Source organism: Sphingobium sp. SA916 (genome assembly GCF_002894065.1).
GTDB lineage: Bacteria > Pseudomonadota > Alphaproteobacteria > Sphingomonadales > Sphingomonadaceae > Sphingobium > Sphingobium fuliginis.
The window spans coordinates 1-57521 of the sequence record NZ_LXYF01000096.1 but is presented as its reverse complement, the minus strand read 5'-3'; the positions used below and the strand labels follow the sequence as shown (position 1 = coordinate 57521).

The 57521-nt window shown below is 65.4% G+C and carries 50 protein-coding genes (1 of these 50 running past the window's edge); 18 read left to right on the top strand and 32 right to left on the bottom strand.

Annotated elements, in window-relative coordinates:
* Together A8G00_RS23385 and A8G00_RS23380 are read left to right on the top strand one after the other, a co-directional pair.
* Positions 1-1178, top strand: the final stretch of a protein-coding gene (locus tag A8G00_RS23385; protein ID WP_103001831.1) for a DEAD/DEAH box helicase family protein. Its footprint begins 1756 nt before the window's first position; only the last 1178 of its 2934 coding nucleotides appear in the window; its start codon lies beyond the left edge, outside the window; its stop codon occupies positions 1176-1178.
* Between the two features lie 12 nt (positions 1179-1190).
* Positions 1191-3206: an ATP-binding protein gene (locus A8G00_RS23380; RefSeq protein ID WP_146032643.1), complete on the top strand. Its 2016-nt coding sequence runs from the start codon at positions 1191-1193 to the stop codon at positions 3204-3206.
* Positions 3207-3249: 43 nt separating this feature from the next.
* Here the strand turns inward: A8G00_RS23380 and A8G00_RS23375 are convergent, their stop codons facing one another.
* From A8G00_RS23375 to A8G00_RS23360, 4 genes are all read right to left on the bottom strand, one after another.
* The gene (locus A8G00_RS23375) at positions 3250-3576 is read right to left on the bottom strand and encodes a hypothetical protein (RefSeq protein WP_103001829.1); all 327 of its coding nucleotides are present in this window, start codon (positions 3574-3576) and stop codon (positions 3250-3252) included.
* A complete protein-coding gene (locus A8G00_RS23370) occupies positions 3573-3758 on the bottom strand; it encodes a hypothetical protein (RefSeq protein WP_103001828.1) in 186 nt (61 codons plus the stop codon). Before A8G00_RS23370 ends, A8G00_RS23375 begins: the two co-directional genes overlap by 4 nt.
* Positions 3755-3970, bottom strand: coding sequence for a hypothetical protein (locus A8G00_RS23365; protein ID WP_103001827.1), 216 nt, complete (start codon positions 3968-3970; stop codon positions 3755-3757). Before A8G00_RS23365 ends, A8G00_RS23370 begins: the two co-directional genes overlap by 4 nt.
* Positions 3971-4508: 538 nt before the next feature.
* Positions 4509-5804, bottom strand: coding sequence for a site-specific integrase (locus tag A8G00_RS23360; RefSeq protein WP_103001826.1), 1296 nt, complete (start codon positions 5802-5804; stop codon positions 4509-4511).
* Positions 5805-5929: 125 nt separating this feature from the next.
* Between A8G00_RS23360 and A8G00_RS23355 the strand changes: the two genes are divergently transcribed.
* Both A8G00_RS23355 and A8G00_RS23350 read left to right on the top strand, forming a co-directional pair.
* Entirely contained in the window at positions 5930-6751 is an 822-nt protein-coding gene (locus A8G00_RS23355) for a 3-hydroxyacyl-CoA dehydrogenase family protein (RefSeq protein ID WP_367379466.1), read from the top strand.
* Positions 6748-7926 (top strand): acetyl-CoA C-acyltransferase family protein, encoded by a 1179-nt coding sequence (locus A8G00_RS23350; protein ID WP_103001825.1) that lies wholly within the window; start codon positions 6748-6750, stop codon positions 7924-7926. The genes A8G00_RS23355 and A8G00_RS23350 overlap by 4 nt, the downstream gene beginning before the upstream one ends.
* A gap of 83 nt (positions 7927-8009) precedes the next feature.
* Here A8G00_RS23350 and dmpG read toward each other — a convergent pair whose 3' ends face one another.
* Both dmpG and A8G00_RS23340 read right to left on the bottom strand, forming a co-directional pair.
* Entirely contained in the window at positions 8010-9032 is a 1023-nt protein-coding gene (gene dmpG, locus A8G00_RS23345) for a 4-hydroxy-2-oxovalerate aldolase (protein WP_048576899.1), read from the bottom strand.
* Complete coding sequence (locus A8G00_RS23340) at positions 9029-9970, bottom strand: acetaldehyde dehydrogenase (acetylating) (protein WP_061936050.1); 942 nt, start codon at positions 9968-9970, stop codon at positions 9029-9031. The genes dmpG and A8G00_RS23340 overlap by 4 nt, the downstream gene beginning before the upstream one ends.
* Positions 9971-10097: 127 nt before the next feature.
* Between A8G00_RS23340 and A8G00_RS23335 the strand changes: the two genes are divergently transcribed.
* On the top strand, positions 10098-10862 hold the full coding sequence (locus tag A8G00_RS23335) for an IclR family transcriptional regulator (RefSeq protein ID WP_103001824.1): 765 nt from the start codon (positions 10098-10100) through the stop codon (positions 10860-10862).
* A gap of 42 nt (positions 10863-10904) precedes the next feature.
* On the opposite strand, the gene A8G00_RS23330 is transcribed toward A8G00_RS23335, so the two are convergent.
* The 10 genes from A8G00_RS23330 to A8G00_RS23285 form a co-directional block, all read right to left on the bottom strand.
* Positions 10905-12884 carry a hybrid sensor histidine kinase/response regulator gene (locus A8G00_RS23330; protein ID WP_103001823.1) on the bottom strand — a complete coding sequence of 660 codons (1980 nt, stop codon included), beginning with the start codon at positions 12882-12884 and terminating at the stop codon, positions 10905-10907.
* A complete protein-coding gene (locus A8G00_RS23325; RefSeq protein WP_025549510.1) occupies positions 12877-13515 on the bottom strand; it encodes a chemotaxis protein CheX in 639 nt (212 codons plus the stop codon). The genes A8G00_RS23330 and A8G00_RS23325 overlap by 8 nt, the downstream gene beginning before the upstream one ends.
* Positions 13512-13895: a response regulator gene (locus A8G00_RS23320; RefSeq protein WP_025549511.1), complete on the bottom strand. Its 384-nt coding sequence runs from the start codon at positions 13893-13895 to the stop codon at positions 13512-13514. Before A8G00_RS23320 ends, A8G00_RS23325 begins: the two co-directional genes overlap by 4 nt.
* An 81-nt stretch (positions 13896-13976) precedes the next feature.
* A complete protein-coding gene (locus A8G00_RS23315; RefSeq protein WP_103001822.1) occupies positions 13977-14222 on the bottom strand; it encodes a hypothetical protein in 246 nt (81 codons plus the stop codon).
* A complete protein-coding gene (locus A8G00_RS23310) occupies positions 14219-16168 on the bottom strand; it encodes a chemotaxis protein CheA (RefSeq protein ID WP_103001821.1) in 1950 nt (649 codons plus the stop codon). Before A8G00_RS23310 ends, A8G00_RS23315 begins: the two co-directional genes overlap by 4 nt.
* Positions 16168-17004: a protein-glutamate O-methyltransferase CheR gene (locus A8G00_RS23305; protein WP_103001820.1), complete on the bottom strand. Its 837-nt coding sequence runs from the start codon at positions 17002-17004 to the stop codon at positions 16168-16170. The genes A8G00_RS23310 and A8G00_RS23305 overlap by 1 nt, the downstream gene beginning before the upstream one ends.
* Positions 17001-18146, bottom strand: coding sequence for a chemotaxis-specific protein-glutamate methyltransferase CheB (cheB, locus tag A8G00_RS23300; RefSeq protein WP_103001819.1), 1146 nt, complete (start codon positions 18144-18146; stop codon positions 17001-17003). The genes A8G00_RS23305 and cheB overlap by 4 nt, the downstream gene beginning before the upstream one ends.
* Positions 18143-19549 (bottom strand): chemotaxis protein CheW, encoded by a 1407-nt coding sequence (locus A8G00_RS23295; protein WP_103001818.1) that lies wholly within the window; start codon positions 19547-19549, stop codon positions 18143-18145. Before A8G00_RS23295 ends, cheB begins: the two co-directional genes overlap by 4 nt.
* Positions 19546-21510, bottom strand: coding sequence for a methyl-accepting chemotaxis protein (locus A8G00_RS23290; protein WP_103001817.1), 1965 nt, complete (start codon positions 21508-21510; stop codon positions 19546-19548). The genes A8G00_RS23295 and A8G00_RS23290 overlap by 4 nt, the downstream gene beginning before the upstream one ends.
* 120 nt (positions 21511-21630) lie before the next feature.
* Positions 21631-22554, bottom strand: a complete 924-nt coding sequence (locus A8G00_RS23285) for a LysR family transcriptional regulator (RefSeq protein ID WP_025547710.1) — start codon at positions 22552-22554, stop codon at positions 21631-21633.
* A 301-nt stretch (positions 22555-22855) separates the two neighbouring features.
* Between A8G00_RS23285 and A8G00_RS23280 the strand changes: the two genes are divergently transcribed.
* Genes A8G00_RS23280 through A8G00_RS23270 form a run of 3 tightly spaced genes read left to right on the top strand, consistent with a single transcriptional unit; the run spans position 22856 to position 23539 of the window.
* The gene (locus A8G00_RS23280; protein ID WP_103001868.1) at positions 22856-23176 is read left to right on the top strand and encodes a DUF2171 domain-containing protein; all 321 of its coding nucleotides are present in this window, start codon (positions 22856-22858) and stop codon (positions 23174-23176) included.
* A 16-nt stretch (positions 23177-23192) separates the two neighbouring features.
* Positions 23193-23333, top strand: coding sequence for a hypothetical protein (locus A8G00_RS23275; RefSeq protein WP_238320155.1), 141 nt, complete (start codon positions 23193-23195; stop codon positions 23331-23333).
* Positions 23333-23539 (top strand): DUF2945 domain-containing protein, encoded by a 207-nt coding sequence (locus tag A8G00_RS23270; RefSeq protein ID WP_103001867.1) that lies wholly within the window; start codon positions 23333-23335, stop codon positions 23537-23539. Before A8G00_RS23275 ends, A8G00_RS23270 begins: the two co-directional genes overlap by 1 nt.
* Before the next feature lie 16 nt (positions 23540-23555).
* Here the strand turns inward: A8G00_RS23270 and A8G00_RS23265 are convergent, their stop codons facing one another.
* Together A8G00_RS23265 and A8G00_RS23260 are read right to left on the bottom strand one after the other, a co-directional pair.
* Positions 23556-25433 carry a gamma-glutamyltransferase family protein gene (locus A8G00_RS23265; protein WP_103001816.1) on the bottom strand — a complete coding sequence of 626 codons (1878 nt, stop codon included), beginning with the start codon at positions 25431-25433 and terminating at the stop codon, positions 23556-23558.
* A gap of 74 nt (positions 25434-25507) precedes the next feature.
* Positions 25508-28630: a TonB-dependent receptor gene (locus A8G00_RS23260; protein ID WP_171009941.1), complete on the bottom strand. Its 3123-nt coding sequence runs from the start codon at positions 28628-28630 to the stop codon at positions 25508-25510.
* Between the two features lie 452 nt (positions 28631-29082).
* Here A8G00_RS23260 and A8G00_RS23255 point away from each other — a divergent pair, with 452 nt between their 5' ends.
* The 8 genes from A8G00_RS23255 (at position 29083) to A8G00_RS23220 (ending at position 39818) form a co-directional block, all read left to right on the top strand.
* Positions 29083-30957: a gamma-glutamyltransferase family protein gene (locus A8G00_RS23255; RefSeq protein ID WP_103001815.1), complete on the top strand. Its 1875-nt coding sequence runs from the start codon at positions 29083-29085 to the stop codon at positions 30955-30957.
* A 12-nt stretch (positions 30958-30969) separates the two neighbouring features.
* Positions 30970-33918: an amidohydrolase family protein gene (locus A8G00_RS23250; protein WP_103001814.1), complete on the top strand. Its 2949-nt coding sequence runs from the start codon at positions 30970-30972 to the stop codon at positions 33916-33918.
* A gap of 84 nt (positions 33919-34002) precedes the next feature.
* The gene (locus A8G00_RS23245; RefSeq protein ID WP_103001866.1) at positions 34003-34506 is read left to right on the top strand and encodes a RidA family protein; all 504 of its coding nucleotides are present in this window, start codon (positions 34003-34005) and stop codon (positions 34504-34506) included.
* 28 nt (positions 34507-34534) lie between these two features.
* Positions 34535-36121: a flavin monoamine oxidase family protein gene (locus tag A8G00_RS23240; protein ID WP_103001813.1), complete on the top strand. Its 1587-nt coding sequence runs from the start codon at positions 34535-34537 to the stop codon at positions 36119-36121.
* Positions 36118-36525, top strand: coding sequence for a cytochrome c (locus A8G00_RS23235; protein WP_061936013.1), 408 nt, complete (start codon positions 36118-36120; stop codon positions 36523-36525). Before A8G00_RS23240 ends, A8G00_RS23235 begins: the two co-directional genes overlap by 4 nt.
* Before the next feature lie 112 nt (positions 36526-36637).
* Entirely contained in the window at positions 36638-38089 is a 1452-nt protein-coding gene (locus A8G00_RS23230; RefSeq protein WP_103001812.1) for a UbiA family prenyltransferase, read from the top strand.
* 21 nt (positions 38090-38110) lie between these two features.
* Positions 38111-38521, top strand: a complete 411-nt coding sequence (locus A8G00_RS23225) for a multidrug efflux SMR transporter (protein WP_025547692.1) — start codon at positions 38111-38113, stop codon at positions 38519-38521.
* A 1-nt stretch (position 38522) separates the two neighbouring features.
* Positions 38523-39818: a hypothetical protein gene (locus A8G00_RS23220; RefSeq protein ID WP_103001811.1), complete on the top strand. Its 1296-nt coding sequence runs from the start codon at positions 38523-38525 to the stop codon at positions 39816-39818.
* 1 nt (position 39819) lies between these two features.
* On the opposite strand, the gene A8G00_RS23215 is transcribed toward A8G00_RS23220, so the two are convergent.
* From A8G00_RS23215 to A8G00_RS23195, 5 genes are read right to left on the bottom strand one after another with little or no spacing between them, the layout of a single operon-like run.
* Positions 39820-40863, bottom strand: a complete 1044-nt coding sequence (locus tag A8G00_RS23215; protein WP_103001810.1) for an acyltransferase family protein — start codon at positions 40861-40863, stop codon at positions 39820-39822.
* A gap of 20 nt (positions 40864-40883) precedes the next feature.
* Complete coding sequence (locus A8G00_RS23210) at positions 40884-41963, bottom strand: acyltransferase (RefSeq protein ID WP_103001809.1); 1080 nt, start codon at positions 41961-41963, stop codon at positions 40884-40886.
* Entirely contained in the window at positions 41960-43216 is a 1257-nt protein-coding gene (locus A8G00_RS23205) for a polysaccharide biosynthesis protein GumE (RefSeq protein ID WP_253258077.1), read from the bottom strand. Before A8G00_RS23205 ends, A8G00_RS23210 begins: the two co-directional genes overlap by 4 nt.
* Positions 43209-44333 carry a polysaccharide biosynthesis protein GumK gene (locus tag A8G00_RS23200; RefSeq protein WP_103001807.1) on the bottom strand — a complete coding sequence of 375 codons (1125 nt, stop codon included), beginning with the start codon at positions 44331-44333 and terminating at the stop codon, positions 43209-43211. Before A8G00_RS23200 ends, A8G00_RS23205 begins: the two co-directional genes overlap by 8 nt.
* On the bottom strand, positions 44330-45427 hold the full coding sequence (locus A8G00_RS23195) for a glycosyltransferase (protein ID WP_253258076.1): 1098 nt from the start codon (positions 45425-45427) through the stop codon (positions 44330-44332). The genes A8G00_RS23200 and A8G00_RS23195 overlap by 4 nt, the downstream gene beginning before the upstream one ends.
* Before the next feature lie 202 nt (positions 45428-45629).
* On the opposite strand from A8G00_RS23195, the gene A8G00_RS23190 reads away from it, so the two are divergent.
* Complete coding sequence (locus tag A8G00_RS23190; RefSeq protein WP_103001806.1) at positions 45630-46568, top strand: glycosyltransferase family 2 protein; 939 nt, start codon at positions 45630-45632, stop codon at positions 46566-46568.
* A gap of 19 nt (positions 46569-46587) precedes the next feature.
* On the opposite strand, the gene A8G00_RS23185 is transcribed toward A8G00_RS23190, so the two are convergent.
* The 9 genes from A8G00_RS23185 to A8G00_RS23145 are packed head-to-tail and all read right to left on the bottom strand — an operon-like array spanning position 46588 to position 56950.
* Positions 46588-47613, bottom strand: a complete 1026-nt coding sequence (locus A8G00_RS23185) for a polysaccharide pyruvyl transferase family protein (RefSeq protein ID WP_103001805.1) — start codon at positions 47611-47613, stop codon at positions 46588-46590.
* Positions 47610-48626 carry a glycosyltransferase family A protein gene (locus A8G00_RS23180; protein ID WP_253258075.1) on the bottom strand — a complete coding sequence of 339 codons (1017 nt, stop codon included), beginning with the start codon at positions 48624-48626 and terminating at the stop codon, positions 47610-47612. Before A8G00_RS23180 ends, A8G00_RS23185 begins: the two co-directional genes overlap by 4 nt.
* A gap of 28 nt (positions 48627-48654) precedes the next feature.
* A complete protein-coding gene (locus A8G00_RS23175) occupies positions 48655-50559 on the bottom strand; it encodes a WecB/TagA/CpsF family glycosyltransferase (protein ID WP_253258074.1) in 1905 nt (634 codons plus the stop codon).
* A gap of 4 nt (positions 50560-50563) precedes the next feature.
* Positions 50564-51232 carry a tyrosine-protein kinase family protein gene (locus A8G00_RS23170; RefSeq protein ID WP_037481691.1) on the bottom strand — a complete coding sequence of 223 codons (669 nt, stop codon included), beginning with the start codon at positions 51230-51232 and terminating at the stop codon, positions 50564-50566.
* Positions 51229-52599 carry an exopolysaccharide biosynthesis protein gene (locus A8G00_RS23165; protein WP_025547675.1) on the bottom strand — a complete coding sequence of 457 codons (1371 nt, stop codon included), beginning with the start codon at positions 52597-52599 and terminating at the stop codon, positions 51229-51231. Before A8G00_RS23165 ends, A8G00_RS23170 begins: the two co-directional genes overlap by 4 nt.
* A 30-nt stretch (positions 52600-52629) precedes the next feature.
* Positions 52630-53895, bottom strand: a complete 1266-nt coding sequence (locus A8G00_RS23160; protein ID WP_103001804.1) for an ATP-binding protein — start codon at positions 53893-53895, stop codon at positions 52630-52632.
* A 22-nt stretch (positions 53896-53917) separates the two neighbouring features.
* Entirely contained in the window at positions 53918-54715 is a 798-nt protein-coding gene (locus tag A8G00_RS23155) for an SLBB domain-containing protein (RefSeq protein WP_025547673.1), read from the bottom strand.
* Positions 54716-54725: 10 nt separating this feature from the next.
* Positions 54726-55928, bottom strand: coding sequence for an outer membrane beta-barrel protein (locus A8G00_RS23150; protein WP_253258073.1), 1203 nt, complete (start codon positions 55926-55928; stop codon positions 54726-54728).
* Entirely contained in the window at positions 55925-56950 is a 1026-nt protein-coding gene (locus A8G00_RS23145) for a glycoside hydrolase family 5 protein (protein ID WP_037481688.1), read from the bottom strand. Before A8G00_RS23145 ends, A8G00_RS23150 begins: the two co-directional genes overlap by 4 nt.
* Before the next feature lie 68 nt (positions 56951-57018).
* On the opposite strand from A8G00_RS23145, the gene A8G00_RS23140 reads away from it, so the two are divergent.
* On the top strand, positions 57019-57521 hold a 503-nt coding region (locus A8G00_RS23140), incomplete at its 3' end, for a hypothetical protein (protein WP_103001864.1).

Here is a 57521-nt window from a genome sequence, read left to right as displayed (position 1 = left end):
GCTTCTATGAAGAACTGATTCAGGAGGGACTGGCTGCTGAATCGGACGATGAGGATGACAGGAATACCAGCGGCACTGGTGACCTGATTTCGGTCGGCCTCCGCCCCGACTTCGAGAATTACGATTTCGCCATTCCATTCATTCTGCGCGAGCAGGTGGAGGAACTGGAAGATACGCGGATTAGCCCGGACTCATTGGCGCCGTTCGGCGCTTTCAGCCTCGAACAACTCAAGAGCCAACTCGGGCACGGCGAGAAATTCCATTCCGAAGACGTTCAGGCGAAGACCCGCTTTGGCGACTATCGGGTGCATGGCGGCGTTATGACAGCCACCGGATACAACGACTATCTGTCGCGCATCACGCGCCGGATCACCGAAGCCGTGACGCTGACGGATACGACGTCGAGCTCAAAGGCCTTCGCCAATGCGAGCAAATTTCCCTACATCCAGATCAACCGCGCGGAGTTGGCCGAAGGTATCGACACCTTCATCCGTCATTACCTGTTCAAGCGTGAAGTGGACCCGCTTGTCGATGAAAACTGGCGCGTTTTGCTCATCGACCCGGTGACAGAGCACATTATCAAGGTTTGGGCGCGCGCAATTCTGGAAGCTGAGGACAGCGTAATCGTAGCAGACGCCGAAGTGGCGCACCGCCGTCTTTCCGAGGTTGCTAAGCTCGCCATGCGCGAAGGTTCATCGCTGGCTGTCGAAAAGGCGATTTACTTGCGCCTGCCATATCCTTCCCGCAGCGGCGGACTCGAACAGGCTTTCATGGAAAGCTGCGAGCGGGACGCCAGCGTCGATGCGTTCTGCAAGGTGAACGAGCAGAAGCACACCTTCGCTCGCCTTCGCTATATCAAGGAAGACGGCCTGCCTGCCTTCTATTCTGCCGATTTCCTCGTAAGGGCAGGAGATTCCATCTATTTGGTGGAGACGAAAGCGCAAAACCAACTCACGACGCCGAACGTACTTCGCAAGCGCAAGGCGGCGGTCGCGTGGTGCGACCGGATCAACGCCATTACGCCAGAACAGCGGAGCCATGCCGAATGGCATTACGTCCTCTTGGGCGAAGATGCGTTCTACGGCTGGCGGGACAAGGGCGGCTCGGTTGCCGACCTTCTCGCCTATGCCCGCCTGCGCCCTGTCGAAGACAAGGGGCAGGCGAAGTTTGCGTTCTGAGGGGGCAAGTTCATGACAACCATGCAGGGAGATATCGTCAATCGGGTCAAACGGTTTCCCAAGCCGTCGCTGGCAGCAGAGGCTCTACAGCCGGTATTTGAAGCGGTGAGCAACTCGCTTCATGCCGTCGAAGACGGTTTCGGCGAAGCTCTGTATCAATCGAATGGCTCTATTACCGTCACCATCCGCAACCCACGCTCTCCCGATGACATTGAAATTATCGTCGATGACAATGGGATTGGCCTTGAGCCTCCGCGGTTCAAAGCGTTCTGCACGACCGATACAGACTACAAGATGGCGCGCGGCGGCAAAGGCGTTGGACGCTTGCTCTGGCTCGATGCCTTTGAGCGGGTCAAAGTCATCAGCATCTACAAAGACGAGGGCAAACTCTTCCGGCGTTCGTTTTCATTTCGGCTAGAATCAACCGATCAAATAACTGACGAAGAAATTGCGGAAATCGACGGCGCTAGTGCCAACACCGGAACGTCTATCACCTTCTCTGGCTTGCGGGGGAGCGCATATCGCACGAAATTCCCCAGCCAAGCGGCTACCATTGTCAAACATTTCGGCTCGCACTTTTTTGCAGATTTTATTCTCGGAAAATCCCCACGAATTGTTGTCGATATCGACGGAAACAGCACGACGTTCCCCGAGGAAATCCAGAATCTCAAAATCGAAGATCGAGGCGTTGCAACGCTGCCTACCGACGACTTCGGCGACCTCTCTTTGGCAAGCTTCGTTTGCCACAAGAATGCCAGTGCGAACTTTGACGGCTCCCACCAGATTCATTTGGTTGCGAATGGCCGGACTGTCACTACCCGGAAGATTGATGGCTTAATCGGCATTGGACGCTTCGGTCCTGACAGCGACCGCGTGTATCACGGCTGCGTGTCTGGCGATTACCTTAATGAAAGGGTCAATCAAGAGCGCACACAGTTCAATTTTGACGAGTCGATAGTTGAGGAAATAGTTCGGCAATGCGCAGGGTTCGTTCGTTCCGACGCAATCGGTGAAGAGATACGGGAGTTCGACACGCAGCGTCTCGGCACGCTCCGGGACTTCGTAAAAGACTACCCCTCATTTGGGTTTGAGGAAGCGGAGCGGCTTTTGGAGCGCACTCCGAAAAACGCTATCAAACCCGAAGAGTTCGCAAGGGCGCTGATTCCGTTCCGCATTCGGCGCGATAAGGAACGGAACGAGACGATTCAAGAGATCGTCGCGCAGTTGGACGGAAAACAGACGATTCCGGCGGATTTTGCGGAAGCTGTACGGGAAGCCGCTGATGAAATCCGCGCGGAGGAACAGCGTCAACTTACAGAATATGTCCTTCGAAGGAAGACTGTTCTAGACGTGATGGAAGTTCTTCTTCGGCGCATTCGGGAGCGGGATAACGGCTCTCAAGACTACCAGCTTGAAGAGACGCTCCACCAATTCATCTGCCCAATGAAAATGCGGGGCGATGACCCCAGCAAGGTTGAGCAATCAGACCATGATCTATGGATCATTGACGAACGCCTCACATTCCAAAAGTATTTTGCATCCGATGTACCGTTCACGCAGATTCTGGAAGGCGAGAATAGCACCAAACGTCCTGACTTACTGATTTACGACCGGCTTTATGGCCTCGGAGCGGAAGGTGACGAGCCGCTTACAAAAGTGATGCTTGTCGAGTTCAAGCATCCGGGGCGAAAAGACTACGAAGAGCGCTATTCGCCGATGAATCAGATTAGCGAGTATATAACCAAGCTCAAGGCGGGTCAGATTGAAGATTTCAACAACGCGAGAGTGAGAATCGCGGATGATTGCGTTTTCTACTGCTACGTCGTTGCGGATATTGTTGGCAAACTGGAAATCCACACAAATGGCTGGCGGACGACCGCAAACGGTCGGGGCCGTATTCAGGAGCTTGGCGGGAAATTCAGGGGCATGGTCGAAGTCATCGAGTGGAAGGATTTGCTGTCCGACGCGCGGCTCAGGAACCACGCTTTCCTGAATGCTGCCGGGCTCCGATATGACCGCCACCCGTAACGGACGGACATCCCCAATTATAACAGCGACGCGCAACTCACCCTCAAAAGAGGGTGAGCTGGCGGCCGGCGGCCTCGTGCAGCCGCCACGCCGGACTCGCGGCTTCCTCGTCCAGCCATGTCCGTACAAGCGCCACCGGCCCGCCCATGGCGGCGACGGCATTTGCCGTCGTAAAGTGCGAGCGGTAGCCGGTTTCCGTGATGGGAAGCGGTGCGCGCTCGGGCGCGATGGCCTCGATTTCGAGGTGGGCCGTGTCGAGGCCGTAATCGTCGGCAAGGCTAAGCCAGCGCGGTTCATAGCTGATGGATATGGTAACGCCGTTCCAGACGGTCTCGTGATGCTCCGTATAGCGTTTGCAGAGGCGGCTCATGCTGCACCTCCCTCTGCGATGGGAAGTTGGGCGGCTTCGTCCTGAGCCGCACCGACGATGTAGAGCACCTCTTGGAGGTCGCGGCGGGCGTCGCCGGTGATGCTATCGTAGTTGTCGAGTATAAAGCTGACGTGGTCAAAGATGCTGTTAAGCCCACGGGAGAGGCGCTGGCTGCGGGTCATGCTGCACCGCCTTCCGCCGTTTCGTCGGCTTTCGGGGGGAGCAGAACAATGCGACCATCCAGCGGATAGAGGTCGAGTTGCAGCGTATGGCCGTCGCCGTTCTGGTGCGGCCAAGCGGCCCCGATGCGCGTCCAGTAGGATTTGCCGCCTTTGGCCTCTCTGACGTGCCACGCAATCAGCGCGGGCGCTTTGGTTTCAGATTTTTTCGTCATGTTTGTTCTCCTTGGTTTGCATTTCCCTTTCGGGCGTGCCCACGGAGAGCCAGGCGCGATGGCGCGGCGTCACACAGGAAAATTGGGGGGACCGGACGCCTGCGAACGGGGGAGCCGAGGCTTCCTGTTGACGCCATGAGCGCCCGCGCATGGCAGGGGGCATGACGCTGCCCGATGGGGATGCAAACAAAACAAGGGGAATTCAGGACGGAGCCGAGAACAAAGCCAATGCCTGCAAAGGGTGAGTGGCAGTTCAAAAGGTCAGTGGCATATCCTGAGATATACCGATTTTGGGGTAAGGGTGGCCTGCATGAAGGCAGGCTCCGCTATCCATTGCCTCTGGTTCGCCAGCGGCTGAGGCAAAGTCTTCGCGGAAAGACGCGATCACGGGGGCGCTTGAAGCTCGGCGCGCCTTTTTCCCGTGCCCGCTTGGCCGGACTCCACGACCGGGGAGCGCCAGCGGCGCGTCGTGACTTCCGGCAGAAACGCATAGCTCTGTTGCATCGGCCATCGAACTCGATGGCTGGTGCGATGCGCGCTAGCGTTTGGGGCGGTTCGGCTTGTCCGTCTGCTTGGCTTTGATGGACTGCACCTCTTTGGCCTTGGCTTCCAACTCGTCGATTTCGGCGTTCATTTCGGCATGCATCGCATCCCATCCGCCGATGCCCATGAGCACGCGGTCGGCATGCTTGATGGTGTTCACATGCCCGTAGTGCTGTTCAATCATTTTGACGGAAGTGCCCATTTGCTGGGCGAGGATATAGACATCCACCCCGGCGGACAGCCGGAGCGTGGCGTAGGTATGGCGGAAGCAGTAGGTTGTGCGGGGAATGCCGCTCGGGCCTTCGCGAAGGTCGGTGTATTTCAATAACTCTTCGACGGTATCCCGATAGAGCCATTTTGCCGGTTTGCCGTTGATAATCGTAAAGACATGATCCTCAGGCTTTGTTGCCTTAGAAAGCTCGCGGACGCGGTCGAGGTATTTTGCGACACTGATCGGGGCAATCAGCTTGCGGGTTTTGCCCTTGCCCTGAACGTAGAGGACAAGAATTTCCTGTCCGTCTTTGTCTTTTGCGGTGGTGATGTCCCGCCAGCGCAGGTTCTTCGCTTCTGGCGGGCGCATCCCCGTGTTGCACATAATGAGAATGAAATTGTAGCAGACTTGGCGATACCAGACGCCTTGCGGTGTGGTCGCCTCCTTCATCCACTTGCGGCCTTTGGTGTGCAGCTTGCGGTATTCCTCAAGCGTGAACTCGTCGCGGCGGTTCGATTTGAGCTTCGGCATGCCTTCAAAGCGGTGATGAGCGGGAACATACCGCTTGCTGATCGCAAAGTTCATGATGGCTGCGAAAATGGTCATCTCGATGCGGATAGTGGAATCGCTGATAACGCTCTTGCGACGGCCTTCGCCGTTTTCCCGTCGCCACAGCGGATATTCTGACCAGCGGTCTTGCGTAACCAGATGAATCTGTGTGCTGCCGACATAAGCCTTTAGAGGGCCGTCGATCTTGCTTCTTATATTTTTGCAGCGGGCTTGGCTGACCTCGCCCGCGTTGGCGCGGCGCTGTTGGGCGTCCGCATATTCCTCCGCAACCTGCGAGAAGGGGCGGTTGAATACGGGAACATCGTGCTTCACCCGAAAGCGGATATCGGCATACTCGTCCATCGCGCGGTCCCGCGCCGTCTGCCTATCCGCCGTGCGGAGTGAGATTGTCTTGTAGCGGTCTTCGTTCTGGATTCTGATCCGGCAATAATAGTTGTCATGCCCGACATCGGCACGCCGGAAGATGATAAGGCCGGGCTTGATCTGCTCCTTGTCGAGGATGAAACTCATTTCTCCGCTTCCCACTGTGCAGAAACTGTGCAGATTGGCAGCGTAAGTGGTTGATCTTCCGTGCCTGTGTAGGTTCTGTGTGGGTCATTGTAGCAAAAAATGTTGTTTATTTGTAGTATCTTGTTATAATCCCTTCACCCGCTCCAATCATGCGGTTGCTGGAAGTGGTTCGCGGCAGGGAAACCGCGCCGGATGTGCTGGTGACCGCGATGGCGCTGGGCAAGCGGATCGGCAAGGTCGGCGTCGTGTCGGGCGTGTGCGACGGCTTCATCGGCAACCGCATGTTCGAGGAATATCTGCGCCAGGTCTGGTTCATGCTGGAGGAAGGCGCGCTGCCGCAGCAGATCGACGCCGCCATGGAGCGGTGGGGCATGGCGATGGGGCCGTGCCGGACGATGGATCTGGCCGGACAGGACATCGGCTGGGCGATCCGCAAGCGCCGTATGGCGGAACAGCCCGACCGGCCCTATTCGGGCGTGATAGACCGCATCTGTGAACTGGGGCGGTTCGGACAGAAGACGGGCAAGGGCATCTACGCCTATCCGGATGGCCGGACGGCGGAAACCGATCCGGAAATCACAAGGCTGATCGAGGATTACTCCGCCGAGACAGGCCTTGAGCGGCGCGCGTTCAGCGATGAGGAAATCGTCGGCCGTTGCCTGCTGGCCCTGGTCAATGAAGGCGCGCGGATCGTGGAGGAAGGAATCGCCTATCGTCCCGTCGACGTCGACATGATCTACATCCATGGCTATGGCTTCGGCCGCGAACGCGGCGGACCGATGTTCCAGGCCGACATCATGGGCTTGTCCACCGTTCTGGACCGGCTTCGCGCCCTTGCCGCCGGCCGTAACGGCTGGGCATGGACGCCCGCCCCGCTGATCGAGCGGCTCGCTGCCGAGGGTGGGCGCTTCGGGGATCTCAACATTCAGGACAGGAACAGCATATGACGGATGTCTTTCTGGTATCGGCGGCGCGGACGGCCATCGGCAGCTTCGGCGGCTCGCTCAAGGATCAGAAGCCGGGCGAACTGGGTGCGCATGTGGCGCGGGCGGCGATCGAGCGCGCGGGGCTCGACGCAAGCCTGATCGGCAATGTCGTGCTGGGCAATGTCATCCCTTGCGAGCCGCGCGACGCCTATGCCGCGCGCATAGCGGCGATCGGCGCGGGCATTCCGCAGGAAACTCCGGCGCACAGCGTCAACCGCCTCTGCGGATCGGGTTTGCAGGCGATCCTTACTGCAGCCCAGTCGATCATGCTCGGTGACTGCGACATCGCGCTGGGCGCGGGCGTGGAGATCATGAGCCGCGCGCCTTATTTCCTGCCCGCCGCCCGCTGGGGCCAGAAGATGGGCGATGCGGTGGTGCAGGACGGGTTGACCGGCGCGCTGACCGATCCCTTCCACGGCATCCATATGGGCGTCACGGGGGAGAATGTCGCTGCCCGCTACGGCATTTCGCGGGAAGACCAGGACGCGCTCGCCTATGAAAGCCAGAAGCGGGCGGCGAACGCCATCGCGCAGGGCTATTTCAGGGAGCAGATCGTGCCGGTGGAGGTGACGGTGCGGCGCAAGCCGGTGCCGTTCGACACCGACGAATTCGTGCGCGCGGATGCGGCCCCGGAGGATTTCAGCAAGCTGAAGCCCGTCTTCCAGAAGGATGGGACAGTGACGGCCGGCAATGCGTCGGGGATCAACGACGGCGCCGCCGCCGTGGTGCTGGCAAGCGGGGAGGCGGTGAAGGCACGGGGATTGAAGCCCCTCGCGCGACTGGTCGCCTATGGCCATGCGGGCGTCGATCCGGCCTATATGGGCATCGGCCCGGTGCCCGCCACGCGCAAGGCGCTGGAGCGGGCGGGGATCGGCGTGGGCGATCTGGACGTGATCGAATCCAACGAAGCCTTTGCGGCGCAGGCCTGCGCCGTCTCGTGGGAGCTGGGCTTCGATCCGGCAAGGGTCAATCCCAATGGCAGCGGCATTTCGCTGGGCCATCCGGTGGGGGCGACGGGCGCGATCATCACGACCAAGCTGGTCTATGAACTGCAGCGCACCGGCGGCCGCCTGGGCCTGACGACCATGTGCATAGGCGGCGGCCAGGGCATCGCGGCCATCTGGGAACGGGTGTGAGGCCTGGCTCGCCCCTGGCCTGACGGACGAACCGTCAGGACATAGGCGTGCTCACGGGCGAAGGGGCGAAGCCGCCCCGCCGCTTATTTCGCGCTGAGATCGAGCGCGACGTCGACGATCATATCCTCCTGACCGCCGACCATCTTGCGACGGCCCACTTCCGCAAGGATGCTGCGCGTGTCGAGGCCATAGTCCTGCGCCGCCTTTTCCGCATGGCGCAGGAAGCTGGAATAGACGCCCGCATAACCCAGGGTCAGCGTTTCGCGGTCCACGCGCACCGGCCGGTCCTGCAGGGGGCGGACCAGTTCTTCGGCGGCGTCCATCAACGCATAGAGATCGCAGCCATGGTTCCAGCCATAGCGGTCCGCTGCGGCAATGAACACCTCCAGCGGCGCATTGCCGGCGCCGGCTCCCATGCCGGCCAGGCTGGCGTCGACGCGGACCGCGCCGTTCTGCACGGCGACGATGGAATTGGCGACGCCCAGCGAAAGATTGTGGTGGGCGTGCACGCCACGCTGCGTCTCGGGCTTCAGCACGCGATCATAGGCCTGAAGCCGCGCCGCATATTGCTCCATGTTGAGCGCGCCGCCGCTGTCGGTGACATAGACGCAGTGCGCGCCATAATCTTCCATCAGCTTGGCCTGCTGCGCCAGCGCATCCGGATCGGTCATGTGGCTCATCATCAGGAAGCCGGACACGTCCATGCCCAGGTTGCGCGCCGCCTCGATATGCTGCTTCGAAACATCCGCCTCCGTGCAATGGGTGGCGATGCGCACCGACCGCACGCCCAGATCATAGGCATGCTTCAGATCGTGCACCGTGCCGATGCCGGGCAGCAGCAGCGTCGTCAGGACGCTATGTTCCAGCACGTCCGCCACGGCGGCGATCCAGTCATGGTCCGTATGTGCGCCGAAACCATAGTTGAAGGACGACCCGCTAAGGCCGTCGCCATGGGCGACCTCGATGGCGTCGACCTTGGCGTCGTCCAGCGCCCGGGCGATCTTCTGCACATGGTCGATGCTATATTGGTGACGGACGGCATGCATGCCGTCGCGCAGCGTGACGTCCTGGATGTAGAGCTTGGTCTGGGTCGGATCGAAGGTCATGCGACGGCTCCTTCATGCATGCGGACGGCGATCTTTTCGGCGGTGCGCAACGCGGCCGAGGTCATGATGTCGAGATTGCCGGCATAGGCGGGCAGGTAATGGGCGGCTCCCTCGACCTCCAGGAAGACGCTGACCTTGAGGCCCGTGAATTCCCCGTCCATCTCCGGAATGCGCAGGGGACGGTTCGATCCGATATGTTCGAACTGCACCGCCTGCTTCAGCCGGTATCCCGGCACATAGGTCTGCACTTCGGCCACCATGCGGTCGATGCTGGCGCGGATCTCGTCCTGGCTGGCGTCGTCGCACAGGCAATAGACGGTGTCGCGCATGATCAGCGGCGGCTCGGCGGGGTTGAGGATGATGATGGCCTTGCCGCGGCTCGCCCCGCCGACGTCGACGATCGCCTGGCTGGTGGTCTCAGTGAATTCGTCGATATTGGCGCGCGTGCCGGGGCCTGCGCTCTTGGAGGCGATGGAGGCGACGATCTCGCCATAATGCACCTTCGCGACGCGGTTGACGGCATGGACGATGGGGATGGTCGCCTGGCCGCCGCAGGTCACCATGTTGACGTTCGACGCGTCCAGGTTGGTTTCGCCGTTGACGGGCGGAATGGTGTAGGGGCCGATGGCCGCGGGCGTCAGGTCGACCACCCTCTTGCCATGCGCCTGGAGCAGTTCATTGTGCCGCTTGTGCGCGCCTGCCGACGTCGCGTCGAACACGATGGCGATGTCCTTGAAACCCTCCAGCGCGATCAGGCCGTCAATGCCCTCCGCCGTGATGGGCACGCCCATGCGGGCGGCGCGCTTCAGCCCGTCCGATTCCGGATCGATGCCGACGAAGGCACCCATTTCCAGCGTCTCCGAAAGACGCATGATCTTTATCATCAGGTCGGTGCCGATATTTCCCGATCCGATGATCGCAACCTTGGTTTTGGCCATATCCTTCAAGCCTTTTCGTAAAGGAAACGCATGTCGCCGGCGCCGGGTACGGCCCGCCTCACAGCGCATGAGAATAAGGGAGCTTTGTACTTGACGCCACCGGGCCAAGCTGTGATCTTCTCACATCATGAGAAACAGGACGCCGCAAATCAGTTCGCTCAAGCGGACCCTGGCCATGCTGGAGGAGGTTGTGGCCGATGGCGGGCAGAACAGCGTTTCCGCGCTGGCGCGGTCCATCGACATGCCCGTGGCGACGGCCCACCGGCAGGTGACGACGCTGGTCGAGGAAGGGTATCTGACGCCGGTCGGGCGCGGACGGCATGTCGCGGGCGCGCGGCTGCTGCGGCTCTTGCAGCGGCTCGACGAAAAGCAGTTGATCGTCAACGTCGCCGCGCCCGCCATGCACCGGCTGGCCGTGAAAGCGCGGACGATCGTGCAGCTGGGGACGCTGGAAAATGACATGGTCACCTATCGCCTGAAAATCGGCCAGGGGGCGGCAGGACTGTTCACGCGGGTGGGAATGCAGTTGGAGGCCTATTGCTCCGGCATGGGCAAGGTGCTGCTCGCCCATCTTCCCCGCGGCGAGCGGGACGCCTATCTCGCCAACGGCCCCTTCGTCGCCCTTACCCCGCGCACCATCGTCGATGCCGGCGCCCTGGCATGCGAGCTCGATCTGGTGGCGCGGCAGGGATATGCGATCGACGATGGAGAAATTGCCGAAGACCTGACCTGCGCGGCTGTTCCGGTCCGAAGGCCGGACGGCATGGTGCCCGCCGCCATATCCATATCGCAGTCGATGAGCGCGAGGAAGATCGGGCATGACGAGGTGATCGAACTGCTGCACGCCACAGCGCGGGAGATCGAGCAGGTGGCGTTCAACGCAGCGGAATGAGGCGCCACCGACGACCTGCGCCCGCGTTCGACGCAGTGCGTCCTAGCCCTTGTCGATGATCTCGCGTACCCGTTCCGCCAGGCTGCGGAAGGTGAAGGGCTTGGCCAGCAGTTCGACGCCGCTGTCCAGCCGTCCGTCGCGCATGATCGCATCCCTGGGATAACCCGATGTGTAGAGGATGCGCAGCCTGGGCTGCCGGGCGCGGGCCGCGGCGGCGAGTTCGCTGCCCGACATGCGGGGCATGACGACGTCCGTGATTAGCAGCTTGATCGGCTGGTCCTGCTTGTCCAGCAGGGCAAGGGCGGAGGCACCGTCATGCGCCTCTACCACCCGATAACCCAGCTCGCGCAGCGTTCCCACCGTATAGGCGCGAACATCGTCGTCATCTTCGACAACCAGGATCGTTTCCGACGCGCTGCCGAAGGGTTCGCGCTCGTCCATCGCATCGGCGGGCGGTTCCGCGCTCTGGACGCTGCGCATCAGCAGCAGCGTCACGGTCGTGCCTTCCCCCAATGCCGAGTCGATCAGCACGCTGCCGCCGGATTGCTTGGCGAAGCCATAGACCATGGACAGGCCAAGGCCCGTGCCCTTCCCGACCTCCTTGGTGGTGAAGAAGGGATCGAACACCTTGGTCAGGGTGTCCGCGTCCATGCCGGTACCGTTGTCGCTTACCGTGATCGCCACATAATCGCCGGGACTGACATGGCTTTCGTCGCTCTGGTGCGCGGCGACCTGCCGATTGCCCGCGGCGATGGTCAGCGATCCGCCCTGCGGCATGGCGTCGCGGGCGTTCACGGCCAGGTTGAGGATCGCATTTTCAAGCTGGTGCGGATCGGCCTCTATGGTCCAGACGTCGTCCGGCGCCTCGATGGCGATGGCGACCGCTTCGGTGATGGTGCGGGTGAGCAGGTCCGACATGCCGGCCAGCAGGCGGGGCACCTCCACGGCACGGGGGTCGAGCGGCTGCCGGCGGGAGAAGGCAAGCAGGCGCTGGGTCAGCGCCGCTGCCCTTTCCGCACCGCGCATGGCATTGTCCAGCGCGCGGCCCACCCTGGGATCGGCCGAATTGTCGAGCCGCCGCAGCGCCATGTCGACGCTGCCGGTGATGATGGTCAGCAGATTGTTGAAATCATGCGCGATGCCGCCGGTAAGCTGGCCGACGGCCTCCATCTTCTGCGCCTGGCGGAGCGCATCCTCCGCCCGCAGGCGTTCGTCTATCTCCTGCGCGACGCGCTGCTCCAGCGTGTCGTTCAATTCGCGCAGCCGCGTTTCCTGAAGCTTCGCATCGGTCACGTCATAGATGACGCCCAGCAGCCGGTAACCGCTACCCTCGCTGTCGCGCATCGCCTCGCCACGGCGGGCGATCCAGCGGTCTGCGCCATCGTCGCTGCGGCGGATGCGGAACACGCTGTCGATGCTGGCAGGTTCCGCACCGTCTTCGGGTATCAACGGCTCCTCGTCCTCGCACACGACCGCGTTGATCGTCCTGACCGGCAGCCGGTCGGCGGGGTGAAGGCCGAGCAGCCGGCAGAATTCGCTGGAGACCGACACTGTCGCAAAGCCGTCCCGATATTCGAACGTGCCGATCCCGCCGGCGCTCTGCGCGATGCGGAGCCGCTCCTCCGTGCGCTTGCGGTCGGTCACATCGACCAGCAGCCCGGTGAAACGTACCGGCTCGTCCTGATCGTCAAGCTGGCTCCGGCCCCGGCCGTGCATCCATAATATCGCACCGTCCGGAGCGATGATGCGGAATTCCTTGGAGAAGAATTCGGAGCCCGCCAGCATGCCAGCGACCGCGATGCGGATGCGGGCGCGATCCTCCGGATGGATGGCGCGGAAGAAGGCGGCGGTCGGCAATGGCTGGTCGGCGGCATCGGCGCCCAATCCGTACAGCTCGGCAAAACGGGCATCGACGGTCAGCCGGTCCCGGACGATGTCCCAGTCCCAGGCGCCGCTGGCCCCCGCCGCCGCGAGCACGGCGCGCAATTGATCCGCGTTTCCGATGATCGCTTCGTCAGCCATCCTCGCCCACGATGCGCGAGATGAACTCGTCGAGCAACTGCTTGAGCGTCGCGAGCGAAGGAATGTCCATCAGCATCGCGATATAGCCGCGAATGTCGCGCTGGCGCACCGCAAAGTCGATGTAGAGAAAGAGGACCAGCCCTTCCGACCCTGTCGTTTCGTCGATTTCGAACAGGGTCGCGCCATTGCCCCGCAGCACTTCGGGGATGGTCATGGACAGCGACCGCTTGAGCATGTTGGCCATGGTCGCAAGGCAGCTGTTGAGGATGATGTTGCCCGTCTCGGCCAGCGCCTCCTGCTCCATCTCGACCGCTTCCTCGGCCGAAAGGGCGCCGCCCGTCACCGCCCGAACCAGCTCCAGGCTGTTCGTTTCGGGGAAGATCAGCAAGGCCCGCCCGCAAAAGGGGCCCGAAAAATCCTGCCGCACCGCGATCAGGTCGACCACTTCGCGCTCGCTGATCAGGCGGGCGGCGCGGCGCTGGCTCACGACTTCCACCGAAGGGACGGACAGGACGACCTGGTCCCCGATCATCTTCCTCAAGGAAGAGGCGGCGCGGCTCACGCCGATATTCACGATCTCGGTCAGGGCGTCCTGTTCGAGTTCGCTCAGCGCGACGTGGCCCGTTATCATTCCTGGCTGGACCTCAGCTTGAGCGCAGCGCCGGTCAGGAAGCCGGCAAGGCCCTCGCTGGTGACGGGCTTGGCGATGAAGGCGGCGCCGATCGCCCGCGCCTGCGCGATGATCTCGTCCTGGATGTTGGCGGTGATGATCGCGATCGGCATGTCCGGCCTCAAAGCGCGTATCTCACCTGCAAGTTCCAGCCCATCCTGTTCGGTCATGTTGAAATCGATGAGAGCGACTTCGATCCGCTCCTTGCCCAGCAGTTCCAGCGCCTGCGCCCCGCTGCCGGCCTCGATTTTCTGCCAGTCGGGCTGAAGTTCCGCCAATGCCTTTCCCGCGACGATCCGCGCGAGTTTGCTGTCGTCCACGATCAACACGGTAACGGGCATTCATGACTCCACTCAATCTCGACCCGGTCGGGCCTTCAGCTTCTTCTATAGAAAGGAACCGCAACCGCAGATATGAAATTGTTACACCTCGATCCGCATTGGCGATGCAAAGGCGATTTCCCGCAGGAACGGGCTTTCGGGCCGGCCGATGACGGGCCGGCCGGCGGCGAGGACCAACTGCACCACGGCAAGATGCGCCCGCGCCAGCCCGGCGATGTCGATCCTGTGATGGGGATGCTCCAGCAGCGCGGCCAGCAGCGGTTCGGCGTCTTCCACCGTCGCAGCGCCAGAGAGGATGATCCGGTCCTCCTCCACGACCACGCTCATGCCACCAGCTCCGGCAGGTCCAGCACCAGCAGCACGCTGCCGTCGGACATCATCGCCGTACCCGCCACGGCGGGCATGGCGGCCAGCAATCCCGTGCTTTCGCGCACGACGGCGTCGAACCGCTCCCCAAAGGCAGCCACGCGCAGCGCGGTGCGGCAGGGTCCGGCATCGGTCACCACCAGCCGGGCAAGCGCGCCGCTCGTGGGTTCCAGCCCCAGCAGCGCCGCCAGGTCCAGAACGGGCACGGTCCTGTCCCGCAATATGCAGGCATGCGCCTGACCGACCGGCTGGACCGCGCTGGCGTCGACCCGCGCGGTTTCAACGATCTGGTCCAGCCTGACGCCGAGCTGACGGTTCCCCGCCGCGACGACCAGAAGCGGAGTCGTGATCGCATTGGCCGGCAGGCGCAGGGTGATGCGCGTGCCCCGGCCGACATCGCTCTGGATCGTGATGGTCCCCGCCAGCCGTTCGACCGCCGCCCGCACGGCGTCCATGCCGACGCCCCGGCCCGACAGCATAGTGGCGCTTTCGGCGGTGGAAAAACCGGGGAGGAAGACGATATGCAAGGCTTCCGCGTCGCTGAGCGCGGCCGCCGCCTCGCCGCTCATCAGGCCCTTGGCGACGGCTGCCGCCCGCATCGCCTGCGGATCGATCCCGCGCCCGTCATCGGTCAGGACGATGGAGATATGGCCGCCATCCTGCCGGACGGCAAGCCCGATCCGCCCTTCGGCGGGTTTCCCGCTGGCCACCCTCTGCCCGGCCGGCTCCAGCCCGTGGTCGACGGCGTTGCGGACCAGATGGAGCAGGGGTTCGAACAACTGGTCGGCCAGTTGCTTGTCGACCTGCGCCGTCTCCCCCTCGATGGTGAAGCGGATCGCCTTGTCCACCATGGCCGCGGCCTCCCGCGCCAGTCGCGGCAGGCGGCGCAGCACGGGTTCGAGCGACACCAGCCTCACCTGCGCGACCGAGCGCTGGAGCTGTCCGGCGACGCGGGCGATCTCGTCCTCCGCGGCACGGAGTTCGGCGGCGAGCAGCGGATCGATGGCGCGCAGGCGGGCCGCTATCGGTTGCAGCGCGCGGATCGCGACGGCAAGTTCGCCGCTCTGGTCGGCCAGCCGGTCGAGCCGGGCCGCCTCGACCCTGAGCGTGGCCGCAAGTTCGGTGGCATAGGGGGCAGAATCGCTTGCCGCTGGCGACGGATTGAACGGCGCGACCGCAATCTGATCGGGCGCCAGCCGGAACGCGGCGCGCACCTGCGCTTCGTCGGCGGCGCTCAACCCCTCTATGGCGGCCATGCAGCGGAACGGCTCGCAGGCGGCGAGGTCCGGCCAGGCATCGCCGGCGGGCAATATGGCGATGCCCAGCAATTGCGGCACATTCTCGACCATGGACAGCGGGTCCTCGCCCCGGAAGAAGCAGTCGGGATCGGGGGTATAGCGGAAGGCCGTTCTGGCTCGGCCGGGGTCGACCATGGCCAGTTCGGCGCGGCTGCGCAGGGCGGCGATCCACTCCTGATCAGCCGCGACCCGGGGTGAGACAGGCAGGGGAAGGTCAGCTTCACCGGTTTCCCCGTCCCCTGCGATCAGGGCGATCAGGCGGTCCGAAAGGCCGGTGGCGTCGGCGTCCAGCGAAGCGGCGCCCTCCATGGCGTCGATCCAGCGGTCGGTCTGGTCGATCGCCTGCATCAACAGGTCGAGCATGGCTTCGTCCAGCGCCCCGTCGCCTTTCCTCGCGCCTTCGAGTCGGGCCTCTGCGACGTGGAGCAGCCGTTCCGCCGGCGCCATGTCGAACAGGGCGACCGACCCCTTGAGCGTATGGGTGGCGCGGAACAGCCGGTCGAGCGCCGGGCGATCCCGTGCGTCGCGGCCAAGCGCCACCAGGGCGGCATGCGCATCCGCCACCAGATCGCGTCCTTCGAGCAGGAACTGTTGAAGCAGCTCGTCCATCAGCACCGACGATAGACGATTGCCTGGCGCAAGCGAACCAGATCGAAGCGCTCGTCGATCCGGGCCATGGATTCGCTATGGCCGAGCAGGAGATAGCCGCCGGGAAGAAGCGCCTCGTGCAGATGCCGGGCGGCGGCGATGCGCGATTCGTCGTCGAAATAAATGAGCAGGTTGCGGCAAAGCACGATGTCGAAGCGGCCCTGGCTCGCCACCGAAGCCGCGTCGTTCAGGTTCGCCTGGGTGAAGAGCACGGATTCGCGCAGGTCCTGGACGATCCGTCGGCGGTGCTGATGCTCGCGCTCGAAATAGGCCGCGAGCATGTCCGCCGGCAGCCGGGCGAGCGCGCGTGCCCCATATTGGCCGTCCCGCGCGGCATCGAGCGCGTGGGTGTCGATGTCCGACCCGACGATCTCGACATGATAGGCGTCGACCAGCGGCCATCGCTCCAGCAGCCAGAGCGCGATCGAATAGGCTTCCTCCCCGGTCGAGCAGGGAAGGGACCAGATGCGGATCAGGTCGCCGGGCCGCTTTTCCGCGGCGATCCTGGGCAGGATCTCGTCCGCCAGCGCGGTGAGCTGATGCTCCTCCCGGAAGAAATAGGTCTCGTTGATGGTGACGGCGTTGATCAGCATCTGCCGCTCGTGCGCATCGCGCTCCAGCAGCAGGAGGTAGCGGGCGATGTCGGTTGTCGCGGTCCGGTCCATGCGGTGCGCGACCCGGCGTTCGAGATAGAAGCGCTTCTTCTCGTCGAACTTCATGCCGGTCAGGCGGTAGAGCAGCGCCGTCAGCCGCGTCAGCGACGATCCCGCAAGCAGCGTTTCGGGCGCCTGCGTCATCCCTGCGCCCAGGCGAGGAGCTGCGCCGCCAGTTCTTCCAGCGGCAGGACCAGATCGGCGCCGCCCGCCGCGACGAGCGCGCCGGGCATGCCCCAGACGACCGAGCTTGCCTCGTCCTGCGCCAGCACATGGCCGCCGTCGCGGTGGAGGGCGGCCATCGCCTCCGCCCCGTCATGCCCCATGCCTGTCATCAGCACGGCGACCAGCGCCCGTGGCGGGAACAGCGCGCGCGCGCTTTCGACCAGCCGGTCCGCGCTGGGATGCCATAGCCGATCCGCCCGCATCGGGGCGGCCAGTATCTGGGGCACGCCATCCCGGCGGGAGAAGATCAGGTCCGCGTCTCCCCGCCCGATATAGGCGGTGCCGGGGCGAAGGGGGCGGGGCTGCCGCACCTCCTCCACCGCGATGGCGCATCCCCGGTCGAGGCGGCGGGCCAGCGGCCCGGTGAAGCTGGACGGCATGTGCTGGGCGATGACGATGGGCCAGGGGAAGTCGGCAGGCAGCGGACCGAGCAGCGCGTCCAGCGCCGACGGCCCACCGGTGGAGACGCCCACCAGCACCGCCTCTATCCCTGAAAGCGCCTCGGCTTTCCCGTGCGAAGGAAGGCGGGCGGGCCGCCTGCGGGGGGGAATGGCTGTCGCGGCCTGTCTGGGCATGGACGGGCGGACGGGAGCAGCGGAGCCGCCCGCAAGGCGCGTGGCGGCGACGCGCCGCCGGACCCGCTCGGTCAGCCGGGCGCTGCGCGGGATGCGGGCGCTGGCGGCCTCGCGGACCTTGGCGACAAGCGTGGCCGCGATTCCTTCGATCTCGATCGACAGCGGTCCCCGCGGCTTGGGAATGAAATCGACCGCGCCCAGCGCCAGCGCTTCCAGCGTCTCGTCCGCCCCGGCTTCGGTGAGGGAGGACAGCATGACGACCGGTGTCGGCCGCTCGACCATGATGCGGTCGAGGCAGGCGAGCCCGTCCATTCCGGGCATGTGAATGTCCAGCGTCACGACATCGGGCTGGAACGCGCTGAGCTGTGCCAGGGCTTCGTCGGCGTTGCGGGCCGTGCCTGTCTCGAAATCCCCGGCTTCGGCGAAGATTTCGGTCAGAAGCTGCCGCATCAATGGGCTGTCGTCGACGATCAGCAGTCGGATCATGGCGCTGGCGTCGGCTGGCGGCGGGCGATTTCGGCCATAAGGGCTTGCTCGGCTGAAGAAAGCAACGCTGCCGGCTGGACGACGAGCAGCGTTCTGCCGCCACCGTCCGAAGCGTGCAGCACCTCTCCGAAAATCCCATCGGCCAGCGCATCGGGAAGGGGTGCGGGAACGAGCATGCTGCGTTCGACGGCAAGGATGGTGCGCGCTTCGTCGACCAGAAAGCCGACGCGCCGGCCGTCGGTGCGCAGCACGATCAGCCGTCGCCGCGCTCCGCTGGCCGGGGAACCCGTCAGACGCATGACTTGATCGACCACCGCGAGCGGTTCGCCGCCAGCCGCCGCCAGGCCCGCCAGCCACGGCGGCGCACCGGGCAGCGTGGTCAGCCGCTCCGGCGGCCCCATCACCTTGTCGATGGCCCCGACCGGCAGGGCAAGGTCATGGGGACCGATGCGGACGAGCAGCAGGGACATCCGCTGGCTGGAGGGCGAGGATGCAGGTGCGGCTTTGTCGGTTCGCTGATCCTTCGTCACCGGCAGGCGCGCGGCGGGATCACGCAGCAGTTCGTCGACCGCCAGGATCGACACCAGCCGGCCGCCGCCCTCGGGACGGCAAATGGCGCTGATCCGCGCCTCGCCCTCCGTCCGCAACAGGGCGGTGGGCAGGCTGTCGATCCGCCCGGGCGACACGCGCAAAAGTCCTTCGACATGATCGACCAGCAGTCCCAGATTCTGCCCGCCGAGCGCCACCACGACGATGCGGCGGCGGGCACGGTCCGTCTCCACCCCGTCATCGCCGGAAAGGCCCAGCAGCGCCGCGAGCGACAGCACGCCCAGCGACCGGTCGCGCCAGCGGATCGTCCCCACCACGGCTGCATCCGCGCCGGGGAGCAGCGCCACGTCGCGGGGCATGCGCAGCACTTGCGCAACCTCCTCCAGGGGCAGGGCGAAGCTCTGATCGCCTATCGCCACGCGCAGCAGCGCCAGCCGGTCGTCCCGCATGGCGTGCCGGACAGGTCGTGCCATGGCCCCGCCTGCGCTGGCGCGTCGCGCACTCGCGCGCAGGGGAAAGGCCTGCGCGATCCATTGGTCGAGGGGGAAATCCTCGATCCTGCCCGCCTCGTCCCCGTCGGACCTTTCCACCGCATCGATGGCCAGGGCGATGGGATCGCTGCCCCCCAGCACCAGCAAATGGCGCGCCGCGCCCAGCGCTTCGCCGCCGGTCATCGCGGCCGGGGAAAGCACCGCGATCGTCTCTCCCCGCACATTGCCCAGCCCCAGCAGACCCGGCGGCGCCAGTGGAACCGGCGTCAGCCGCGGCAATCGGGCGAGTTCGCGCACGCGGCCCGCCGCCACGGCATAGCGCCTGTCACCGGCACGGAAGACGAGCCGGTCGCCCGCCGTCATGCGCCGGACTCTCCGCTGTTGAGCGAGGCGGCGAGAGAGGCGATGTCTTCAATGGCCGCAGCCAGCATTTCCGCGCTCTGCGCCTGCTGGTGAGCGGCAGCGCCCGCCTCCCGCGCAGCTTCGGCCGCCAGTTCGGCCGCCTTGGCGATCTGCTCGCAGCCGCTTCGCACCTCTCGCGCGGCGTGCTGTATCGCCTCCGCGCCATCGAGGATCACGCCATTGTCGGCGCGGGTCGCGTTCAGCTCCGCCGCCATGCCGGCGAAGCGGGCAAGCAGCGCTTCGTTGCGCGTCGTTTCCGTCTCCCCCGCCGCGGCGATCTGGTCGAGCGTGCGCTGCGCGATCTGAATGCCTTCCTGGATGGCGCGCACGACATCCTTGCCTTCTTCGGCATTGGCGGCCAGGCTGCGCGCCAGTTTCCGAATGTCGGCCGTGACGGTCGTGAAGCCTTCGCCCGCTTCGCCGGACCGGGTCGCCTCCACCGCGCCGCTCACCCCCAGCATGTTGGTCTGGAGCGCGCCGAGCGCCAGCGTGTCGGCCACCTTCTCCGCCCGCCGCGCCGTTTCGTTCAGCCTGCCGAGCAGGTCCAGCACGGCGCGCGTGTCTTCGACGGCGGCGCCCACGCCGTCGATCAGGCCGGTCAGTTTCGCGCTTCCTTCCCCGACCGTCGCGACCAGCCCGTCCAGGCTTTCGACCGCGCCGGCCGCCCTGTCCTTTGCAATGGTGGCGCTGGTTTCGATCTGCCCCATGGCCGCGCTGGCCTGCAATGTGGCGGCGCTTTGAAGCTGTGCGCCGCGCGCAATCTGCTCGATGGCGATCTGGATCTGGCTGGATGCGCCCGACAGCTCCTGCACCGTGGCGGATAATTGTTCGGCGGCCACGGCGATCTGCTCGACCTCCTGCGAACCGGCCCGTTCCGTCCCCAGCGCGCCGCTCAGCGCCGCCAGCGCTTCCGCCGTCTGCTGGCTCTGCTCCAGCGAGGCGGCCTGCTGCTCTATCGCCTGCTGCGCCTCGGCCGCGGCGGCGGACTGTTCCTCCGCGGCGCTAGCGACCTGCTCGGCCCCGCGTTCCGATTCCGTGGCGGCCACCTCAGCCTGGACGGCGGCGGCGGCGATCTCCTGCGCGCCGTCCAGAACGGTGGCGAGGGTGTCCCGCGCTTCTTCCAGGGCTGTGCTGACATGGCTGCCGCTCCGCGCCTCCCCGCTGGCGCGTTCGCTGGCCGCGCGGACCCGCGCCGCAATCGCGCGGACCTCCGCGACGATGCCCGTCGCAATCGCGCGGATGTCGGTCGCGCTGGCCTCCGACGCTTCGGCCAGTTCGCGAACCTCGTCGGCAACGATGCCGAAGCCCCTGCCGCTGTCCCCGGCGCGGGTCGCCTCGATCGATGCGTTCAGCGCCAGCATGCCGGTCTGTTCGGCCAGGTCGCCCATGGCGTCGCCCACCGCGCCGATGCGGGCGGCGGCCAGTTCCAACTGCTCTATCACCGTGACCGAGCCAAGCTGGCGGCGGGCGTTCAACTCTATCGCCGCGACGGAAGCATCGATCTGTTCGGAGATTTCCTTGAACGACGCCTCCAGCCTTTCGGTCTGGCTGCGCGATGCGGCGGCGCGGATGCTCGCTTCCCGAAAATTGGCGCGCAGATGGCCGACGAGGCCGAGCGACTCCTGCGCGGCGCTGGCCGCCTCCTCCGCGCCGCTCGCCATCTGCTCGACATTGCGCTGGAGTTCGGCCGCGGCGGACGCCGATTCCCCCAGCCCGCTGGCGAGTTCCTGCGTCGCCTGGTCGAGCCGCTCGACCGCGGTCAGGGGCTTGCGCCTGCGTCCCGGCCGTGCAGGGAGCCGTTTGGGCGGGCTGGACCCGATGGGTGCCACGGACTTGTCCATTGCCGGCCTGTCGTCAGGAGAGGATGCGACCGATCTGCCACGGCCAGCCTTGCCGAGCGCAGCCTTTTTCACCAGGGCCATGGGTAACTCTCTTCCTCGCTTCGATTTCCTACCCGCATAAGCGAGGCGGAAGGCGCACGCCATATCTCCGTGAAAAATGGCAGGGGTGGACTGGCGGAACCGCCGCTTCGCGCAGCCCGCTCAGGATTCCTCGCTCAGCGCGGCGGGCACGTCATAGCCCCACTCCGCATATTTGCGGGCGACGACCGATGTCATCAGCGCGAGTTCGGGGGAGCGGTCGCCGGGACGATGGCTCAAGATGATGGGGGACGTGGCGGGTTCGGCCAGTTCGCGAAAGGCGACGTCGTGGCTGCGCGCCCGCCGGACCGATTCGGGAACGATCGCCATGCCTTCCTCCGCCGCGACGAGGCCGATGGCGATCTGAAGCTCGCGCGCTTCATGGACGATGCGCGGCTCAATCGCCTGGTCGCGGAACAGGGAAATCACTTGATCGGCATAGCTGGGGCGCGGCGCGCGGGGATAGACGATCTGCGGTTCGTCCGCCAGTTCGCGCAGCGAAATCGGCCCTTCGCCGCTTGCCAGGGGATGGTCGATCGGAAAGGCGGCGACCAGCTTTTCATCGCGCAGGATGATGCGGCGCACGCCCGGATCCTCGAACCGGATGCGGCCGAACCCGACATCGATCCGCCCTTCCTTCAGCGCGGCGATCTGGTCCAGCGTGGTGCTTTCCACCATGACCAGTTCGACATTGTCGGCGACCTTGCGGAACGCGCGGATCAATTCGGGCAGCCGCGCATAGATGGTCGAGGCGACGAAGCCGATCACCAGCCGCCGCCGCCGGCTGGTCGCCGCCGCCTTCACCATCGCCTCCACATCTTCCATGCGGCTCAGCACCTGCACCGCCTGCGCATGCAGCAGGCGCCCCACGCCGGTCAGCCGCAGCGGACGGCTGGCGCGGTCCAGCAGGGGCGCGCCGACATGCGCCTCCAGCTGCTGGATCGCGCGCGACAGCGGCGGCTGCGCAATGTGCAGCCGTTCCGCCGCGCGGTTGAAATTGCCCTCGTCCGCCACGGCCACGAAGTAGCGCAGAAGGCGCATGTCCAACATGATGATACCTCCGGAGTATGACTTTCCGGCCGCGTCGATCCTTGAACCGCCGACGGCCGGGCAGACGGCCTTGCCTGAAACCGTAAGCTTTCAGGAGATTCGCCGCAATGTCCGCATCGGGACCGGGATGATACTTTCGTCGTCGATCGGCCGCGCCGAAGGCATGCGGCCCGGTGCCGGCCCCATCTGGGCAGAGGGGCGGTTTTGCGTGAAGTCGTGGCTCCGGCGCGCCAGTCGGCGCCGCCCGGCGCATCTCTCGCGCGGCTCCATGCGTTCAGGGCGGAAGAAGGAGACGGACATGGCAGAGCTGAGCGCAATCAAGGAACATATGGACATCATCGGCGCCGACGGCGTGCACATCGGCACGGTCGACAAGGTGGAAGGCGACCGGATCAAGATGGTCAAGGCCGACAGCGGATCGCACGGGGACCATCATCATTTCATTGCCGGCGGGCTGGTCGCCGCGGTGGAAGGGAATCAGGTCCGGCTTTCGGCCTCGGGTTCCGCAGCGGTTCTCCTGGAGGAGGAGGAAGGCGGCGAAGCGATCATGGACGACGGCAACTGGCCGGGCCATAGAACGGAGTATCGTCATGGCTGCGGATGCGCAAAGCGATCATAGGGCCGAGGTCGGGAACATGACCGATGAGGAACTGATCGACAGCTGGGAAACGGCCTCGGACAAGGAGACGGAGAATCTGTCCCCCTTCCTTCAGGCCGTGGTCGAGGAAATGGATCGGCGCAAGATCGCCTTCTCCGTCGATCCGGGAGGCGCATGATGTCGAGCACCCTCAAGAAAGGCGATCCCGTGACGTGGAAAAGCCATGGCGGACAAGCCCATGGCAAGGTGGTGAAGAAGGTCACCGAAACCACGCGGATCAAGGGCCACAAGGTGGCCGCCACGCCGGGCAATCCCGAATTCATAGTGGAAACGGACGAGGGCAAGCGGGCTGCGCACAAGCCCGATGCCCTCAGGAAGCGGTAAGCGCCTCGCGGTCGCCTCAATAACCGACCGCATAGCCGATGCGGCGGGGGTCCGCCCCGCCCATGCGCGCGCCCGATGGATCGACTGCTATGCCCTGGACGCTGCCGATCGCATAGGGGCCGACCTTCTCGATCCGGTGGCCCATGGCGGTCAGCCCTTGCAGCACCGGATCGGCAAAGCGGCCCTCCGCCTGCACGGTGATCGCGGCGCCGGGTCTGTAGAAATTCGGATCGGCATCGAGCGCGAAGCGCGGCGCCTCTATGGCTGCCTGGATCGGCATGCCGCGATCGACCATGTTCACCAGGAACTGGAATTGTGTCTGGCCGATCGTTTCGCCGCCGGGCGATCCGAACACCAGGTGCAGCCGGCCCTTGTCCAGAACGATGGTGGGGCCGTTGCCCAAAAGCGCGATCCTGCCGGGCGCGACCTTGTTCGGGTGCCCGTCATAGGGTGCGGTGGACCCCAGCCTCAACCCGTTGTTGAAGAGGATGCCCGTATCGCCCATCACCAGAAAAGTGCCGAAGCCGCCGCCAATGGTGGTCGTGACGGCGATGGCGTTGCCGTCCGCGTCGACGGCGGACAGGCTGGTCGTGTCGCCCCCTCGCGTGCGGTCGTCGCCCCGCGCCGCGAAGCGCGGCCGCGCCTGTTCCAGCGCCGCCCGGTCGAAGGCGGCGGCATCGCCCCCCTCCGGATAGATGCCCGCCCTGGCCGGATCGATCAGGCTGCGCCGTTCCGCCGCGAAACGCTTGGAGAGCAGGCCCTCGACCGGCGTCTGGGCGAAGCGGGGATCGGCCGCGTAGCGATAGACGTCCGCCTTGGCGACCTTGATTGCCTCGATCAGCAGATGAGTGAGTTGCGGCCCCTCGGCGGGCAGGGCGGCCAGGTCGAAACCCTCCACCAGATTGAGCTGCTCGCACAGTTCCAGCCCGGTGCGGGAGGTCAGCGGACTGCTATAGACGTCCAGCCCGCGATAATGGGTGCTGACCGGATCGCTCCAGCGCGGCTGATAGGCCTTGAGATCGTCGAGTCGCAGCCAGCCGCCGGTTTCGGTCGAAAAGCGCGCAAATTCCTGCGCGATGGGGCCTGAGTAGAAATAGTCATAGGCGGCTTGCAGGGCACGATCCCGGTCCGCGCCGCCCTTCAGCGCCTTCGTCTCGGCATCGGCCAGCGCTTGCAGCGTGCGGGCGAGATTGGGATTGCGGAAGATCGAGCGGGCCGCAGGCGGCTGTCCATCCGGCAGGAACAGGGCGGCGCTGGTCGGATAGAGGCTCAGCGTCTTTTGCGCACGGCCGATGAACAGGGCGATGGACGGGTCGAGCGGGTGGCCGTCGCGGGCATAGCCGATCGCCGGCTCCAGCAATGTGGCGAGCGGCAACCTGCCGAATCGCCGGGCAAGCGCGATCCAGCCGCCAAAGGCTCCGGGCACCGTCAACGCCTTCGGGCCATGGTCCAGCGCCTTGGGATCGACCTGCGGGTCGAGCAGGCGCGGCGCGCCGCCGGTGAAGGCGAGCGAGTGGACCTTGCCCGCCTTGCGGTCGAGGCAGGTGGCGAAGCCGTTGCCGCCCGCGCTCGATGCCCAGGGTTCGACGACATTCATCACCGCCATGGCGGCCACCACCGCGTCGGCCGCGCTGCCGCCCTGCATCAGCATGCGGGTTCCAGCCATGGCGGCCAGCGGATGACCGGCGGTGACGCCGCCATGCGGCATCGGCACTTCGACACGGTGCGCTGCGACGCTCGTTCCGCCGGAGCGGGGCGCATCGGGGGCACGGGCGCCCGATTGCGCGCGGGCGGCGGATGGAAGGCCCGCGAGCGCCAGTCCCGCAAGCCCGGCGGCCAGCAATTCTCGACGGTCGAGCGCTTCCGGGCGCCGGGGCTTATCGGGAGCGGACATGGGTCAACCTTCGATCCTGGGGGCAAGGGAAAAGGGGATGCGGCGCCGGGAGCATGGCGCCGCATCCCGCCGCATCAGAAGGATTTCTTGATGCTGGTGTACCAGTAGCGCGCCTGCGGCTGGTAGAGGTTCGACAGATAGCCGCCCGACGCCAATGGCGGGTCCTTGTCGAAGATGTTGCGCGCGCCGATCTGGATGCTCGTGTCGTTGAGCGGCCCGCCATTTTTGAACGTATATTGGGCATAGAGATTGACGGTCGTCTGTCCCTTCACGATCCAGGGATTGGTCGAGCCATCGCGTACCGCATTCTCATATACGCTGTCGATGAACTGCGTGTATGCGCCGATCTTGACCGGCCCCAGCGTCCAGTCGAGCGTCGCCGCGATCCGCCAACGCGGCTGGCCGTCGCGGCCCACCACGTCGCCCCCGCCCTGGATCGGCACGCCCGCATTGACCAGACCCGCGGAGCGCCCGTCGATCACCGCCGTCACCCCTGCCGGAGCATCGACATAATAGCTGATCAGGCGCGATGCGTTGACGTTGAGGGAGAAGGTGCCGATCGATGCGGTCGGCAGCAGATAGTCGAGGTTGAAGTCGATGCCCTGCACCGTCACCGGCAGCAGGTTCTCGAAATTGGCGACCACATAGAGAAGCTCGCCCACCGGGGCGAGCCCGGTGCCCGCCACCAGCGCCACGTCGTCTGCGGTCGGATCGCGGCGCACGACATTGGGATTGCTGCTGCCCTGCACGCGCCGCAGATAATCGAGGTTGAGGCCGTTCTGATAGTCGAGCAGGCCGACCACATTCTTCTGCTTGATGCGCCAGCGGTCGACGGTGAACGTCACCTTGCCCCAGCCGTCGCCCAGCGGCGGGGAAATGACCGCGCCAAAGCTCCAGCTTTCCGATTCCTCCGGCTTCAGATTGGGATTGCCGCCGCTGCGCCGCAGGACGGAGATGCTGCGGTTGCACTGGGAGAAGTTGGCAATCCGCCCGGCGCGCAGGTCCGCTTCGCAGAGCACATAGTCGATGCCGGTGTTCACGCGGTCCAGCGTGGAGGTATTGATCACCTCAAGGTTCGGGGCGCGGAAGCCCTGCGACCAGGAACCGCGCAACCGCATGCCCTGAAGCAGTTCCCAGCTTCCCGCGATCTTCGGCTTCGCGACCGATCCGACGTCGCTATAGTCTTCATAACGTCCGGCGATCTGGAAATCGAGGCTGCGGAAGAAGGGAACCTCCATTTCCGGACTGAAGATCGGGATGGCGAGTTCCGCATAGGCGGACTTCACATTGCGCTTGCCGCGCACGTCGGGGCTGGGACTGGCCCCGCCCAGGTCGGAACCGTAGAAGATGCCGGTGACGGCATCGGTATAGGTGGTGTCGACCCCGCGAATGCCGCCCTGATAGGGGGAACGATTGTCATGGTAGGTTTCGCGGCGATATTCGACGCCTGCCGCGATGCCGATGCTGTTGTCCGCCCACAGGCCCAGCAGATGGGCGTTGGAGATCTTGAAGTCCCACAGGGCCAGCGACGTGCGTGTCTTGCGCGTCGCCTTGATGCGGAAGCTGTCGATGGTCGCGTCGCTGTTGGGCGTGCAGTCGCCGATGGACGGCGCGTCGACGCAACCGCCGTTGAAGGGGTTGTAGGCGTCGGGCGTCGTGCGGTTGATCGCGGCCTGCAGCAAAGTGTTGGAGAAGTTCTCCTGCGTATCCGCGGCGGTGGCCCATGTATAGAGGCCGGCCGTATCCCAGTCCCAATTGCCGATATTGCCCTTCAGGCCACCCAGGAAGCGATATTGATAATTGGTCACCTCCACGCTGCGCGACCCGACGTCGACATAGCTGAGGGACGTGATCTGGACGGGCAGGCCCGTCGCGGGAACGACGGCGGTGCTGAGCCCGGGCAGGCGGTTGGGGGAACCGATGGGCCCAAGCGGATTCCAATAGGCGTTGGCGGCGACGGTGATCGGGATGTTCGCCAGCGAACCCGGCGCACCGATGATCGCTTCCGTCTTGCCGCGATAGAAGCCCGCTTCGCCATAGAGGGTCAGGTTGTCGGTCAGGTCGAAATGCCCGTTGGCGAACAGGTTGATGCGCTTGACCGAAGGCTGGGTGGTGAGGTCGTCGAACGTCGCGGGCGAATTGAAGCGCAGGTTGGAATCGACGTTCGCCATTTCCGTCGCGCCGTTGCCGTCATCATAGCATGTGCCGGTGGTGCCCGATGGGATGCGGCATCCGCTGTTGGTGCTCGGTTGGATGTGGAACTGGCTGGAACTGTTGGTGAAGGCGACGCCGTTGCTGGTGATCGTCCGGTTGAGGAAGGTGCCGTTGGCGGCGGGGCTGAGCGCGCGGAACGTGCCCCAGGGCGTGCTGGTGCTGGTGCCGTTGAACGCGGAGACGCCGGCGAAGCTGGTGCCCGCGACATAGCCGCGCCGGTCGACATTGGCGGTATAGTCCTGATCGCTGAGATAAAGCTTCGACTTCTGCGCATAGCCGGCGAACAGGGTGATGTTGCCGCGTCCTTCGCTGAAATCCTTGCCGATCAGGCCGTTGACGGTGAACTCGCGAAGATTGGTACCTTCGGCTCCGCCATATTGCGCGTCGAACTTGGCGCCGTTGAAATCGGAATTGAGGACATTGTTGACGACGCCGGCAACAGCATCCGAACCGTAGAGAGCCGCCGCGCCGTCGCGCAGCACTTCGACGCGCGCTATGTTGCCGACGGGAATGGTGTTGGCGTTATAGCCGAAAGTCGGGACGCCGGAATCGATGACGCCGGTGATGGCCTGTGACGTGGGGTGCAGCACGGTGCGGCGGCCGTTGATCAGCAGCAGCGTGTTGCCCTGGCCCAGGCCGCGCAACGATACGGTGGAAACGTCGCCGCGCGCCGCGTTCGCATTGCCGCCGCCCAGCACCTGTTCGTTGAAGGTCACGCCGCCCAATTGCGGGATGGACCGGAAAAGATCGGCGCCGGACACTGCGGCCACCGCTTCGATCTGCTGTTCGCCCACCACGCTGACGGGCAGCGCGCCGGTCGTGTTCGCGCCCCTGATCTGGGTGCCGATGACGACGATCTCGGCGTCTGCTCCGCTGTCCTGCGGAGCGGTGTCGGCTGCTGTCTGCGCGTGAAGCGCCCCTGCCGTCAATGCCCAAAGGCTGGCTCCCGCCAGCGTCGAAATGCTGTTCCTACTCACCCTCATCTTGCTGTTCCCCTGTGATGAAGCCCGTCCGCCGATCCCTTCGGCGGACGGGCTTTGCGCGGTTCAGCTATCGGGCAGGTGCGCGCCGATGAATCCCGTGCACGACAGGCGGTTGTTCTTATATATTGGGAATTGGCCCAGACTGTGCATTCGCGGATCCCCCGATAGCTGGAGTTCCGGCATCATCCCCTGTGGACCATGTTGTTTCCGGCCCCACGCCGGCAGCATGCATTGACGGACGAAACGCCCACTATCGCATCCGTTCGGGAGAGTAGAACTGATCAGAACATGATTTCCGCCATGGCCGGATGAATATTTTTAAAATTCCATGAAATTTCCTGAAGCATAGTGGAAAGCGGGATCATTCTCGTTACAGGGAAAGGACCGGCAAGGCAGATGCCTGCTTTCCCTCGGGTAGCGCTGACTATGCCGATTACAGGGGATCTTCGTTCATGACCGATACTGCAGGGCAGGGTTTGAGCCGTCGCGACTTCGCGGCATTGGCTGTGGGGGGCGTCGCCCTGGCCCAGACGGGAGCCTCCGCGCAGGACGCGGCGCCCGCCGCCAGGGCGCCGCTGGAGCCGACCCGGCTAGTGAGCGCCGGCGAAACGCTGCGGCCGGAGATCGTCGGCAATTTCGGCATCGTCGCCGCCGGGCGTCATTATGCGGTGGCGGCGGGGACGCGCATGCTGATGGCGGGCGGCAATGCGACGGACGCGGGCGTCGCGGCGGTGTTCGCGGCCGCCGTGACGGAGATTTCGCATTTCGGCTTCGGCGGCGAAGCACCGACCATCATCTACGACGCGAAGGCAAAGAAGGTCTCGCTGGTGAACGGGCAGGGCGTCGCGCCCATGCTCGCCACGCCGGACAAATTCGCCAGGGCGGGCGTCATTCCCGGCAACGGTCCCAATGGCGGCACCGTCCCCGCCATGGTCGACGCCATGGCCCTGGCCTTGCAGCTAAACGGCACGATGACGCTCGATCAGGTGCTGCAACCCGCCATCGAACTGGCCGACGGTTTCGTCATGTATAACTTCCTGGCCGAAGTCTTCGCCAGCCAGAAGAAGGCGACGTCCAAGTGGAAGGATGCCTATGACACCTATTATCCGGGTGGGGCATTGCCGAAAGTGGGCGAAATCTTCCGCCAGCCCAATCTGGCGAAAACCATTCGCATCATCGCGGAAGCGGACCGGGCAGCCTATAAGAAGACGAAGGACCGCAAGGCCGCGATCCAGGCCGGGCGCGACGCCTTCTACAAGGGGGACGTCGCCCGGCGGATCGGCGCGGCGATGGAGCGCGACGGCGGACTGATGCGCTATGAAGACCTCGCCGCCTATAAGGGCAAGGTCGAAACCCCGACGATGACCAGCGTCTTCGGCTATGAAGTCTATAAGGGCGGTTTCTGGAGCCAGGGCCCGGCCATGCTGATGGCGCTCAACATTGCGGAGGCGGCGGGCATCGCGTCGATGGAGCCGGGGTCCGCGCCCTATCTCCACATCGTCGCGGAATCGATCAAGCTCGCCTTCGACGACCGCAACGCCTATTTCGGGGACCCGGATTTCGCGACCGTGCCGATGAAGGGCCTCTTGTCCAAGGCCTATGCCGCAGAGCGCGCGAAGCAGATCGGGCAGAAAGCGTCGATGGAACATCGCTATGGCGATCCCTGGGCGTTCGAAGGCAAGGCTCGCACCACGCCCGCCTTCACGCCGCATATGCTGAAGGCCCCGCCGCGCCCGACCGCCGACACCACCGCCATCGAAGTGGTCGACAAGGACGGCAATCTGTTCAGCGCCACGCCCAGTTCGGGCTGGTTGCTGGGCGGGGCCTATATCGCGGGCGACACTGGCGTGCCGATGAGCAACCGCTTGACCGTCTTCGACCTCGACCCCGAAAGCCCCAATGTGCTCGTCCCCGGCAAGCGTCCGCGCACGACACTCTCCCCCTCCATGGTGCTGAAGGACGGCGCGCCCTATCTGGCCATCGGCACGCCCGGCGGCGACAATCAGGATCAGCAGATCATGAATGTGCTGTTGCGGGTACTGGCCTTCGACCAGCCGCTCCAGGCCGCGATCGAGGCGCCGCGCATCAACAGCAACCATTTCCACGCCTCCTTCGCGATCAAGAAGGATGAGCCAGGCGTGCTGGAGATCGAGAATCGCGTGCCGCAGGCGGTGCGCGACGATCTGGCCGCCCGCGGGCACAAGCTCGACGTGCTGGGGCCCTTCGCCGTCTCCACCGGCATCGTCGCCGCTGGCGTCGTGCCCGGCAGCGGCACCCTGCGCGGCGGGGCGGACGTGCGCCGCGAACGCTATGTCTTCGGCTGGTAAGAGGACCGATCGATGAAGTCTCCCCTGAAATATCTGTCCATTACCCTGCTGTCGGCCTGCGCCGTGCCGGCCTATGCCCAGCCCGCCAACCTGCCCCCGCCGGGTGGGGAAAAGCCCATCGCCTTCGACGTGCATGAGGGCACCTCCATGGCCGTCTCCGTCTCGCCGGACGGCAAATGGCTGGCGGTCGATCTTCAGGGCAGCCTCTGGATCATCCCCGCCAAGGGCGGCAAGGCGAAGCGCATCACCGACTATTTCAACGATGCGCGCCAGCCGGTCTGGTCGCCCGACGGATCGCGCCTCGCCTATTTCGCCTATCGCGACGGCGGCTACGATCTCTGGACGATCAAGCCCGACGGCAGCGACATGCGCAAGCTGACGCTGGGCGCGTGGGATGATCGCGAACCGGCCTGGTCGCCCGATGGGAAGACCATCGCCTTCTCCTCCGACCGCAGCGGCAATTACGACATCTGGACGCTGGACGTCGCCAGCGGGGCGGTGAAGCAGATCAGCAGCAGTCCGCGCGAGGACCGGATGCCGAGCTGGTCGCCCGACGGCGCGAGGATCGCCTATGCCGGGATCGACGGCGGCAAGACGGCGCTCTACGCAACGACGCTGGCGGACGGCAGGGAAAGCCTGCTCAAGCAGGTCGAGGGCAGGGTGGATGCGCCCTCCTTCGGCCCCGGCCGCGAACTCGCCTATGTGGTGCAGGACGCGAAGGGTAGCCATCTGGAGGTCGATGGCAAGGCCGTCAGCGGGACCGAGAATGTCTTTCCCTTCCGCATAAGCTGGGGGAAGGGCGGCTATTATTACGTCTCGGACGGCAAGATCAGGCACCGGAGCGGCGGGCGCCTCTCCACCGTCGATTTCGCCGCCACGCTGGAGGTGGTGAAGCCCAGCTATGCGCGGGCGAAGCGCGACTGGGATTCCACCGCGCCGCGCAAGGCGCTGGGCATCGTCCATCCCACCATCTCGCCCGACGGCAGCCGCATCGCCTTCGTGGCGCTCGGCGATCTCTACCTCCTGTCCTCCAAGGGCGGCGTGCCGGAGAACCTCACCAGGGACGCCGCGCTGGACGCCGATCCCGCATGGTCGCCTGACGGGCAAAGCATCGTCTATACCTCCGACAAGGGCGGCGGCCTGCCGCAACTGTGGATACGCGATCTCAGGACGGGCAAGGACCGCAAGCTCACCGACATGGATACCCAGCCTTTGGGTGCCGCCTGGTCCCATGACGGCGGGCGCATCGCCTTCCTCGATGTCGACGGGCGCTGGGGCGTCGCGGGCGTCTGCGTCGTCGACGTGGCGAGCGGGAAGGTGACGCGGCTTCAGGCCTCGCTCGGCCAGCCGGGCAGCCCCACCTGGTCGGCGGACGGCAAATATGTCGCCATCGCGCTCTCCTATAAATATTCCAACAGCTTCCGTGAGGGCACCAACCAGATCTACGTCATCCCCGCCGATGGCAAGGGCGAGCCCTTCTGGCAGGTGCCGCAGGACAATGCCGGAACCGACACGCGGGGCGGCGGCGGTCCCGCCTGGTCGCCGGACGGCACGAAGATGGCGGCGATCTACGAAGGGCTGCTCAAGATCTGGCCCGTCGCCGCCGACGGCAAGCCGATGGGCCCGCCGCGCAGCTACACCTCCGAAATCTCCTATTTCCCGACCTGGACTGCCGACAGCCGCACCATCCTCTACCAGTCGTCGGACAAGCTGAAGGCGATCGATACCGAAACCGGCGTGATCCGGGAGATTCCGGTCGACCTCAGCTACCGCCTCGCCAATCCGACCGGGCGGATGGTGATCCACGTCAGCAATCTGGTCGACTCCATCCGCGACGAGACCCAGCATGACAAGGACATCGTGATCGAGGGCAACCGCATCGCCGCGATCCGCGATCATGATCCGGCGCTGCATCAGGCGGACCGCTTCGTCGACGGCACCGGCCTCACCGCTATTCCCGGCCTGATCGAGCATCACGCCCATCTGCAAAAGGATTTCGGCTCCAATCTGGAACGCGCATGGCTCGCCTATGGCATCACCACCGTGCGCGATCCCGGCAATCAGGTCTATGACGCGATAGAGGACCGGGAGGCAGCCGAAGCGGGCGTGCGCATCAGCCCGCGCCTCTATGTCAACGGGCCGCTGTTCGAATGGCAGCGCGTCTATTACAAGATGGGCGTCGCCGTTTCCGGCCCGGCTCATCTGGAGCGGGAGCTGGAGCGCGCCCGCATCCTGAAATATGACATATTGAAAAGCTATGTCCGCATGCCCGACATCTACCAGCGGCGCATCGTGGAGGCGGCGCACCAGATGGGCGTGCCGGTCACCGGCCATGAAATCTTCCCCGCCGCCTATACAGGCGTCGACGCGACCGAGCATCTGGGTGCCACCAGCCGCCGCGGCTATTCGCCCAAGCAGGGGCCGATGGGCATGGCCTATGAAGATGTGATCCAGCTTTTCGGCAGGAGCGGCCGGACGCTGACACCCACCAATTTCGGCGCCCTGACCAATTATCTGGAGAAGAACCCGTCCTATCGCGACGATCCGCGCATCAACCTCTATCCGGTCTGGGCGCGCAAGACGGTGACGGAAAGCGATCCGATGGCGGCGCTGTTGCGGCCGATGATGGCGGGCAGCCTGACAAGCCTGAAGAAGATGTTCGATGCCGGCACGCTGGTCGCGGCGGGCACCGACACGATGATCGCGACCAACCTGCATGCGGAGCTTTCCTCCTATGTGGATGCGGGGCTGACGCCCTTTCAGGCCTTGCAGACGGCGACGGTCAATTCGGCCAAGTCGCTCAACCTGGACGCAGGGACGCTGGAGGCTGGCAAGCTGGCGGACATTACCCTCCTCGCGGGCGATCCGCGGGAGAATATCGCGAACACCTTCAATGTGAGGAAGGTGATCGCCAACGGAAAATATTATGACGTCGCAGAACTTGTTTCCGGCGGGCAATGATACCGCAACATAGGCATGGCGGATTTTCCTTCCCGCTTCGTTCATCGGGATACAGGCATCAGCAATATGGGAATGGGGGCGTTCATGGCAAATCCGTCGGCGTTCAGGCTTTCTCTTGTCGGCATCGTGGCCGCCGCTTCCTTGTCATCGACGGCCCATGCCGCGCCGGTGGAGCATAAACAGGCCCCCGGCGCGATGATCGCCAGCGCCGCCGTGGTCCCGCCCGGCAGCACGCTCTATTTCCTCTCCGGCGCGACCGGCGCGCCCATCGACCCCAAGGATACGGAAAGCCCCGGCGCCTTTGGCGATACCGAGGCGCAGGCAATGTCGATCTTCACCAGGATGAAGGCGCAGCTTGCGGAAATGGGCCTTACCATGGGCGATGTGGTCAAGCTGACCGTCTTCCTGGTGGGAGACCCCAAGCTGGGCGGTAAGATGGACCGCGACGGCATGACGCGGGCCTACAGGAAATTCTTCGGCACGGCGGAGCAGCCCAACCTGCCGACGCGCTCGGCCTTCCAGATCGCGGGTCTCGCCCGGCCGCAGCAATTGATCGAGATCGAGGCGATCGCTGCCAGGGGCAACTGAACTTCCGCCGCCGCGCACAGGGGGTATTATGGAGAATAGCATGCAGCCGAGCCGCCGCCAGCTTCTGGGCCTGATCGGCAAGGCGGGTGGCGCGGCGGCCATGTACCAGGCGATGACCGCGCTGGGCCATGCCGCCGAAACCCAGTTCGACGGTCCCCCCGTTCTCTCCGGCGCGAAGCCGGGCGCGTCGGTCGTCGTGCTGGGCGCGGGCCTGGCCGGCATGGTCGCCGCCTATGAACTGGAAAAGGCGGGCTATCAGGTCAAAGTCCTGGAGTTTCAGGATCGCCCGGGCGGCCGCAACTATACGCTGCGCGGCGGCGACACCTTCACCGAAAGCGACGGCACCGTGCAGAAGGTGCAGTTCGCGCAGGGCAACTACATCAATCCCGGCCCCTGGCGCATCCCGCATCATCATAATTGCCTGCTGCATTATTGCCGGCAGTTCGGGGTGGCGCTGGAGCCGTTCATCCAGCTCAATCACAATGGCTTCATCCATTCCAGCGAAGCCTTTAACGGCAAGCCGCAGCGCTACAAGGCGGTGGCGACCGATTTCCGGGGCCACACATCGGAACTGCTGGCGAAGGCCGCGAACGCCAAGGCGCTGGACGGCAGCGTGAGCGCGGAGGACAAGGAGAAGTTGCTGGAGGCGCTCCGTCATTGGGGCGTGCTCGACGACAATATGGCCTATACCAGCAGCGTGGCCGTCTCCGCCCAGCGGGGCTATGACCGCCCGCCCGGCGGCGGTGTCGGCGGTGCTCCCACGCCCTCGCAGATCGCGAAGCTGGGCGACGTGCTCGACCCGCAGGTCTGGACGGCGATGAGCTTCTATTTCAACTATGTGATGCAGACGACGATGTTCCAGCCGGTGGGCGGCATGGACATGATCGGCAAGGCCTTCGCCGCCAGAGTCGGCAAGCTCATCACCTATAACGCAAAGGTTATGAAGGTCGCCCAGAACGGCAAGGGCGTGACCGTCAGCTACAGGGACGTGCCGAGTGGCAAGGTGAACAGCGTCAGCGCCGACTGGTGCGTGTGCACCATCCCGCTGTCGATCATCAGCCAGGTCGAGATGCAGGTGGGCCCGAAACTGGCGGCGGCGATGAAGGCGGTGCCCTATGCCGGCCAGCTCAAGATGGGTCTGGAATTCAAGCGCCGCTTCTGGGAAGAGGACGACAATATCTATGGCGGTCACAGCTTCACCGACCAGCCCATCGCCCAGCTATCCTATCCCAACGACCGCTTCTTCGCGCCGGGACCGGCGGTGCTGCTGGGCGCCTTCGCCCGCGATGCGGGTGCGTTCGAACTGACCGGCATGACCCCGCAGGATCGGATAGAGGCGGCGCTGGCGCAGGGCGAAATCTTCCATCCGCAATATCGCAAGGAATTCCTGAACGGCGTTTCCGTGCCCTGGAGCCGCGTGCCCTGGATATTGGGATGCACCTCGCGCTGGAGCGAGGAGAACCGGGAGGCGCATTACCAGAATCTGGTCGCCATTGACGGGCGCGTGGTGCTGGCGGGCGAACATGCCAGCTATTATGGTGGCTGGATGGAAGGATCGCTGCTCTCCGGCCTCGACGCGATCGCGCGCATCCACCAGCGGACGCAGGCGGCATGAGCCCGCGCCGCGCCCTGATCCTCGTCCCGCCGCTATTGGCCCTTCTCGCCGCGCCGGGCCATGCCGACACGCCCGGCGGCGTGCAGGCGAAGAACAAGGCGGTGGATGGGGAGAAGGTCTACAGGCAGATCTGCGCCGCCTGCCACATGCCCAATGCCATGGGCAGCGGCGGCGGCGCCATTCCGGCTCTGGCGAAGAACAGGAAGCTGGCCGATCCCGCCTATCCGGTCACCATCGTGACGAAGGGCAAGGGCGCCATGCCGCCGATGAGCGACATGCTCTCGCCAGCGCAGGTGGCGGCGGTCATCACCTATGTGCGGACCCATTTCGGCAACGCCTATCCCCAACCCGTCACGGAAGCGGACGTAAAACGCATCGCCAAACCCGGCCGAAGCGCGGAGTGACAGGAAAGGCTGTTCCTTCCCGCGCACCGCGAAAACCCTTAGCAATTTCCCCTTAATTGATTCCCTTCCTCGCCTCACATCTAATCGGTTTGGATGAAGTGAAGGGGAAGCCATGCAAGTCGCTGTCCAGTCGAAGCCGCAGGTGAATACCCAATGCCGTCCGCTTGTCGTCGATCTGGACGGCACGCTGATCAAGGGGGACTTGCTGGTCGAGTGCCTGATCTCGGCCTTCAACGACAGACCCCGCACCATCTTTTCGTCCTTTCTGCGCACGGGATGGAACAAGGCGGCGATCAAGGCGGAACTGGCGGACAGCCCCGATTTCGATCCCCATTATCTGCCCTATGACGATCAGGTGCTCTCCCTGATCCGCGCGGCGCGGGCGGAGGGACGGCCGACCTACCTCGCCTCGGCGGCCGACGCCCGGCTGGTGTCGCAGATCGCGGATCATCTCTGCCTGTTCGACGGCTGGTTCGCGTCCGACGGGACGACCAACCTGTCGGGCAGGGCCAAGCGGGACCGGCTGGTCGCGGAATTCGGGGAGGGCGGCTTCGACTATATCGGCAATGCCATGGTCGACGTGCCGGTCTGGGAGCATGCCGCGCAAGGCTATGCCGTGCGCGCGCCCACTGCCGCCTTCCGCCATATGCAGCGCAGGGGCCGCCCGCTCAAGGCCCTGGCGGAGGAAGGGGCCAGCCCCGGGCTCTGGCTGCGTCAGTTGCGCGTCCACCAATATGTGAAGAATGCGCTGGTCTTCGTGCCGCCGCTGATCGGCAATGAGATCACCCGGCTGGCCCTGCTGCAAAGCCTCTGCGCCTTCGTCGCCTTCTCCCTGATCGCGTCGTCCATCTATATCGTCAACGACATCGTCGACCTGCATGCCGACCGGCGGCACCCCAGCAAGCGCGGCCGTCCGCTCGCCAGTGGGCAATTGCCGATCGGGGCGTCGCTGATCGTGTCGGGCCTGCTGCTGACTCTCGGCCTGCTGACGGGGGCGATGGTGTCGCTGCCGCTGCTGGGCGTGCTGTTCGGCTATTTCGCGCTTACCAGCGCCTACAGCTTCGTGCTCAAGCGGAAATTCCTGATCGATGTCCTGGCGCTATCCCTGCTCTACGCCGTGCGGGTGATCGGCGGCAGCGCGGCGACGGGGATCGTCATGTCCGACTGGCTGCTCGCCTTCGCCGTCATGTTCTTCACCAGCCTGGCGCTGATCAAGCGCTACACCGAACTCGCCAAGCGCAAGGACGCCGATCTGGGCGACGCCAGCAACCGCAATTACAAGGTCAGCGACATGACCATGGTGATGTCGATGGCGGTGGCTTCCGCTTATGTCTCCATCACCGTGCTGGCGCTTTATTTCACCTCGCCGGCCGTCAACGGCTCCTATCGCCATCCCGACCTGTTGTGGATCATCTGCCCGATCATGCTCTATTGGGTGGGGCGGATGCTGATGCTGGCGCATCGCCGCCTGATCCACGACGATCCGGTCGTCTTCGCCCTGCGCGACCGCATGAGTTCGGGCATGGTCTGCCTGGTCCTGCTCATCATGTTCGCGGCGCACTGATCCCATCCCCGGAGGAAAACCTTGCCTGCCCAAGCCCTGGCTGAACATCGCGCGGCCGCCGGCCTGCTGTGGCCGCTTCTGGTCCTGACCTGCGTGCTGCTGTCCTCCGGATCGCAGGTGCTGATGAAGATCGGCATGAACGGCGTCCCGGTGCAGAACGCGCTGGCGCGCGGATCGGCGATCGAGATCGCGACCACCATCGCGACCACCCCCCTGGTGATCGTCGGTATGGCGATGTTCGGCCTCAGCGCCGGGGCGTGGCTGATGGTCCTGTCCCGCATGAACCTGTCGCAGGCCTATCCCTGCGTCGCGCTCGGCATCGTGGTCACCGCCATTTGCGGCTTCTGGCTGTTGGGGGAGGCGATTTCGCCGGCGCGTCTCGGGGGCATCGGGCTGATCGTGGCGGGCGTGCTCGTGACGGGGCTGAGCTGAGATGGCCGCGACCGCGCTTGGCGCGCCCGCCCGCCGCATCTGGCCGATCGGCGTCGGCCGCGTCGACCTGATGCTGGTCATCCTGCTCAGCATGACGGCCATGGCGATCTGCCTGTTCAACGGCAAGGCGCTGTCGCCGCAGGTCTATGACACGTTCAACATCTATTTCCAGGCCGATCCGCCCCGCGTCATCTCCAACATGACGGAGCGCTGGAGCCCGTACCAGAACCGCACTGTCGCCCATCCGCTCTTTTCCATAACCGCATTGTCATCGGTTAAGGCGCTGGCCTTGCTGGGCCTGCCGCCGATGCAGGCGATCGGCCTGCTGCTGATGCTCGCCGCCGCGGTCAGCGCGGGGGGCTTCCATGTGGCGATGCGGCTGATGGGCCTTGCCCCCGCGGCGGCCGCCGGCTTCACCCTCGCATTGCTCGCCAGCGCCGGTTTCCTCCACTGGTATGCCTTTATCGAAACCTATGCATTCAGCGCGACCGGCATCGTGCTGATGCTGATCTTCACCTGTTCGATGCGGAGCCTGCCCCGCGCCGGCTGGATCGTCGCTTCGGCGGCAAGCGTTGCGATGCTGATCACCAATTGGGGCCTGGGGCTGGCGGCCGCCTTCTTCCGCCTGCCGTTCCGCCAGTTCCTGCTGGTCAGCGGGGGCGCCTTCCTGCTGGTGTCGGCGGTATCGGCGGTCCAGATGAAGCTGTTGCACCGCGCCGCCTTCTGGCTCGACCCGCGCATCATCGTCAAGGAAAAGACCTATGCCGGACCGAAGATGCACGCCGCCGGCATGGCATGGCACCCGTCCATCAGCGCGCGCAACGCCCTGCTGATGCCGGGCGTCGTGCCATCGCCGCAGCGGGCCGACATGCAGACGGAGATCGGCTCCTCGACGGTCGTGACCAACCAGTTCGCGCCGCTCGGCCAGTGGGGCGTCGCGGGCGGCATCGCCGCCGCCGCCTGGCTGGTCCTGCTGGCCGGAGGCGTCGCGGGAACGCTGGCCGACCGGCAGAGGCGGCCCATCGGCCTGGCGCTGGGTCTGTTCCTGGCTTCGAAGATCCTCTTCCACAGCGTCTATGGGGAAATCACCTTCCTCTACGCGGCGGACATCGCGGTGGCCGCGCTGGCTTTCGCGGCGCTGGGATGGTTCTCCCCCTATCGCAAGGCAGTCGTCGGCGCGCTGATCCTCTTCATCGCCGTCGGTTCTATCCATAATGAGCGGCAGTTTCTGACCGCGGCGAAGCTTTCCAACCAGATTGCCCTGGACAAGCAGCATGGCCGCGCATCCGGCATCTGAGTCAGATGCTGAACCGCTTCGGCAAGGACTGCCGCATGCCCTCGTCGCTATAGAGCCACATCCGCCCCAGACTTCCCGCCCGGTCGTGAAGGACCAGCGATCCGAACAGGGAGAACAGCATCAGGAAGGGCGTGACCCATAGAAAGGCATGATCCCCCAGCGGCAGGACGGACAGCGGCATGGACAGCGCGGCGATGACCAGCCCATGGCCGAGATAGATGCTGAGCGTTCGCCGCCCGAAGAAGATCAGCGGCACCTTCAGCCACGAAATCCGGCTGAGCAACAGGGCGACGCCGACTGCCGCCATCAGGCCCGCCATGGACAGGCCGATCTGCGCGCCGGGATGGCGCGTCAGCACCAAAAGGGCCGCAAAGCCTGCCGTTCCGCCCACGATCAGCGTCGCGGCATGGCGCGGCGCCCGCTCCGCCAGCGCCCGGCCATACCATGCCCCGCCGATGAAGAAGGGCGCATAGAGCAGGCCGTTGCGCCACGGATAATGGGGCAGTTCCGCCACCGGCCCGGCCGACAGGACGCAAAGCAGGAAGATCGCCGACAGATGGACGGGACTTCGGAAGCGGGCAATCGCCTTGGCAAGGACCAGATAGATCGCCATCAGCCACAGGAACCATTGTCCGCTGGGCGGGATGATCCACATATAGATGAGCTGCCATTTGGAAAGGCCCAGCGGCTTCAGCCCGTCGGTCGGGTCGAAATAGCGGAAGAACAGCCAGTAGATCACGGTCCACAGGCTGTAGAGCCAGACGAGATTGGCCACCCGGCCGGTCAGCAGCCGGCCCCAGGACCGGCTGAGCGCCCCGGCGGCGAACAGCCCCGCTATGGCGAAGAACAGCGGCATGCGGACCGGCTTCGCCAGCGCATCGAGCGTGGAAAAGACCGCCCAGCCATGGCCGATGGAAGCACCCGTCAGCGCGGCATGATGGAAGACGACCAGCAGGATCGACAGGCCCTTGGCCACGTCCAGCCAGTCTATGCGTCCCTCATCCTCCTTCACCGACCCGTGCGCGACCCTGTTTTCCTTGCGCATCTGGCTTTATCCTTATCGTCTCACCTTCGAACCTCCGCCCGGCTGAGATCGGGCAATAGGATGACCTTGGGCTGCCGGTCGAACAGCCTTGCAAGCAGGCGGCGCAAACAATGGTTGGCCGGCCCTTCGACGAAGCGATGGGACAGCGCCGCGATGCCGACCGCCAGCAGCAGCGATGCCACGGCGCGCGGCGCCGGCGGCATCGGCAGATATCCCGCCAGATAGAAAGCGGGCATGTGCAGCAGATAGAGCGAGAAGCTCCACGCCCCCAGCCGCCGCATCGCGCCGTTGCCCCACAGCCAGTCGTTCAGCCGATGGTCGATGGTCGCGCTGTGGATGACGCAGGCGCAGAGCAGGACCTTCGCCAGATCGCCATAATAGCCGATATGCTTGGGGTCGCCGCGCGTCGACGGGAAGAGGAAGGGTTCGGCCCACGCCGGCGACAGCAGGATGGCGGCCAGGAAGGCCAGGGCGCTTCCCAGCACGAGCATGGCGAGGGGCGGGCGCGGCGGCGCCGCCTTCATCAGCAACGCCGTGCCGATCCCGGCGATGAAGATGTGCAGCTTTGCGAAGACGGAGAAGCCGGGCGTCCAACTGCTGATCGCATAGCTCAGGCAGATCGCGGTCGTCAGCGCCAGGAAGGCGACCGGCCTGTTCGGGCGGCTGCTGTGGAACGCCATCCAGACCAGCGGAAAGAGGAAATAGAACTGGAATTCCGGGCCGATGGACCAGAAGATCGGCTGCGCGCTGGTGAAGCTGAGCAACCGCAGGAGCTGCTGGCCGTCTATGCGATAGATGAAGGCCGGATCGGCATAGCTGAAGAGGAAGAAGGACAGCAGCGATACCGCCAGATAAAGCGGCAGGATTCGCCCCGCCCGCGCCGCGCCATAGCGCAGCAGCGCCGCGACGTCGGGCTTCTGCCCCAGATAGAGATGGCCCATCAGGAAACCGCTCAGCACGAAGAACAGCATCACGCCATAATCGCCCAGGCGGTGATTGACCCAGGGCGGCAGCCCGACATCGGGAAAATGCGACAGCATCACGATCAGCGCGGCAAAGCCGCGCAACCCGTCCAGCGCTGGAATATGCCGCCCGCTCATGCCGGGGGCGTGCTGTCCGCTGCCCTCCGCCCGCGTGCGAAGCAGAAGCCGTAGAGCGCCCACATCAACGCCGCCGTCTTGATCGAAAGCAGCGAATTGCTGATCGGCAGGCACAGGATGAGGAACAGCATGGTGCCATGTTTCGCCATGCGGTCGCCCGGCGCCCTTCCGAACCCGGTGAGCGACAGCGCCAGCCAGAGGCCGAGCGCGATGAGCACGGATTGGGACTGGATGAAATCGGCCCATCCCGCATCGTCCAGCCGCGCGAATTCGGGGCTGACCCCCAGCAATGCGGCGGCATCCATCGTCCCCAGCGCATGCAGGCCGATGCCCAGCCGCCCGGCGAAATTGTCGCCATTGGGCATCAGCAGGCCGAACGCGTCCCCCAGCCAAAGCAGGCCCAGCATGACAGGCAGGTAGATCGCGCTCCAGCGGTCGGGCAGATAGCGGCAGAGCGGCAGATAGAGGCAGAAGAGCAGGATGACCGTCATTGCGAGCCGCCCGTCGCAGATCACCAGCAGCGCGAAGGTGGACGCCACCATGAAGGCCCGGCCCCAGCGCGACAGTTCGCGCCAGCAGGCCGCCGTGAAGATGGTGACGACGACCGCCCAGTTGCCGAGCGACACCGGCTCCAGGAACAGCGACGACCCGCGATGGAAACCGAAGCCGTTGAGCAACAGCCGCCCGCCCGGCCGTTCCGAACTCAGGAACAGCGATCCGCCCGCCCAGAAGGCGTCGGCGTCATATCCGCGCGTGTTCACATAATAATCGACCACGTTGAAGAAGGCGCCATATTGGTCCGGCCGCGCCAGTTCCCACACCCCCACCAGCAGGATGCACGCCTGCATGACGAGGACCGACCGGCGGAACAGGTCGGCGCGCAACGCCGTGCCCAGCAGGATGAAGGCCGGGATCAGCAGCACGTCGCCCAATATCTTCGGATTGAACTGCGCCCGGATCGCGCTGGTCAGCAGCACGGCCATCACCAGCAGCGCGGCCAGCGTCCACCATCGCGCCGCCAGCGCGACCGGCTGGAACAGGCCCAGCAGCAATGCAGAGATGACGATGCCGCCCTGCATCACGGACACGATCGACCCGTTCATCGGCGCGACATGGCTGTTCACCCAGGCGAGGAACGGGTTGAACAGGACCGTCGCCGCCAGCAGCGCCATGGCCGCCACCGGCACGACCGCGCGCAGCATGTCCCCGGCGCCTTGCATCCGGACGTCTCTTTGCAGGACAAGCTCAGCCAAGGGCGACCTCCACCAGCCGGTCGGCCACATCGCCCCAATCCTGCGTCGGCGCTGGCCGCCGGCGCGTCTGGGCGGCCCTGGCGAAGGCCTGCACCATCCCATCGGCGTCGCCCGGCCGATAGCCGAAACGCAGCCCATGTTCGCCCACCGCGAAATCCGGGCAGACGGCAGGCAGGCCGATGGCGCCATATTGCATCAGCTTCAGGCTGGAATCCGCCAGATAGGCCGATGCTTCCGCCGGCAGATAGGCCGCGATCCCGACATCGGCATGCTGGATATAGGGCAGCGTCCGTTCGAAGGGCATCTCATCGTGCAGCACCACATTGGACGGGAAGGCGTGCCTGGGCGTTCCGATCATGTGGAAGGTGAAATGGGGAACCGCCTGCGCCAGCGTGCGGATCGCGCCCTCGTCGAACAGCATCGATCCGACCGCCACCGCATTATGCGGCCGGTCATAGGGGCTGACGGTCGGCCGGCGCAGGTTTCGCAGGTCGACGCCGTGGGGAATGAAGATGCGCGGACAGTTGAAGCTTTCGAAATGCGGCAGCATGCTGCGGGCGACGACCACGACCATGTCGATGTCGCGCGCCTGCCTTTGCAGCGTCGTTTCGATGCATGGCGGCACGCCGGCGGTCGCCAGCAGGTCGGTCGCGCGATAGACGATCCGCGCATGCGGGGCGATGGCCCGCACCCGCCGGATCAGCGCGGGGGCGATGCCGGATTCGATGAGGATGAGGTCCGCCGTCGCCGCCGCCTCGTCCAGGGCGGGGCAGGCCATGCCCGCCCAGCGGTGGAACAGCCAGCCGGTCAGCGCATCGGGCACCGGCATCTTGACCGGATGCCAGCGGGTCCGCCACAGATAGGCGCGCAGGCCGTCCACCGTTTCCCAGCGGTTGGCGCGCGGGTCCAGCCCCGCCCGGCTGTCGCCGCGCAGCCGCGACAGCCAGCTGTAGCCGATGGACAGGAAGGCGACGTCATGACCCCGTTCGGCCAGTTTCTGGGCGATGAAATGCACGCTGGCGCGGCGCGCCGTGCGATAATCGTGGCGCGACAGGATGAGGATGCGGGCGTTGGTGACGCCATGGGGTGCGAGGGCGGCCGAAATGGGGATGTTCAATGGCGTCTCTCCCTGCGGCCGATGATTTCGTCGTAATAATCTTCCAGTTCCGCCATGTTGGACCGGATGTGGAAACTGTTGTTGACCCATTCCCGTCCTGCCCGGCCGAAGCTTTCGCACAGGTCCGCCGACAGCAGCAGCCGTTCCAGATGCGCGGCATAGCTGCCGGTGTCGCGCCGCTCCGCCAGCAGGCCGCTCTGCCCCGGCCGGATGGCTTCGCGCATCGGCCCGTCGTCGAAGGCGACGACCGCCATGCCCAGGGCCTGCGCCTCCATCAGCACGATGGGCAGCCCTTCGCTGTCGCCATTCGCGGCGCGGATGCTGGGCATGGCGAAGATCCTGTGCCGGGCCATGGCGGCGAACACCGCCTCTCGCGGCTGCGGGCCGGCAAATACCGGCTGGATGCCCAGTTTTCGTGCCTGATCCATCAGCGCCGGCTTCATCGGGCCGTCCCCGATGATGGTCAGCGGCTCCTCGCGCAGGCGGGGCGGCAGCTTCGCCCAGGCGTCGAGCAGGAAGTTGACGCCCTTCTTCTCGACCAGCCTGCCCACGAACAGCGCGCCCCGGCGCAGCGAGGGGGAATCCACCTGCGGCAATGCGGCGGGGTCGATGCCCAGGCGGATGACCCGCAGCTTGCCTTCGGGATAGCCGGCCTCCAGCAGGCACTGCCTGATCCAGTTCGACACGCAGATGATGCCGTCGACATAGCGCATCAGGACGGGCTTCAGCATCAGGTACCAGAGCCCCTCTGTCCGCCGCGCATGTTCGCGGGCGGTGACGGTCGCGTCATAGCCATGGGCCGTCACCACCAGCGGCATGCGCCGCCGCAGGGCGAGCGGCAGGATGCCCGCGCCGTCCTGAAGGAAATGCGCGTGGATCAGGCCGGCGGAGCGTGAGGACAGTTGTCCGTCCAGATGGTCGTAATGTCCGGTCAGCCGACTGCTGATCCTTTTCCACTTTCCGGCGCCGGGTTCATGAAGCAGATGCAGTTGCTGTCCGTCCCGATAATGGCCGCCGACAATGTCGTCGGCCATGACGAAGGGGCGGTATCGGCGCAGCGATCGGATATGGTCCGCAATGAAGGTCTCCGACAAGGGAAGGAAACCGCGTCTGTAAATGGCGACCATCGGCATGTTGTCTGTCCGCACTGGGAAGATCGGGTTCGGACCCTTGGGACATATCCTAGGGGTATTCCCTCAATTCGCTGCTGCTTGTGCGGCTGTTATATCCAAAGCCCACCCCTGTTTCGAGTAAGGCATAACACCTATGCAGTGGAACCTAACCCCTTGTGTCTCGGTGATAATTGCCGCCTATAATGCGCAGGATACGCTGGTTCGCGCGGTCAATTCAGCGCTGGCGCAGCAGGTGCCGGTCGAAGTGCTGATCATCGACGATGCGTCGAGCGACGACACGCTGCGGGTGGCGCGGGGCCTGACGCGCGTACACGACAATGTCCGCCTGATCGTCAGCGCGGAAAATGGCGGACCTTCGGTCGCGCGCAACAGGGGGCTGGCCGCGGCGCAGGGCGAGTGGATCGCGATACTCGACGCCGACGATGCGTTCCTGCCGGGGCGGCTGCAACGCATGACCGGGGTGGCGAGGCGGCATGAGGCCGATCTGGTGGCCGACAATCTGCTGTGCTTCGACTGGCAGGCACAGGCCGTGGCGGGCCGGGCGCTCAGGCTGGCGGACGATCATGTGCAGCAGGTCGGCGCGGCGGATTTCGTCGGCCAGTGCATGACCGGCCGTTCCCCCTTCGATTATGGCCAGCTAAAGCCGATCTTCCGCCGCCGTTTCCTCCATGCGCGCGGACTGCACTATCCGCCTCACCTCCGCCACGGCGAGGATTTCGCCTTCGTTCTGGACTGGCTGCTGGCCGGCGCGCGCTTCATGCTGATGGGGGAGGGGCTTTACCTCTTCACCCAGCGCATCGGTTCGATCTCCTCGGACAGTTCGGGCCAGTCGCGCACCATCCTCAACCTCCAGGCCATGCGGGACCATACGCTGGGCCTGCTCGCCCGCCCGCGCATCCGGGCGGACAGGGCATTGGCGGGGCTGTTGTCGAAACGGGCGGACGCGATCCGCGACCAGGCGATCTGGAACCGCGCCTATCCGCACCTGCGCGCCCGCCGGCCGGGGGCGCTGCTGATGGAAATGCTGCGCGACCGGCGCAGTTGGCCGATGCTGGCCCGTCACCTGGTCCGGCGGCACAGGGCGCGGATGCTTGCGCGTTAAGGCGCCCCGCAGGCAATATTCAGCCTTCACGGCCCCCCGCAATGCCATCCAGCGCACGGCTCAACTGTTCGACCCTCTGCGTGAAAATCGCATCGCCGCTCAGGAAAGCGGGCGCGCCGACCAGCCGATGCAAAACCGTCGCCATGCGCTCCGTCCGCCGCCTGTCCCACCGCGCCATCGCGCCCCGTGCGGCACGCTGCGCCGGCAGGCGCCCCGGCAGCGCGCGCAGGTGATGCTTCACCTTGGGGCGCACCGATTGCCATAGCGCATTGCCCTCCCGCCGCATCATCCGCCGATAATGCGCCATGGCGCTATCCCTGTCCGGCCGCGGCAGGCGGAAATCCTGTCCGATGCAGCGCTGCACCTGCCCTTCATAATAGGCCCGCAGGCTGATCGAGGGCAGCGCCACCGGCTCATAGGGCAGGTCCAGCGACAGGGTCCAGTCCAGCCATTTGAAGCTGTTGATCCGCCGGGACGACGCAACGGGCACCCAGGGCACCCGCATCGTATCCGCGATGATCGCGGCATGCATGGAATCCGCGATCACCAGCCGCGCCGATCGGATGCGCTCTATCACCCGATGCGCGCATTGCCGGGGATCGACCAGTTCCACGCCCGCCAGCCCGCACGCCCTTTCCCAGGGGCCTTCGTCCATCGCCTCATAATGGGGAATGAAGATCGTCCCGCGCCGTTCTTCCTCGGCCAGTGGCTTCAGCCGCGGCAGGGTCGACAGCAGCAGCGCACCGTCCGCGACCGCCCGTTCCGGCCGCCCGACCACCTGCGCCGTCAGCGGCCCGCGCAGCGCCGTCACCTTCCACCGCCCGCTGTCGAAATCGGCGGGCACGGGACGATAGCCGATGCCGCTGGAAAACACCCTGATCCGTTTCGCCTGCGGCATGTCGTTGCCGATGATCGTGCCGATGCCGCAGAACAGCTCGCCATCATCCTCGTCCGACCAGCGGCCCGGCGCGAGTTCTTCCCAGAGCCAGCCGTTCAGGTCGTCGCCGAAATTCCCCTGCGGCGCCCGGTAATAATAAAGCTTCACGCAGGCATCTCCCGCAGGGCCGCCGGGCGCAGCTTGCGGCGCAGGATTTCCGTCCAACAGCCGGGCAGGTCACGCCAGAGGTGCCGGTAGGCCCTTGCGATCATCGCCCGCTGGAGCCGGTCCATCAAGCCCAGATAAAGCCGCGGATGCATCAGGATCGCCGCCAGTTCCATCTGGAAGCTGCGTCGCCGCTGCTGCGTCAGCATCAGGCTTTGCGCATCGATGCCGTCGATCGCCCCCATCAGCTCGTTCGCCCGGATCATGGAAAGGATGCGCCGCAGGTTGCGCCCGCCCAGCCGCTCATGCGCGTCGCGATACAGGTTGATGCCTTCGCCGCGCAGGCTGTTGGCGGAAAGCGAGAAGCAGATGCCCCGCGCCCGATGCGCGATCCGCGCCCACATCAGCCAGTCTTCCCCGGCATAGCGCAGGCTCTCCTCGAACCGGAGCGATCCGACCGCCGACCTGCGCAGGATCACGGACGATGTCTGGCACAGATAGTCGCGCACCATCGACGATCCGCCGCTCGTCCCGACGAAGCGATAGGTGCCGCGCGTCCCGTCGAGCAATTCGACCCCCTGCTGCGCGGGCAGCGCCTTGAAAAACGCCATGGCCGCGAACATGGTCGTCGGCGGCATGGCGCTGTCGCAGAAGTAGAAATCATGCGCCGTGCCCAGGGTATCGATCCCCCAGGCCAGATGGTGCGTCGACCATTGATCGTCGGAATCCAGAAAGGCGATATAGCCGGAATCCGGCGATATGGCGTCCAGGCCGTGGTTGCGCGCCGCCGCCGGGCCAGCATTGGCCTGGCGAATGATGCGCAGCCTGATCCAATCGGGCAAGGCGAGATTATCGACATCCAGGTCGGCCGCGACCGGCGAACCGTCGTCGACGACGATCAGTTCGACTTCGGCGGGCCAGGGAAGATATTGGCAGGCGACCGACCGCACGGCTTCGCGCAGCAGCCCGCGCTTGCGCTGGAAGAACGGGATGACGACCGAAATGCGCTTTGGCATGGTCGTCCGGCGCGGGGCCATGCTGGGGTCAGGCCGCATCGGCCCCCCGCAGGGCTGTGGTCGGGGCTGGCGGGGGCGTATCCTCCCAATCCTGCCCTCGCCAGGCATCCTTCAGCGCATGGACGATGAAGCTCAGATTGCCGCGCAGATAGCGGTCCGCGAGCCGGGTCGGCTCCTGAAACAGCCGCCATGCCCATTCGAACCGCGCCCGCTGCACCCAGGCCGGGGCGCGCCGCACCCGTCCGGCGAGGAAGTCGAGCAAAGCGCCGCCGCACAGCACGGGCCGTCCGAACTCCGGCGCCCAGCGCGCCGCCCAGATCTCCTGCCGGGGATTGCCCATGCAGGCGAGCACCAGATCGGCCTTGCTCGCCCCTATGCGGTCGCTCAGGCCCGCTTCCTCCTGCGGGTCGAAGAAACCATGCTGCATTCCCACGATCGAGAGCCGCGGGCACAGGCGGCGCAGCGTCACCGCCGCGCGCTCCGCCACGCCCGGCGCCGCGCCGACCAGGAACAGCCGGAGCCCTTCGGGATGGTCCTTCAGCAGCGCGGGGATGAAGTCCGTGCCGTTGAGGTTGACGGGAAAGGAGCGGCCATAGCGCAACCGGCTCGCCAGATCGACGCCGATGCCGTCGTTCAGCACCAGCGCATTGCTCAGCGCCCCGGCCAGCCGGTCGTCCTTCCGCGCCAGATTGGCCATATGGGCATTGCAGAAGGCGATGACCTTCGGCCTTTGCGCGCGGACATGGGACCGGATTTCCGCCAGCGCCTCCGTCTGGGAAAGAACGGCGACCTTCACCGGACCGATGGCCCGCTGGCGATGGCCCAATATCTGGTCGTAGATATGCACGATGCGCGCCGAGACCTCCGGCCAGCTATAGCCGCGCAGCGGTTCGGCCGCGTCCTTCAGGGCTCCCCTGACCCTGGCGGTGCGGAAATCCTTGAGCAGCCGCGCGGCGGACAGGGGATCGTCGAAATGCAGGAGCGTGCCGACGCCCAGCTTCTCGCAGGACCGGCGATGCGCCGGAATGTCGCTGGCGGCGGGATAGAGGCCGGCGGAAACCGCCTCGATCAACGATATGCCGAACCCTTCATAGGCGCTGGCGGACGCGAAGATGCTGCTGCGCCCGATCAGCGCGCGAAGCGCCTCGTCGCTCGGGCTGTCGTGGAATTCCACCTTTTGGGATACGCCCTGTTCGACGGCGATCCGGCGCAGGTCGGACAGGGCGACGCCCATGGGCTTGCCCGCGACGATCAGCGACCAGGCCGGGTCCAGCGCATTCAACGCGGCGAACCAGCGGATCAGCCGGTCGATCCGCTTGTTGGGGGCGATGCGGCCGAAATAGAGGATCGCCCGCGCATCCGGGTCGGCGGCGGCTGCGAACTTGTCGATGTCGACGCCATTTTCCACCAGCGTCAGCCTCTGGCGGCAAATGCGCGCGAAACTGTCCTGATCCGCCTCGCTACAGGCGATCGTCGCGTGGAAGCGGCTCAGCGACAGGCGGGATATGCTGTGGAAATAGACCTGCTTCAGCCGCTGCGCATAATCTGTGTGGAAGAAGCCGCCATGGGTGCTGAGCACCATCGGCTTCTGGTGCAGAAAGCGCGTGAGGGCCAGGAAATCGACGAAGAAATCCATGGCATGGACGTGGATCAGGTCGCAATCGCGCACATGGCGCAGCACCGCCGGCGCAATGGGATAGCGCCGTCCGCCGCGGAAGGGCAGGCGGACGACCTCCACCCCGCCGATCGTTTCCCGCGCGGGCAGTTCCGCGCCATCGCCGTCGAAGATGCGGTTCAGCGTGACCATGCGCACGTCATGGCCCGCCCGCGCCTGCTCCTCGCAGAGGTTGCGGGTGAAATTCTCCAGCCCCCCGATGCCCGGATGATATTGGCGGGAGATATGGACGATCTTCATGCCTGTTCCACGCTTCATGCCGTCACACGATCATGACCGTGCCGATCAACGGCATGCCCAGCATCGACAGCTTGTTGATCGTGGACTTGAGGTCCGCCGTGGTGGTGGCGTCGCGGCTGACGGCCAGTATCGCCACCTCCGCGCCGGCCGCTGCCAGGGCGAGGTCCTCGACATGGCTGGCGTCGACCAGGCACAGGTCGAAATCGGCCATCATATCGGCCAGGTCCCGGCTGTCGGATGCGGCCGCCAGCAGGGACAGTCTGGGGATCGAGGCAGGCCGGACGAAGGCGTGGAGGTCATCCTCCGGATCGGTGGGCGTGACCGGCGTCTGGCCGAGCAGCCGGTGCTGGACGAAGTCCGACTGCTTCATGTCGACGAGCAGCGTCCGCAAGCCGCTCAGCGCCGCCGACACCGCGACATTGGCGGTCAGGATCGCCGCCTCGTCGACCGCGCCGACCGTGAGGACCGCGATGGAGGAGGGCGCCCGCCCGTCCGCCAGACGGAGCGCAGCCAGCGTCGACTGTATGTCGCGCGCCTGCACCGCCAGCCGGTCTTCCGGGTCGCTGATCGCCACGACCAGCGGATCGACCTGGATCGGCCCCACGGCATTCATCTCGGGCTTTTCGCCCGGACCGGCGGCGATGAAGATCGCGCCGGGCTGCTCGCTTCTCTCTGTGGATCGGAGTCTCATGACCATTTGGCTCCTTCAAGGCGGAGTTGCTGTCCGATGTGACGGAGGTCGGCCTGTCCCAGCACGGGCACGCCGGTCAGATATGTCATCGCATCGCGGCTGCGGACGCGGGGTTGTAGCCATTCCAGCAGGACCGCCGTGCCGATGGCGAGCATCAGGCCCAATATCGTCATCATCAGCAGCCGCACGGGAATGTTCGGCGCGTTCGGCAGCAAGGGCGCCTCGGCGGCGTTCAGATGCAGCACGTTCAGCGAAGGGATGCTGCTCTTCGCGCGCAGTTCGGCCATTTGCTGCGTCTCGGTCTCATATTGCTTCTTGGCCGATTCCACATTGCTTTCCAGCACGTTGAGCTTGCCCCGGTCGCCCGCCAGCGACAGCATGCGGGCGCGGTGCTGGTTCAGCAGCGACTGCATGGCGCCCCGGTTGGCCGCGGCGGCGGAACTGGCCGCGGACAGGCTGCCCGAAGTCTTGGCCGTTTCCTGCGCCAGTGCCGCCCGCAACTGGGCGAGCTGGGAATTGGCCGCCCGCATCAACTCATGGCTGGGGCCCAGTTCCGCCGACATCTGGCGGATTTCGGCCGACTTGGTCGCGATCTGCGCGCGCAATCCCTGGACCACCCCGCTCGACTGCACTTCGGGCATGCTCGCCCCTGCGGCGGCGCGGGCGCCCGCATCGGCGGCGGACGCTTCGGCGGTGGACAATTTGGACGACAATTCGCTCAGCCGCGTGCTTTCCGCATCGATCGCCCCGGTGGAGACGATGCCGTGCTCGCGCTGGAACTTCGCCAGTTCGCTCTGCGCGCTTTCCATCCGCGCCTCGGATTCGCTGAGGCGGGTCTTGAACCAGTCGGCGTAGCGCTTGGCGAAATCATTGCTCATCGACAGGCGGGTCTTGTTGAACGCATCGGCAAAGGCATTCGCCATCTCCGCCGATCTGGCCGCATCGGTGCTGCGATAGGCGATGTCGATGGTGCTGCCCGCCGGGCTGGGCGTGACCTCCAGCCCGCTCTGGACCCGCCGGTTCAGCCAGCCCTGGAATGTCTGGGTTCCGTTGGTCTGGTCGAACCACTGCCTGCGCAGTTCGGGTTCCTTGTCGAGGCCCAGCGCGCGCGTGACATGGCCGGTGATCGCCTCCCCGCGCAATATCTGCGCCTCGGTCGCCAGCATGGCGGCGGGTTCGCCGGCCGCGCGCGTCTCGCCCGGCAGCGGGTCGGGCGCGCGCGTGTCGAACAGCAGCGTGGCCGACGCCACATATTCGCGCGGCGTCATCAATATCCAGATCGCGGTCAGCAGCATGACGCTGCAGAATATCCCCGCCACCAGCCGCCAGCGCTGCAATATCGCGCGGAATATGTCCAATATCAGCATAGTCACTATCCTATTCGATGGCGATCCGGCCTATTCGGCGGCGATCGGGCGATGAAGATCGTTCATGCTGATGATGTTCTCATCGATCTTCTCGCTGTTCTGCGCGGCGAACAGCATGGCCAGCATGAATTGCGGCGCCAGACTGTCCTGGAAGGCGATGCGATCCTCTGCCGCATCGATGATCAGCGCGTCCCGCAACTGGGACAGGATGCGCTCGCCCCGTTCATCCGCCAGCGCGTGCCGGGTGATGAAGCCGTGGGCGGCGGCGGTGCGGGCGATGGTTTCGATCATGCTCCAGTGCGGGCTGTTCGTCGCGATCACCTTGCGGAACAGCGCGGCGTCCTCCGCATTGGTGAGCGCCCAGTCATTGACGGCCCGCGCCACCCCGGCCAGCGTCGCGGGCAGGTCGACCTTCCGTTCCTTCCGCTTGATCACCTCGAAACAGGCGAGGGCGCAGAACAGCCGGACATGATAGGGCGATCCGCAGGCGAGATGGGCGATGGTCTCCCGGCTGGCATCGGTGAAGCCCATGCCGATCGACCCCGCGCCCTTGGCGATGATGTCGAACACCGCCTGGGATTCGATCCGCGAAATCGGGATCACCGACATGTGCCGCCGCAGGGACGCATGGCCCGCGATCAGGGCATCGACCCCCGCCGCGATGCCCACCGCGACGATATGAACCGGCATGGCCGCGTCGGACAGCATCTTCATCAGCCTTGCGACGTCATGTTGCACGGCGCCGTCGGTGATGCGGTCGAATTCGTCCAGGATCAGGATGAAGCGGCGACGGGCGCGAGGCGCGATCTGCTCGACCACGTCCCGCGGATTGACCGGACGGTCCACGGGCCAGTCGACCGGCGCCCCGGCCAGGGCATCGACATAGGGCCTGATGAGCGCCCCGAAATCCTGATCGGGTTCGCACGCCGAATAGAGCACGACGAAGCCCCGGTCGTCGGCCATATTGGCGAAGACCCGCGCCAGCGACGTCTTGCCGGACCCCCGCGCGCCGTAGATCAGGGCGTGATTTCCCCGATCCAGAACGCCCTCGACCAGCAGTTCCAACTGTTCCTGCCGGCCGTGAAGATGGCTGGAACTGGTGACGGGCTGGGTCGAGTTGAACCCCTTGCGGATGGCCGACCGCAACATGTCGGCCGTCGGGGGCGCCGGCGTGGCGGGCTCGGCAGCGGCGGCGGCGGCGCGGATGGCCGCCATGCGGCGCGCCAGCTCCTTGCTCTGGGGCTTGGGCTGGGGCTTTGGCCTCAGCCACCGCGCTATCCAGGAAAACAGGGACATTTCGGGTTCCTTCCCAGCCTGATCAGAAGATGCGTTCCTGGACGGTGAAGACGTCGCCCGGCTTCACCAGCATGTCCAGGTCGGCGCGCTTGATCCTCTGGTTGCCGCGGTTGAGGCTGATCTTCTTTTCGGACCCGCCCAATGTCGGCCCGCCCGCCTGCGCCAGCATCTGGCGCAGCGTCATGCCGCTTTCATAGGTGATCTTGCCCGGCTTGTTGACCTGGCCGTAGATGAAGACGTCCTCCGCCTTGGGCACGAACAGCGAATCCCCGGGGCGCAGCATCTGCCCGGTTCCCGTCGCGCTGTTCAGGTCTTCCAGCGGGATGCGGCGGTCTTCCTCGCCCTGGCGCTGCAATATGGCGTAATCCGCGGCATCGGTCCGCGCGCCGCCGGTGCGGGCCAGCATCATCGCGATCGTCTGCGGCCGGTCCAGCGGATAGACGCCGGGATTCTGGAGATTGCCGAAGACAGTCACCGCCCGGCTGACATAGCTCACCACCTCCACATTGACGATCGGATTGACGAAATATCCGCCCGCCTTCAACTGATCGCGCACCTTGGTCGCCAGTGCATTGGCGGTCACGCCCTGCGCCACGACTTCCCCGACGCTGGGCAGGGTGACGCTGCCGTCCTCCTTGATCCGGGTTTTGACGTCGAACGGATAGGCGCCGAAGACGGAAACCCTTATCTCGTCATTGGCCCCCAATATGTAGCTGGACGCCAGCGCCGCGCCCGGCGCGGCATCGGCCGCCACCGCCGGAACGGCAGCGGAAAGGGACGCAAGGATCAGGACGGAAAGGGCAGGGAAGATCGGTTTCATGGCCAGTACCTCATAGATCCAGTCCGACGAACAGCAGTCCCGACGTGCTTTTGTACCGGAACTGGTCGACGGCCGTTGTTCGCCACTCATGGCGTATCTCCGCCCCGGCATTGAGGCGGCTGCGCAACTGGTAACGATAGCCGGCAAAGACCGCGCGGGTGCGGTCCGACCGGCGCAGCAGCGGTGTGTCGAGCTGCAATTCGCCCTTGAACGATCGGCGGCTGTAGCTTCCGCCGGCCGACAGGCCGGACCGCGCCCCCAGCTTCAGATTGCCGCGCAGGGTGAAGTCGGTCTGCACGATATAGGTCGCGCCCGTATTGCTCTGATTGCGGGAGCTGCGGTCGACATCCAACAGGATCGACAGCCGGTTGGAGGGGGTATAGACCGCCTGCGCCTCCACCCCCAGGCCGGAGAAGTCCGCAATGCCGGGCGCGCGCGGCTTGGTCTTGAAATAATTGGCGCCCAATTGCCAGCTCACGCGCGGCGCGACGGCCCGACGGAAGAGGATGCCCGCGCGGTAATTTTCCGCGCCGTCGCGCAGGCCGGGTATCGCCTCGTCGGCATTGGGGCGGCGGAAACGCTCATATTGGAACGTCGCGCGGATTTCGCCCAGGCTTGCCTTGGAATAGCCGATGCCCGCCATCGCCGTGGACGTGTCGATGTCGAATATCCGCCGCGAAGAGGCGCTGTTGCTGGTATTCAGATAGCCCACGGCGGCCACGGGGAAGAAGCCATAGGGCTTCTCGCAGTCGACCGCGACCCTGTAATCCTGCGTCCGCTGCGTATTGCCGACGACCACGCCCTGATCGGAAAGGTTCGATTGCGCGAAATTCAGCCGTGCCCTGGGCTGCACATGGCAGTAACCGGATACGGACAGATCGGCATCGGCCTGAAGACTGATCCTCTCCCGATCGAAAAATTCGAAACGCTGGTGGAAATCATAGCCGGCCGACCCGATCACCGTCAGCCGGTGAAGACCGAATTGCCGGCGGTAGGTCACGTCGACGCTGGGCGTGATGCGCAGGTCGTCCTGCTCTCCGGCGACCAGGTCGTCATTCTGCCGCAGGATGTTGCTGTCGTAGAGCAGGCGCACGGTCGGCCGGACCCGCAATCCGTCGGGCGGAACCTCCACCTCGGTCTGGGACAGGGCCGCCTGCGGGATCATGAGGGCCGCCGTGGCGGCTGCGCTCATGACGGAAAACTGCTTCATCATGGCTCCCTTGCAACGATATATTTGCTGAGCACCGCGGCCTGCGGACGGGGGCCGCCGGTCGGCTGAACGCTCATCGGATAGCGGGCGCCCCACCAGGCGCCGCCCGCCCAATAGGTCCATCCCATCCAGACGTCGCCATTGGCGCGCAAATGGGCGAGCAGAACCTCCAGCCCGCGCAGACAATTGTCGTCCGGCGGCGCGCCGAATTCACCCAGGAAGCCGCGATGGCCATTGGTCCGCAGCCATGTCGTCGCACCCGCCAGCCGCGCATCGATCAGGTCCGGACTGACGCAGCTTGTCGCCGTGCCGGAACTGTCGGCATCCAGATATTGGTGCATCTCGAACGCATAATTGCCGCCGGGATCGCGAAAATCGGCGAAGGCGAGCGCGTTGGAGTTCGATCCGCCCGTGGTCCAGCTATGCGCGCCGCTATATTTGGAACCCGGCACGAGGATGAGATTGGCCGCCCCCGTCCGCCGGATCGCCGCGACGCTGCCGTCCGCCAGCGACCGCCAGGCGGCGGGCGTCATGCCATAGGGCTCGTTCATCAGGCCGAAGGCGACGGCGCCATTGCCCTTGTAATGCTCCGCCAGCCGCTGCCACAGATCGGCCAGCATCGCCGACCCATTGGAAATCTGGTCCAGCCGCTGGCCGTCGTACCGGCCGTAATTATGCACGTCCAGCACGATGGTCCGGAACGGCGCCAGACTGGCGAACGACTTGTCGATCAGGGCCATCTCTGTCGTGGAAAGCGGCTTCAGCGGCTCCGGCTGCACCCGTTCCCAGAGGATCGGCACGCGGACGATCTGCATCCCCATGTCGATGAAGGGCTGGGCCGTCCTTGCGTCGGGATAGACATAATCCTTGCCGAAGACGCCGGGCTTGCGCGCGGAATTGAATTCCCCGCCTGCTATGTTGACGCCCGACAGAGGCGGTTGCCCGGCGGCAGGCTGCTCGGCGGTCAGCGGCAGGGCCAGCAGCATCAGCAGCGGCGCCATGGCGAGGCGAGTCGCCACACTCATCGGATGAAGCCCCTTTGTCGCCATGGCGATGCGCCTGCTTCCCCGCTAGGTGCTGAAGGGAAGGAGACATGATGAGCGCGAAAGGCGACCTGCTCGCAAAGGCCCCAGCCGGCGACGCCCCCGACAGGACGGCGGCGGACGCCCTGCCCTGGTTTCAGGGCGCCGACAGCGTGCCGACCCATTTCGGCATGGTGGGACTGCTCCAGGAAAAGGGGATGGTCGTGGATCTCGGCGCGCCCCAGCCGGGCGGCACGCGGCCGATCCATTACCGGCGGTCTTCCGGCGCGCTGCTGTCGATTTCCGTCCCGCTCTCCATGACGATCGCGGCGGGCGATTTCCTGCTCGTGAAGTCGCTGACCTGCCCCGACGGCGCGGTGCGGCCGGTCGCGGTGCGCCCGCCGGCCAGCCCGGACTGGATCGCCATAGCCGATCTGGAGGGCATATTGCGACACTATGGCGCGGGCGCATCCCGCTTCGTCCGATGGAGCGCCGGTGCGGGCGCGGCCTGCGGCATTGCCGCGCTGTGCGGGGTCGCGGCGCCCGTCACGGCGCTGGCGGGCATGGTCGCGGG

What these genes read in the sequence shown, in the direction of transcription:
- A8G00_RS23380 (WP_146032643.1), top strand. Translation starts at nt 1,191, where the DNA reads ATGACAACCATGCAGGGAGATATCGTCAATCGGGTCAAACGGTTTCCC.
- A8G00_RS23375 (WP_103001829.1), bottom strand. Translation starts at nt 3,576, where the DNA reads ATGAGCCGCCTCTGCAAACGCTATACGGAGCATCACGAGACCGTCTGG.
- A8G00_RS23370 (WP_103001828.1), bottom strand. Translation starts at nt 3,758, where the DNA reads ATGACCCGCAGCCAGCGCCTCTCCCGTGGGCTTAACAGCATCTTTGAC.
- A8G00_RS23365 (WP_103001827.1), bottom strand. Translation starts at nt 3,970, where the DNA reads ATGACGAAAAAATCTGAAACCAAAGCGCCCGCGCTGATTGCGTGGCAC.
- A8G00_RS23360 (WP_103001826.1), bottom strand. Translation starts at nt 5,804, where the DNA reads ATGAGTTTCATCCTCGACAAGGAGCAGATCAAGCCCGGCCTTATCATC.
- A8G00_RS23350 (WP_103001825.1), top strand. Translation starts at nt 6,748, where the DNA reads ATGACGGATGTCTTTCTGGTATCGGCGGCGCGGACGGCCATCGGCAGC.
- dmpG (WP_048576899.1), bottom strand. Translation starts at nt 9,032, where the DNA reads ATGACCTTCGATCCGACCCAGACCAAGCTCTACATCCAGGACGTCACG.
- A8G00_RS23340 (WP_061936050.1), bottom strand. Translation starts at nt 9,970, where the DNA reads ATGGCCAAAACCAAGGTTGCGATCATCGGATCGGGAAATATCGGCACC.
- A8G00_RS23335 (WP_103001824.1), top strand. Translation starts at nt 10,098, where the DNA reads ATGAGAAACAGGACGCCGCAAATCAGTTCGCTCAAGCGGACCCTGGCC.
- A8G00_RS23330 (WP_103001823.1), bottom strand. Translation starts at nt 12,884, where the DNA reads ATGGCTGACGAAGCGATCATCGGAAACGCGGATCAATTGCGCGCCGTG.
- A8G00_RS23325 (WP_025549510.1), bottom strand. Translation starts at nt 13,515, where the DNA reads ATGATAACGGGCCACGTCGCGCTGAGCGAACTCGAACAGGACGCCCTG.
- A8G00_RS23320 (WP_025549511.1), bottom strand. Translation starts at nt 13,895, where the DNA reads ATGCCCGTTACCGTGTTGATCGTGGACGACAGCAAACTCGCGCGGATC.
- A8G00_RS23315 (WP_103001822.1), bottom strand. Translation starts at nt 14,222, where the DNA reads ATGAGCGTGGTCGTGGAGGAGGACCGGATCATCCTCTCTGGCGCTGCG.
- A8G00_RS23310 (WP_103001821.1), bottom strand. Translation starts at nt 16,168, where the DNA reads ATGGACGAGCTGCTTCAACAGTTCCTGCTCGAAGGACGCGATCTGGTG.
- A8G00_RS23305 (WP_103001820.1), bottom strand. Translation starts at nt 17,004, where the DNA reads ATGACGCAGGCGCCCGAAACGCTGCTTGCGGGATCGTCGCTGACGCGG.
- cheB (WP_103001819.1), bottom strand. Translation starts at nt 18,146, where the DNA reads ATGATCCGACTGCTGATCGTCGACGACAGCCCATTGATGCGGCAGCTT.
- A8G00_RS23295 (WP_103001818.1), bottom strand. Translation starts at nt 19,549, where the DNA reads ATGACGGCGGGCGACCGGCTCGTCTTCCGTGCCGGTGACAGGCGCTAT.
- A8G00_RS23290 (WP_103001817.1), bottom strand. Translation starts at nt 21,510, where the DNA reads ATGGCCCTGGTGAAAAAGGCTGCGCTCGGCAAGGCTGGCCGTGGCAGA.
- A8G00_RS23280 (WP_103001868.1), top strand. Translation starts at nt 22,856, where the DNA reads ATGGCAGAGCTGAGCGCAATCAAGGAACATATGGACATCATCGGCGCC.
- A8G00_RS23275 (WP_238320155.1), top strand. Translation starts at nt 23,193, where the DNA reads ATGACCGATGAGGAACTGATCGACAGCTGGGAAACGGCCTCGGACAAG.
- A8G00_RS23270 (WP_103001867.1), top strand. Translation starts at nt 23,333, where the DNA reads ATGTCGAGCACCCTCAAGAAAGGCGATCCCGTGACGTGGAAAAGCCAT.
- A8G00_RS23265 (WP_103001816.1), bottom strand. Translation starts at nt 25,433, where the DNA reads ATGTCCGCTCCCGATAAGCCCCGGCGCCCGGAAGCGCTCGACCGTCGA.
- A8G00_RS23260 (WP_171009941.1), bottom strand. Translation starts at nt 28,630, where the DNA reads ATGAGGGTGAGTAGGAACAGCATTTCGACGCTGGCGGGAGCCAGCCTT.
- A8G00_RS23255 (WP_103001815.1), top strand. Translation starts at nt 29,083, where the DNA reads ATGACCGATACTGCAGGGCAGGGTTTGAGCCGTCGCGACTTCGCGGCA.
- A8G00_RS23250 (WP_103001814.1), top strand. Translation starts at nt 30,970, where the DNA reads ATGAAGTCTCCCCTGAAATATCTGTCCATTACCCTGCTGTCGGCCTGC.
- A8G00_RS23245 (WP_103001866.1), top strand. Translation starts at nt 34,003, where the DNA reads ATGGCAAATCCGTCGGCGTTCAGGCTTTCTCTTGTCGGCATCGTGGCC.
- A8G00_RS23240 (WP_103001813.1), top strand. Translation starts at nt 34,535, where the DNA reads ATGGAGAATAGCATGCAGCCGAGCCGCCGCCAGCTTCTGGGCCTGATC.
- A8G00_RS23235 (WP_061936013.1), top strand. Translation starts at nt 36,118, where the DNA reads ATGAGCCCGCGCCGCGCCCTGATCCTCGTCCCGCCGCTATTGGCCCTT.
- A8G00_RS23230 (WP_103001812.1), top strand. Translation starts at nt 36,638, where the DNA reads ATGCAAGTCGCTGTCCAGTCGAAGCCGCAGGTGAATACCCAATGCCGT.
- A8G00_RS23220 (WP_103001811.1), top strand. Translation starts at nt 38,523, where the DNA reads ATGGCCGCGACCGCGCTTGGCGCGCCCGCCCGCCGCATCTGGCCGATC.
- A8G00_RS23215 (WP_103001810.1), bottom strand. Translation starts at nt 40,863, where the DNA reads ATGCGCAAGGAAAACAGGGTCGCGCACGGGTCGGTGAAGGAGGATGAG.
- A8G00_RS23210 (WP_103001809.1), bottom strand. Translation starts at nt 41,963, where the DNA reads ATGAGCGGGCGGCATATTCCAGCGCTGGACGGGTTGCGCGGCTTTGCC.
- A8G00_RS23180 (WP_253258075.1), bottom strand. Translation starts at nt 48,626, where the DNA reads ATGCCAAAGCGCATTTCGGTCGTCATCCCGTTCTTCCAGCGCAAGCGC.
- A8G00_RS23175 (WP_253258074.1), bottom strand. Translation starts at nt 50,559, where the DNA reads ATGAAGCGTGGAACAGGCATGAAGATCGTCCATATCTCCCGCCAATAT.
- A8G00_RS23170 (WP_037481691.1), bottom strand. Translation starts at nt 51,232, where the DNA reads ATGAGACTCCGATCCACAGAGAGAAGCGAGCAGCCCGGCGCGATCTTC.
- A8G00_RS23165 (WP_025547675.1), bottom strand. Translation starts at nt 52,599, where the DNA reads ATGCTGATATTGGACATATTCCGCGCGATATTGCAGCGCTGGCGGCTG.
- A8G00_RS23160 (WP_103001804.1), bottom strand. Translation starts at nt 53,895, where the DNA reads ATGTCCCTGTTTTCCTGGATAGCGCGGTGGCTGAGGCCAAAGCCCCAG.
- A8G00_RS23155 (WP_025547673.1), bottom strand. Translation starts at nt 54,715, where the DNA reads ATGAAACCGATCTTCCCTGCCCTTTCCGTCCTGATCCTTGCGTCCCTT.
- A8G00_RS23150 (WP_253258073.1), bottom strand. Translation starts at nt 55,928, where the DNA reads ATGATGAAGCAGTTTTCCGTCATGAGCGCAGCCGCCACGGCGGCCCTC.
- A8G00_RS23145 (WP_037481688.1), bottom strand. Translation starts at nt 56,950, where the DNA reads ATGAGTGTGGCGACTCGCCTCGCCATGGCGCCGCTGCTGATGCTGCTG.